The organism is Nonomuraea zeae (genome assembly GCF_005889725.1).
In the GTDB taxonomy this organism is placed as follows: domain Bacteria; phylum Actinomycetota; class Actinomycetes; order Streptosporangiales; family Streptosporangiaceae; genus Nonomuraea; species Nonomuraea zeae.
This window is the reverse complement of record NZ_VCKX01000044.1, coordinates 1-56187: the sequence shown is the minus strand read 5'-3', so window position 1 is coordinate 56187 and position 56187 is coordinate 1. Positions and strand designations below refer to the sequence as shown.

At 70.6% G+C, this 56187-nt stretch carries 55 protein-coding genes and 1 pseudogene; 33 read left to right on the top strand and 23 right to left on the bottom strand.

All coding sequences use genetic code 11. The features are described from left to right. Positions 1-110: 110 nt before the first annotated feature. The 3 genes from ETD85_RS16855 (at position 111) to ETD85_RS16845 (ending at position 1571) form a co-directional block, all read left to right on the top strand. On the top strand, positions 111-800 hold the full coding sequence (locus ETD85_RS16855; protein ID WP_138690656.1) for a DJ-1/PfpI family protein: 690 nt from the start codon (positions 111-113) through the stop codon (positions 798-800). A gap of 31 nt (positions 801-831) precedes the next feature. Beyond that, positions 832-1146, top strand: a complete 315-nt coding sequence (locus ETD85_RS16850; protein ID WP_138690655.1) for a hypothetical protein — start codon at positions 832-834, stop codon at positions 1144-1146. Positions 1147-1289: 143 nt separating this feature from the next. After that, positions 1290-1571: a hypothetical protein gene (locus ETD85_RS16845; protein WP_138690654.1), complete on the top strand. Its 282-nt coding sequence runs from the start codon at positions 1290-1292 to the stop codon at positions 1569-1571. Between the two features lie 49 nt (positions 1572-1620). Here the strand turns inward: ETD85_RS16845 and ETD85_RS16840 are convergent, their stop codons facing one another. The 3 genes from ETD85_RS16840 to ETD85_RS16830 all read right to left on the bottom strand — a co-directional run bounded on the left by ETD85_RS16840 (position 1621) and on the right by ETD85_RS16830 (position 3720). Then, positions 1621-1989: a VOC family protein gene (locus tag ETD85_RS16840; protein WP_138690653.1), complete on the bottom strand. Its 369-nt coding sequence runs from the start codon at positions 1987-1989 to the stop codon at positions 1621-1623. A 12-nt stretch (positions 1990-2001) separates the two neighbouring features. Further along, positions 2002-2379: a VOC family protein gene (locus tag ETD85_RS16835; protein ID WP_138690652.1), complete on the bottom strand. Its 378-nt coding sequence runs from the start codon at positions 2377-2379 to the stop codon at positions 2002-2004. Positions 2380-2595: 216 nt separating this feature from the next. Beyond that, positions 2596-3720, bottom strand: coding sequence for a S1 family peptidase (locus tag ETD85_RS16830; RefSeq protein ID WP_138690651.1), 1125 nt, complete (start codon positions 3718-3720; stop codon positions 2596-2598). 202 nt (positions 3721-3922) lie between these two features. Between ETD85_RS16830 and ETD85_RS16825 the strand changes: the two genes are divergently transcribed. Then, entirely contained in the window at positions 3923-4417 is a 495-nt protein-coding gene (locus ETD85_RS16825) for a hypothetical protein (RefSeq protein ID WP_138690650.1), read from the top strand. A 52-nt stretch (positions 4418-4469) separates the two neighbouring features. Here ETD85_RS16825 and ETD85_RS16820 read toward each other — a convergent pair whose 3' ends face one another. The 3 genes from ETD85_RS16820 to ETD85_RS16810 form a co-directional block, all read right to left on the bottom strand. Beyond that, the gene (locus ETD85_RS16820; RefSeq protein WP_138690649.1) at positions 4470-5645 is read right to left on the bottom strand and encodes an MFS transporter; all 1176 of its coding nucleotides are present in this window, start codon (positions 5643-5645) and stop codon (positions 4470-4472) included. Positions 5646-5758: 113 nt separating this feature from the next. Further along, on the bottom strand, positions 5759-6250 hold the full coding sequence (locus tag ETD85_RS16815) for a MarR family winged helix-turn-helix transcriptional regulator (RefSeq protein WP_240779193.1): 492 nt from the start codon (positions 6248-6250) through the stop codon (positions 5759-5761). Positions 6251-6266: 16 nt separating this feature from the next. Further along, entirely contained in the window at positions 6267-6599 is a 333-nt protein-coding gene (locus ETD85_RS16810; RefSeq protein ID WP_206058354.1) for a winged helix-turn-helix transcriptional regulator, read from the bottom strand. A gap of 81 nt (positions 6600-6680) precedes the next feature. Here ETD85_RS16810 and ETD85_RS16805 point away from each other — a divergent pair, with 81 nt between their 5' ends. After that, positions 6681-7259 (top strand): NADPH-dependent FMN reductase, encoded by a 579-nt coding sequence (locus ETD85_RS16805; protein WP_138690648.1) that lies wholly within the window; start codon positions 6681-6683, stop codon positions 7257-7259. 15 nt (positions 7260-7274) lie between these two features. Then, positions 7275-8555 carry a TIGR04013 family B12-binding domain/radical SAM domain-containing protein gene (locus tag ETD85_RS16800; protein WP_240779192.1) on the top strand — a complete coding sequence of 427 codons (1281 nt, stop codon included), beginning with the start codon at positions 7275-7277 and terminating at the stop codon, positions 8553-8555. Positions 8556-8656: 101 nt separating this feature from the next. On the opposite strand, the gene ETD85_RS16795 is transcribed toward ETD85_RS16800, so the two are convergent. Continuing rightward, the gene (locus ETD85_RS16795; protein WP_138690646.1) at positions 8657-9016 is read right to left on the bottom strand and encodes a hypothetical protein; all 360 of its coding nucleotides are present in this window, start codon (positions 9014-9016) and stop codon (positions 8657-8659) included. A gap of 71 nt (positions 9017-9087) precedes the next feature. Continuing rightward, on the bottom strand, positions 9088-9597 hold the full coding sequence (locus ETD85_RS16790; protein WP_138690645.1) for a VOC family protein: 510 nt from the start codon (positions 9595-9597) through the stop codon (positions 9088-9090). A gap of 61 nt (positions 9598-9658) precedes the next feature. On the opposite strand from ETD85_RS16790, the gene ETD85_RS16785 reads away from it, so the two are divergent. The 7 genes from ETD85_RS16785 to ETD85_RS16755 all read left to right on the top strand — a co-directional run bounded on the left by ETD85_RS16785 (position 9659) and on the right by ETD85_RS16755 (position 16714). Beyond that, entirely contained in the window at positions 9659-10108 is a 450-nt protein-coding gene (locus ETD85_RS16785; protein ID WP_206058353.1) for a MarR family winged helix-turn-helix transcriptional regulator, read from the top strand. A gap of 60 nt (positions 10109-10168) precedes the next feature. Continuing rightward, the gene (locus ETD85_RS16780) at positions 10169-10357 is read left to right on the top strand and encodes a hypothetical protein (RefSeq protein ID WP_138690643.1); all 189 of its coding nucleotides are present in this window, start codon (positions 10169-10171) and stop codon (positions 10355-10357) included. Between the two features lie 29 nt (positions 10358-10386). Further along, positions 10387-11532 carry a xylose isomerase gene (gene xylA, locus ETD85_RS16775; protein WP_138690642.1) on the top strand — a complete coding sequence of 382 codons (1146 nt, stop codon included), beginning with the start codon at positions 10387-10389 and terminating at the stop codon, positions 11530-11532. Beyond that, positions 11529-12941, top strand: coding sequence for a xylulokinase (locus tag ETD85_RS16770; protein WP_138690641.1), 1413 nt, complete (start codon positions 11529-11531; stop codon positions 12939-12941). The genes xylA and ETD85_RS16770 overlap by 4 nt, the downstream gene beginning before the upstream one ends. 307 nt (positions 12942-13248) lie before the next feature. Beyond that, positions 13249-13923, top strand: coding sequence for a DUF998 domain-containing protein (locus ETD85_RS16765; RefSeq protein WP_138690640.1), 675 nt, complete (start codon positions 13249-13251; stop codon positions 13921-13923). A gap of 56 nt (positions 13924-13979) precedes the next feature. Further along, positions 13980-16343 carry a sensor histidine kinase gene (locus ETD85_RS16760; RefSeq protein ID WP_170246715.1) on the top strand — a complete coding sequence of 788 codons (2364 nt, stop codon included), beginning with the start codon at positions 13980-13982 and terminating at the stop codon, positions 16341-16343. Next, positions 16340-16714, top strand: coding sequence for a DUF742 domain-containing protein (locus ETD85_RS16755; protein ID WP_138690638.1), 375 nt, complete (start codon positions 16340-16342; stop codon positions 16712-16714). Before ETD85_RS16760 ends, ETD85_RS16755 begins: the two co-directional genes overlap by 4 nt. A gap of 103 nt (positions 16715-16817) precedes the next feature. On the opposite strand, the gene ETD85_RS16750 is transcribed toward ETD85_RS16755, so the two are convergent. From ETD85_RS16750 to ETD85_RS16725, 6 genes are all read right to left on the bottom strand, one after another. Next, positions 16818-17390 carry a GTP-binding protein gene (locus ETD85_RS16750; protein ID WP_138690637.1) on the bottom strand — a complete coding sequence of 191 codons (573 nt, stop codon included), beginning with the start codon at positions 17388-17390 and terminating at the stop codon, positions 16818-16820. Then, positions 17371-17733, bottom strand: coding sequence for a DUF742 domain-containing protein (locus ETD85_RS16745; RefSeq protein WP_138690636.1), 363 nt, complete (start codon positions 17731-17733; stop codon positions 17371-17373). Before ETD85_RS16745 ends, ETD85_RS16750 begins: the two co-directional genes overlap by 20 nt. Next, complete coding sequence (locus tag ETD85_RS16740; protein WP_138690635.1) at positions 17730-18137, bottom strand: roadblock/LC7 domain-containing protein; 408 nt, start codon at positions 18135-18137, stop codon at positions 17730-17732. The genes ETD85_RS16745 and ETD85_RS16740 overlap by 4 nt, the downstream gene beginning before the upstream one ends. A gap of 13 nt (positions 18138-18150) precedes the next feature. After that, complete coding sequence (locus tag ETD85_RS16735; RefSeq protein ID WP_170246714.1) at positions 18151-20241, bottom strand: sensor histidine kinase; 2091 nt, start codon at positions 20239-20241, stop codon at positions 18151-18153. Positions 20242-20405: 164 nt separating this feature from the next. After that, complete coding sequence (locus ETD85_RS16730; protein ID WP_138690633.1) at positions 20406-21263, bottom strand: PrsW family intramembrane metalloprotease; 858 nt, start codon at positions 21261-21263, stop codon at positions 20406-20408. Beyond that, positions 21260-22822, bottom strand: a complete 1563-nt coding sequence (locus ETD85_RS16725; RefSeq protein WP_240779191.1) for an NAD(P)/FAD-dependent oxidoreductase — start codon at positions 22820-22822, stop codon at positions 21260-21262. The genes ETD85_RS16730 and ETD85_RS16725 overlap by 4 nt, the downstream gene beginning before the upstream one ends. Positions 22823-22955: 133 nt before the next feature. On the opposite strand from ETD85_RS16725, the gene ETD85_RS16720 reads away from it, so the two are divergent. The 4 genes from ETD85_RS16720 to ETD85_RS16705 all read left to right on the top strand — a co-directional run bounded on the left by ETD85_RS16720 (position 22956) and on the right by ETD85_RS16705 (position 26842). Further along, positions 22956-23156, top strand: a complete 201-nt coding sequence (locus ETD85_RS16720; RefSeq protein ID WP_138690632.1) for a hypothetical protein — start codon at positions 22956-22958, stop codon at positions 23154-23156. An 11-nt stretch (positions 23157-23167) separates the two neighbouring features. Beyond that, complete coding sequence (locus tag ETD85_RS16715; protein ID WP_138690631.1) at positions 23168-24661, top strand: SPFH domain-containing protein; 1494 nt, start codon at positions 23168-23170, stop codon at positions 24659-24661. 78 nt (positions 24662-24739) lie between these two features. Further along, on the top strand, positions 24740-26080 hold the full coding sequence (locus ETD85_RS16710; RefSeq protein ID WP_138690630.1) for a flotillin family protein: 1341 nt from the start codon (positions 24740-24742) through the stop codon (positions 26078-26080). A gap of 108 nt (positions 26081-26188) precedes the next feature. After that, a complete protein-coding gene (locus ETD85_RS16705) occupies positions 26189-26842 on the top strand; it encodes a hypothetical protein (protein ID WP_138690629.1) in 654 nt (217 codons plus the stop codon). A 62-nt stretch (positions 26843-26904) separates the two neighbouring features. On the opposite strand, the gene ETD85_RS16700 is transcribed toward ETD85_RS16705, so the two are convergent. Together ETD85_RS16700 and wecB are read right to left on the bottom strand one after the other, a co-directional pair. Continuing rightward, positions 26905-28941, bottom strand: a complete 2037-nt coding sequence (locus ETD85_RS16700; protein ID WP_138690628.1) for a glycosyltransferase family protein — start codon at positions 28939-28941, stop codon at positions 26905-26907. A gap of 58 nt (positions 28942-28999) precedes the next feature. Continuing rightward, complete coding sequence (wecB, locus tag ETD85_RS16695) at positions 29000-30130, bottom strand: non-hydrolyzing UDP-N-acetylglucosamine 2-epimerase (protein WP_138690627.1); 1131 nt, start codon at positions 30128-30130, stop codon at positions 29000-29002. Between the two features lie 206 nt (positions 30131-30336). Between wecB and ETD85_RS16690 the strand changes: the two genes are divergently transcribed. The 8 genes from ETD85_RS16690 to hisC all read left to right on the top strand — a co-directional run bounded on the left by ETD85_RS16690 (position 30337) and on the right by hisC (position 40163). Further along, complete coding sequence (locus tag ETD85_RS16690) at positions 30337-31857, top strand: glycosyltransferase family 4 protein (RefSeq protein WP_240779190.1); 1521 nt, start codon at positions 30337-30339, stop codon at positions 31855-31857. A 118-nt stretch (positions 31858-31975) separates the two neighbouring features. Next, positions 31976-33238 carry a nucleotide sugar dehydrogenase gene (locus tag ETD85_RS16685; protein ID WP_138690625.1) on the top strand — a complete coding sequence of 421 codons (1263 nt, stop codon included), beginning with the start codon at positions 31976-31978 and terminating at the stop codon, positions 33236-33238. Positions 33239-33257: 19 nt separating this feature from the next. After that, positions 33258-34346 (top strand): glycosyltransferase, encoded by a 1089-nt coding sequence (locus tag ETD85_RS16680; protein WP_138690624.1) that lies wholly within the window; start codon positions 33258-33260, stop codon positions 34344-34346. Between the two features lie 34 nt (positions 34347-34380). Further along, positions 34381-36174: a DUF4434 domain-containing protein gene (locus tag ETD85_RS16675; protein ID WP_138690623.1), complete on the top strand. Its 1794-nt coding sequence runs from the start codon at positions 34381-34383 to the stop codon at positions 36172-36174. 78 nt (positions 36175-36252) lie between these two features. Further along, on the top strand, positions 36253-36918 hold the full coding sequence (locus tag ETD85_RS16670) for an NUDIX hydrolase (protein WP_138690622.1): 666 nt from the start codon (positions 36253-36255) through the stop codon (positions 36916-36918). A 38-nt stretch (positions 36919-36956) separates the two neighbouring features. Next, entirely contained in the window at positions 36957-37427 is a 471-nt protein-coding gene (locus ETD85_RS16665; RefSeq protein ID WP_138690621.1) for a hypothetical protein, read from the top strand. 125 nt (positions 37428-37552) lie between these two features. After that, the gene (locus ETD85_RS16660; RefSeq protein ID WP_206058352.1) at positions 37553-39046 is read left to right on the top strand and encodes a serine/threonine-protein kinase; all 1494 of its coding nucleotides are present in this window, start codon (positions 37553-37555) and stop codon (positions 39044-39046) included. Positions 39047-39104: 58 nt separating this feature from the next. Then, positions 39105-40163: a histidinol-phosphate transaminase gene (hisC, locus tag ETD85_RS16655; protein ID WP_206058351.1), complete on the top strand. Its 1059-nt coding sequence runs from the start codon at positions 39105-39107 to the stop codon at positions 40161-40163. Between the two features lies 1 nt (position 40164). On the opposite strand, the gene ETD85_RS16650 is transcribed toward hisC, so the two are convergent. Genes ETD85_RS16650 through ETD85_RS16640 form a run of 3 tightly spaced genes read right to left on the bottom strand, consistent with a single transcriptional unit; the run spans position 40165 to position 43413 of the window. Beyond that, entirely contained in the window at positions 40165-41673 is a 1509-nt protein-coding gene (locus tag ETD85_RS16650) for a hypothetical protein (RefSeq protein WP_138690620.1), read from the bottom strand. A 28-nt stretch (positions 41674-41701) separates the two neighbouring features. Continuing rightward, positions 41702-42535 carry a carbohydrate ABC transporter permease gene (locus ETD85_RS16645; RefSeq protein ID WP_138690619.1) on the bottom strand — a complete coding sequence of 278 codons (834 nt, stop codon included), beginning with the start codon at positions 42533-42535 and terminating at the stop codon, positions 41702-41704. Next, entirely contained in the window at positions 42532-43413 is an 882-nt protein-coding gene (locus tag ETD85_RS16640; protein WP_240779189.1) for a carbohydrate ABC transporter permease, read from the bottom strand. The genes ETD85_RS16645 and ETD85_RS16640 overlap by 4 nt, the downstream gene beginning before the upstream one ends. 205 nt (positions 43414-43618) lie before the next feature. Here ETD85_RS16640 and ETD85_RS16635 point away from each other — a divergent pair, with 205 nt between their 5' ends. The 6 genes from ETD85_RS16635 to ETD85_RS16610 are packed head-to-tail and all read left to right on the top strand — an operon-like array spanning position 43619 to position 50325. Continuing rightward, on the top strand, positions 43619-44911 hold the full coding sequence (locus tag ETD85_RS16635; RefSeq protein WP_138690618.1) for an ABC transporter substrate-binding protein: 1293 nt from the start codon (positions 43619-43621) through the stop codon (positions 44909-44911). Further along, positions 44895-45896: a Gfo/Idh/MocA family protein gene (locus ETD85_RS16630; protein ID WP_138690617.1), complete on the top strand. Its 1002-nt coding sequence runs from the start codon at positions 44895-44897 to the stop codon at positions 45894-45896. The genes ETD85_RS16635 and ETD85_RS16630 overlap by 17 nt, the downstream gene beginning before the upstream one ends. Next, on the top strand, positions 45887-47479 hold the full coding sequence (locus ETD85_RS16625) for a heparinase II/III family protein (protein ID WP_138690616.1): 1593 nt from the start codon (positions 45887-45889) through the stop codon (positions 47477-47479). The genes ETD85_RS16630 and ETD85_RS16625 overlap by 10 nt, the downstream gene beginning before the upstream one ends. Further along, positions 47463-48200, top strand: coding sequence for an amidohydrolase family protein (locus tag ETD85_RS16620; protein ID WP_240779188.1), 738 nt, complete (start codon positions 47463-47465; stop codon positions 48198-48200). Before ETD85_RS16625 ends, ETD85_RS16620 begins: the two co-directional genes overlap by 17 nt. Beyond that, a complete protein-coding gene (locus ETD85_RS16615) occupies positions 48197-49003 on the top strand; it encodes an amidohydrolase family protein (protein ID WP_138690614.1) in 807 nt (268 codons plus the stop codon). Before ETD85_RS16620 ends, ETD85_RS16615 begins: the two co-directional genes overlap by 4 nt. Further along, complete coding sequence (locus ETD85_RS16610) at positions 49000-50325, top strand: transcriptional regulator (protein WP_170246712.1); 1326 nt, start codon at positions 49000-49002, stop codon at positions 50323-50325. The genes ETD85_RS16615 and ETD85_RS16610 overlap by 4 nt, the downstream gene beginning before the upstream one ends. 38 nt (positions 50326-50363) lie before the next feature. Here ETD85_RS16610 and ETD85_RS16605 read toward each other — a convergent pair whose 3' ends face one another. Genes ETD85_RS16605 through ETD85_RS16595 form a run of 3 tightly spaced genes read right to left on the bottom strand, consistent with a single transcriptional unit; the run spans position 50364 to position 53141 of the window. Next, entirely contained in the window at positions 50364-51104 is a 741-nt protein-coding gene (locus ETD85_RS16605; RefSeq protein WP_138690612.1) for a sugar isomerase domain-containing protein, read from the bottom strand. Positions 51105-51137: 33 nt separating this feature from the next. Next, entirely contained in the window at positions 51138-52274 is a 1137-nt protein-coding gene (locus tag ETD85_RS16600; RefSeq protein ID WP_138690611.1) for a helix-turn-helix domain-containing protein, read from the bottom strand. Positions 52275-52283: 9 nt separating this feature from the next. Further along, positions 52284-53141 (bottom strand): fumarylacetoacetate hydrolase family protein, encoded by an 858-nt coding sequence (locus ETD85_RS16595; RefSeq protein WP_240779187.1) that lies wholly within the window; start codon positions 53139-53141, stop codon positions 52284-52286. 31 nt (positions 53142-53172) lie between these two features. On the opposite strand from ETD85_RS16595, the pseudogene ETD85_RS16590 reads away from it, so the two are divergent. Beyond that, positions 53173-54534 (top strand): annotated as a pseudogene (locus ETD85_RS16590) (aspartate aminotransferase family protein); the annotation flags it as partial. Here the strand turns inward: ETD85_RS16590 and ETD85_RS16585 are convergent. Further along, positions 54469-55437 (bottom strand): EamA family transporter, encoded by a 969-nt coding sequence (locus ETD85_RS16585; RefSeq protein WP_240779186.1) that lies wholly within the window; start codon positions 55435-55437, stop codon positions 54469-54471. The pseudogene ETD85_RS16590 and the gene ETD85_RS16585 sit on opposite strands and share 66 nt — an antisense overlap. Positions 55438-55670: 233 nt before the next feature. On the opposite strand from ETD85_RS16585, the gene ETD85_RS16580 reads away from it, so the two are divergent. Beyond that, on the top strand, positions 55671-56132 hold the full coding sequence (locus ETD85_RS16580) for a rhodanese-like domain-containing protein (protein WP_138690609.1): 462 nt from the start codon (positions 55671-55673) through the stop codon (positions 56130-56132). The last annotated feature ends 55 nt before the right edge of the window (positions 56133-56187 follow it).

The window sequence follows — 56187 nt, the reverse complement described above, 5'->3', positions numbered from 1 at the left end:
AGGGTTGGCATTATCCCGTTGTAAGGTGTCGTTTTTGCCACTGGGAGGGCGGGACGGCAGCCCGTTACGTTCGAGCGGACCGGGCTTCCGACACGCGAAGGACTCCTTTCATGCACGCCCAGATCGTTTTGTTCGACGGCTTCGATCCGCTCGATGCCGTCGCGCCCTTCGAGGTGCTGTCCGCCGGCGGCACCGCGTCGCCGGGGGCGGTGACCGTGGAGCTGGTCTCCGCCGAAGGGCCGCGCGAGGTGGTCAGCGGCACCGGCGGGCTGGCACTGCGGGCCACGGCCGCGCTCGACCCCGGGCGTGCCGGGCTGGTCCTGGTCCCCGGTGCGGCGGGACGCATCGGGGAACCCGGCGAGACCCCTGACCACGACGCGGGGGACGAGCCGGGTCAGCCGGACGATTCCATCCCCGTGCTGCTGGGCCGTACGCTGGCGACCGAGTTGCCGGTGTTGCTCAAGGCCGCGATGGACAATCCCGAGGTGACGGTCAGCGCCGTGTGCGGCGGCTCGCTCGTCCTGGCCATGGCCGGCCTGCTGGAGGGACGCCATGCCACCACCCACCACCTGGGCCTGGACCTGCTCGACGCCACCGGCGTACACGCGGTGCCTGCCCGCGTCGTCGACGACGGTGACCTCGTCACGGGCGCCGGAGTCACCTCCGGGCTCGATCTGAGCCTGTACCTGCTGGAGCGCGAGGTGGGCCCGCGGATCGCGCACGCCGTCGAAGAGCTGTTCGCCTACGAGCGCCGCGGCACCGTCTGGCGGAACGTGGGCCCCGAGCCCGCCCGATTCTGACCCCTCCTCATCAGTCAGGAAGTACAGCAGCATGTCCGTCGAAGGCACCTGGGACCTGTCCATGTCCACCCCGATCGGCAGGATCAAGGCCGTGGCCGAGTTCCGGCGCGAGAACGGCGCCCTCATCGGGACCGCCCGTGGGGCCGGGGAAGAAGTACCGCTCGACAACGTCGCACTCGACGGCGACCGGCTCACGTGGAAGCAGGCCATCACCAAGCCCATGCGGCTGAACCTGGACTTCGCCGTGACGATCGACGGCGACACCCTGGCGGGAATCTCCAGGGCGGGCCGCCTGCCGGCGTCGAAGGTCACCGGCGAGCGCCGCCACGAGCCGGAATCACCCTGAGCACAGAGCCGCCGGCCGCCGATCTCTCCGTCGCGCGGCCGGCCGTCGTACGGCCGGCCAAGACCGTACTTCATCTCGGCGTACGAGGTGGCTCACTGGCCGGCCGCGAGTTGTACGGTGCGATGGAGGAGGGCGGAGGCCTTATGGCAGACGAGCAGATCACGACAATCGGCAGATGCTATCTCTGCAAGCGCACTTTCAGCTTCACCCCGGCGAGTGTCATGACGGTCATGATGGACCCCGAGACCAATATTCCGCTGGGCATGACGGTGTCGGGTAACTTCCGCGAGCCGACCTCGGAAGCCGCCGCCAGGGCGGTAGCGGAGCACGTTTGCCCCGACTGCGTGGACAGGGCGAAGGAGCTCAGCAAATCCCTGGACTCGCCTGCCCTCCCGTTCGACACGTGGCGGCGAGACAGTCCCTGATCGCGATTTTCCGAGGGCTTCGACGTCCGTGCGTCTCCGCGGTTCCGGGTTACTGCTGCAGGACCGACAGGACGTTTCCCGCAGGGTCCGTGAACCAGGCGATCAGCGGGCCGCCGCCGCGGAAGATGCCCCGCTCGTCCGCCGCCATGCCCTCGTACCGCTCGAACCGCACCCCGCGCCCCGCCAGCGCGTCCACCGTCTTCTCGATGTCCTCGACAGGGAAGTTGAGCACGGTGAACGTGGCCGGGGTGTGGTTGTCCTTCGGGTAGACCAGGATCGTGGTGCCGCCCGCTATGTGGAGCGTGAGCAGGCCGTGCTCCTCGGTGACCCGGAGCCCCAGGGTCTCGCCGTAGAACCGCTTCGCGGCCTCGATGTCGTCGACCGAGAAACCGCTGAACGCCTTCGTCTCGCTGAACATGGTTCCCCGATCTCACATGGCCTGGCGGTGGGCGTCGCTGAGCTGGATGATCTGTACGTAGTTGCCGTCCGGGTCGATCGCCGTGGCGAACAGGCTGCCGTCACGGTCCTCGATCTCCGCCAGCCATGAGACGCCCGCGCTCTCCATGCGGGCCGCCACGTCACGGGCGTCGGGGACGTCGAAGTTCAGTATCGTCCTGCCGGGCTCCGGATTCCTGCCTGTCACGTCCGCCCGCGTGTCGATGAACAGGTAGAAGTCGCCGAACTTGAGCACCCGGTAGCCGTTGACGTCGGCGCTCTCCTCGGGGTCGAGGGTGGCGGCGTACCAGTCGCGCAGGCGTTCGGGGTCGGTGCTGGCCAGTAGCAGGCTGCCCAGGACGGGTCGCTTCATCGCGAGCTCCTCAGTCGTCGAGTCGAGGTCGAGTGTCGAAGTCGCCGAGCCGTTGATGGCATCAGGGTCTCGGCGTGCTTTCAAGACGACAGACTCGGCGGCGGCGCGAAACTCATCGCCGCCGCCGCGAAAGGTGCCAGAAACCTGGATGAACCCCGAAAAGGCGCGCAGCGTGCCCGGCCGGTGGGCACGCTGCGCTGGCTGGGAAGAGCCTGGTCAGCCGGTGGTGAGCGTGAGGCCGTAGACGCTCAGGGCCTCATTGACCGGCTGGTGGTACGTCGTACCGCCGATCGAGCAGTTGCCCGAGCCGCCGGAGGTCGTGCCCTGGGCCTGGCTGCCCGAGATGAACGAGCCGCCGGAGTCGCCGGGCTCGGCGCACGCGCTGGTGCGGGTCAGGCCGGAGACGGTGCCCTGCGGGTACGTGACACTGGCGTTGTGCTGCCTGATGAGGCCGCAGCGCCAACCGGTGGTCGAACCGGAGCGGCAGATCGAAGCGCCGACCGCGGCCTGGGTGGAGCCGCGGACGGTCACGTTCGCGCCGCCGGAGCCGCGCACGTAGGGGGTGACGGTGTTGCCTGGAGCGGCGACCCAGGCGTAGTCGTTGCCGGGGAAGGACGAGCCCTGGAAGGTGCCCGTCGGGTTGGTGGTCCTGGAGCCGGCCCGGCCGCAGTGCCCGGCGGTGACGAAGCCGGGCGTGCTGCCTCTGGTGACGGAGAAGCCCACGCTGCACCGGCTGGAGCCGATGTAGAAGGCGGCGCCGCCGATGATGTTGATGAACGTCGTCGGCCGCTCGGCCGTGGCGGAGACGCTCACCGCGCTCCTGTCCACGCCCGCGGCGGCGGCGAGGGCTTCGGCGGCGGCCAGCGTGGGCGCCTGGACGGCGACGCTGTTGGTCGTGACGTCCACGAACCAGAGGGCGGCCGCGGCCCTGGCCCGCCTCGGGGCCTGGTCGAGCCGTTGCATGATCGAGTTGAGCTGGGTGAGCGAGCGCGTGACGACGACGGGCTGCGCGCCCTGCGCCTCGATGGCGGCCGTGGCCGCCGGGTCGGTGGTGGCGACCATGAGCTTGGAGGCGTCGTCGTTCAGCCAGGCGCCGCCGAACGACGTGCCGAGCTGGGCGGTCAGCGAGGTCTCCACGGCTGCGGCGCGTTCCTCGTTGGCCAGCCTGGTGACGACCTGCGACTCGGACAGGCCGAGGTCGCGTTCGAGGGCGTCGATCATGGCGGGTGGGGCGGGGGAGGCTGATTGAGGTGCCGGGTCAGCTGCTGCTGGGCTGAGGGGGGTGGCCAGGCAGGCGGCGAGGATGACGGCGCCTGTCAGCGCACAGCGTTTACTCAACATGTGCACTCCTCGGGTGGGGGTGCTGTCAAGTTAACGGCTGGTACGAATCCTGTTAGATACCAAAGAGCCCGTATTTCGGTGTTATGGCCGCTTTTTGGCTGCGGGCCGAATATGAAATTTCATGCCTTAAAGGTGAACGCCAGGGTAGGCCGGTAAGGTCCCGTTGCTGGAGGTGTTCTCTGTGCGTAATGGTGTTCGTCATATGATCGGCGCCGGAGTCGGGGTGCTGGCGGTTCCGTTGATCGGGACCGGGCTGGCCGTCGGCGACATCGAGCGCTTCTACCCGGCGCCGCAGGTCAGCGTCGACTGGATCGCGATGGCCGCGTACGCAGGAGCCCTGATGCTGATCGGCGTTCTGGCCGGGTCGAGAGTGTCGCCCGTGGCCTCGCTGCTGCCGGGGCTGGTCTTCGCCGGGCTCGGTGGAGCGGTGGGGGTGAGCATGGTCATGTACAACGACCCCAGGTTGTGGCGGGAGCTGGTGCCGCCCGACTACCTGCTGTACTACGAGCCGTTCCTGTACAGGTGGACTCTCGTGATCGGGCTCGTGCTGCTCGTCGCCTCGGTCTTCCCGTCGCGATGGCGGGCTCGGCCGGCGCGGTCCGCGCCGCCGCCCCCGGCCGAGGAGGAGGTTGCCGAGGAGGCGGCGGCGGATCCCGCCCCGCCGCCGCTCCCCAAGCGCATCCCGTCCCGCTACTGATCCCCGCTGCCCTCCCGTCCCGATACGGATTCCCCGAGCGCATCCCGTCCCGCTACTGATCCAGCTCTCGTGCTCGTTCCGTCCTGGTGCGGGGCGAGGGGCGGGCGATCACGAGGGCGATGAGCGCGTACGGCAGCACCAGGAGCGCGAACGTCGCCCCGTGCGAGGCGTACCCGGAGGCCGCCGCGTAGGCGGTGTAGACGGCGAGCGTGACCAGGTTCGTGCCCAGGCCGGCGACGGAGGTCACGGTGGCCCGGGCCGGGCCGCTGATCCGCTCCTGGAGCCGGGCGCCGGCCACCACGCCGGCCAGCTGGAACGCCCCGAAGGCCAGGGCGATCAGCAGGAACCCGGCCGGATGGCCGCTGAGCGCACCCGCCGCCATGGCGAGCGCCGCCAGCGCGACGGTGAGGGCGTACAGGCGGGCGGGCATCCGCTCGGCGACGCCCGACAGCAGGCCGCCCGCCGTGGCGCCGATCCAGACCAGCAGGACCAGCAGCGGGATGGTGGTCTTGGCCACGCCCGCCTCCGCACCCAGGAACGGGACGTACTCCTCCAGCGCTCCCCAGATCGCCGTCACGGCCGTGACCAGCAGCAACGCGTGCAGGACCCGGCGATCGGTGCGGGCCAGCGCGACTCCGGCGCGCAGGGTCGCCAGGTAGCCGCCGCCGGCGCCGGCGCCCGCCGGCCTGTGCTCGGGCAGCGTCAGCGCGAAGGCCGCGCACAGGACGCAGGCCAGTACGCTCGCCGCGCCCACGGCCAGGTAGCCGCCGGCCGCGAAGACCGGCACGGCCAGCCCGATCGCCGCCGCGTCGGCCACGAGGCTGATGGAGGTGGCCCGCCCCATGACGGTGGCGTAGCGGCCCGCCTGGCCGTGCCGCTCCAGCTCCTCGTACGCGAGGGCCTCGTACGCGCCGGAGACCAGTGCCCCCTCGGCGCCCCAGAGCACGAACCCCAAGGCGAACGCCCAGTAGGACGGGAACAGGATCCACAGCGCGAAGCCCAGACCGGCCAGAAGGGGCCCCAGGCACAGGATCAGCCGCCTGGAGACCGTGTCGGCCCAGGCACCCGACGGGACCTCCAGCACCATGCCCGTCACCGACCAGATGACGAACAGGGACGAGGTCTCCGCGACGGATAACCCGGCGTCGGTAAACAGCAGCGTATAAACCGGATAGAGCAGTATGAATTCGCCGAGAAATGCGTAAACGTACAGCTTTTTGACAAGCATGTGAGGCCTTCCGGGGGATGAGCAGGACTCCGAGTGCTTGCCGCCTCGGAGGCCCGCGCGTCCCGCGCCGGCCCCTGGTTATGCATCAATGTCGCCAGGTCATGCCGCGCATTCTAGTCGCCGCGCGCGAGGCTCTCACCGGGTTTTCCGTGCGCCTCGATGCGCTCGCGGAACGGCCGGCGTTCGAGGGCCGCCAGCGTGGCCCGCAGCACGTCGGCCAGGGGCACGGGCAGCTCGGCGTCCAGCTCGCGCACGGCTTGCTCCACCGCCGCCCACTCGGCCTCGATCACCGGCAGCGCCGCGCGGGCCGCGCCGGTGAGGTGGACGATGCGGTGGCGGGCGTCGGCGCCCTTCTCCATGGTGACCCAGCCGTGCCGGCGCATCTGGATCACGGTCTGGCTGGCCGCCGAGTGGGTCACGCCGATCGCCCTGGCGAGGTCGCGGATGGCCAGCGGGCCGTGCGCGACGAGCGTGCGCACGATGGGGGCGTAGCGCGGGCGGTAGTCGGGCAGGCCCAGCTCCGCGTACGTGCCGGCGTAGGCGTCCGCGATGGCGCCGTCCATCAGCTCGTGGACGTGGCGTAGCAGCGTCCCCAGTCCGGTCACGGGAACCAATGTAGGGCTACGCGGAGCGCGCCTCGGGCAGCGGGATCCACTTGTGCGCCCAGGTCACCAGCTCGTCCAGCACGGGACGCAGCTCCTGGCCCATCTCGGTCAGGTGGTATTCGACCCGCACCGGCGAGGTGGGCAGCACGCGGCGCTCGATGAGCCCGGCGGACTCCAGCTCGCGCAGGCGGCGGGCCAGCATCGTGTCGTTGATGCCGGGGATGGCCGCCTTGAGGTCGGCGTAGCGATGGGCGCCCTTGAAGATCATGTGGATCACGGCTCCTGACCACCGGGCGCCGATGAGCTCCAAAGCGGTGTGAAAGCGGACACAGACGGAAGAGACGCTCACGGGCCTGATCCTAGCATTTGCTCTGTAATGTGTAGTTACTCAATAATGTGGAGTATCTATCTTCCCAGCTGAGGAGCAGTCATGGACAAGCCCGTTCTGCAGATCGTCGTCGCCAGCACCCGTCCGGGCCGGTCGGGCCGGGCCGTGGCCGACTGGTTCCACGGCAAGGCCGTGGCCGCCGGCACCTTCGCGGTGGAGCTGGTCGATCTGGCCGAAGTCGAGCTGCCGTTCCTCGACGAGCCGCACCACCCCAGGCTCAGGCAGTACGTGAACGCGCACACCAAGGAGTGGAGCGCCACCGTGGAGCGGGGCGACGCCTTCGTGTTCGTGACGCCCGAGTACAACCACAGCTTCAACGCCGTGCTGAAGAACGCGCTGGACTACCTGCACCACGAGTGGCAGCACAAGGCGGCCGGGTTCGTCAGCTACGGCGGGGTGTCCGGCGGCACGCGCGCCGTGAACAGCCTGCGCCAGGTCGTCAGCACGCTGAAGATGGTGCCGGTGCTGGAGGGGGTCATCATCCCGTTCCTGCCACAGCTCCTGGACGAGTCCGGCGAGGTGCGGGCGAACGACGTGATGGACGCCGCCGCCGACGCCATGCTCGCCGAGCTGGCCAAGCTCACCGGGGCGCTGCGTCCCATGCGGCTGTCGGGGGCCTGAGCTACGCTGCCGGACGTGGCGCTGGCAGTGAGTGTGGTGGTCCGTTATCGCAAGGCGGTGACGTACGGCGTGCACGCCCTGCTCGCCGCCCTGGAGACCGCGGAGGTGGAGCACGAGCTGCGACTCGGCACCACGCCGGAGGAGACCGCCGGTCACATCGCCGGCAGCGCGGCTGACCGGGTGCTCGTCCTGTGGTCGTTCTACTCGCCCGACGCCGAGGCCATGGCGGCCGAGCTGGCCGTGGTCAGGTCGCTGAGCGGCGATCGCGGGCTGCACGTCGCGGGCGGGGTGCACGCCACGGCCGAGCCGCAGCAGGTCATCGACGCCGGCTGGGACCTGGCGGCGATCGGCGAGGGCGAGACCACGATCATCTCCCTGGTCAGGGCACTGCAGGAGGGCGAGCCGCTCACCTCGGTCCCGGGGCTGGCGGTCAAGGACGGCGACGGCGTGGCCCTGCGCACCAGGCCGGCGCCGCAGCTGCCGCTGGACGCGTTCCCCTCCTTCGTCGGCAGGAACGGGCCGATCGAGATCACCCGCGGCTGCCGCTACACCTGCCGCTTCTGCCAGACGCCGTTCATGTTCGGCGGCCAGTTCCGCCACCGCTCGGTCGCCAGCGTGCGCGAGCACGTGCGCGGCATGGTCGCAAGAGGGCTGCGCGACGTGCGGTTCATCACGCCGACCTCGCTCTCGTACGGCTCCCCAGGCCCGGAGCCGGACCTCGGCGCGGTGGAGGAGCTGCTGGCCGGGGTCAAGGAGGAGCTGCCGCCGCACGGCCGGGTGTTCTTCGGGAGCTTCCCCTCCGAGGTGCGCCCCGAGCATGTCACGCCGGAGGCGATGCGGCTGCTCAGGCGCTACGTCGCCAACGACAACCTGATCATCGGCGCCCAGTCGGGCTCCGACCGGGTGCTGGCCGCGTCGGGGCGCGGGCACGACACCTCACCGGTACGCGACGCCGTCAGGATCGCGGTCGAGCACGGCTTCCGGCCCAACGTCGACTTCATCTTCGGCATGCCGGGCGAGGACGAGACGGACCAGGCGGCCTCGCTCAGGCTGGCGGGCGATCTGGCGGACCTCGGCGCCCGGATCCACACCCACACGTTCATGCCGCTGCCCGGCACGCCGTGGCGGGACGCCGAGCCGGCGTTCATCCCGCTCGAGACGATGAGCGAGCTCGACAGGCTGGCGCAGCGCGGCGACGCCTACGGGCACTGGCGCAAGCAGGCCGAGCACGCCGCGCGACTGGCCGAGACGGCCAAGGCCTACCCCCGCCGGACCCGCCGCCGCCGCACCAGCTGACCCCGGACGTCCGGACGCCGGACAGCCGTCGTGGAGAGGTGGGGCCCGTCAGGAGGCACCGACCGGCCGAGCGAACCGGCCGAGCGGACCGGCCGCGGTCGTCAGGGCGCGCGGGACCCGGGCCCGCCGCCCTCGCCCTGGTCCTGGTCCTGGTCCTGGCCTCGACCCTCGCCTGGGTCCTCGTCCTCGTCGAGCCAGACGGACCCGTCCTCCCAGACCGGTCCCGCGCCGCGGTCCTCCCCGTCCAGCACCTGCATGACGCGCTCGAACGCGTCGCTGACGGGACGCAGCGCCTGGGTGAACGCATTGGCGAGCGGACCGAAGATCTCGGTCACCTCGGTCATGAAATCGGAACTCTTGTCCTCGGGAGGCGCCCAGCGCATGGCGTCGGCGCTCAGCGTCTCCCACTCGTCGACGATGCCGTCGATGGCGTCGAGCACGTGATCAGGATCGCTTGGCATGACCGCTCTCCGTGGAAGTCGGCCCGCGGGGTGGTCCACGGGTGAAAGAGCCGGATACCTCCCACGGTACTTCAGACCGGGATGGACACGCCCACGCCGCCGCGAGTCTGTGCGCCGAACCGTTCCTTGTCGGCGGCGAGGTCGAGCGGGCGGATGCTCGACCGTGCGGCCAGGATCTCGTCGGTGAGCAGCGAGGCCGGCACCAGCCACGACACCTCGAACTCCAGCCCGTCCGGGTCCTTCGCGTACAGCGCCTTGGTCGTGCCGTGGTCGGAGGCCCCGACCAGCGCGCCGAGATCGCTCAGCGTGGCCGAGACGCGCTCCAGCTCGTCGAGGGTGTCGACCTCCCACGCCAGGTGGTAGAGGCCGACCGAGGTGCGCCCGGCCGGTGAGGACGTCGCGTTCGCGCCGATCTCGAACAGGCCCAGGTCGTGATCGTTAGAGGAGCCGGGAGCCTGGAGGAAGGCGGCCCCCCGCATGCCCATGACGACCTCGAAGCCGAGGGCCTCGCGATAGAACGCGACGCTGCGTTCGACGTCGCGGACGTAGAGGACCGCGTGGTTGAGCCGCTGGACCGGCATGGTGTGCCCCTTTCAGCAGAGTCCGGGCCCAAGTATATGAGCGTTCAACTAAATTGGGAGAGTGACCAGATGGCTAGATGAGGACGAACAACGCACCTGGCGGAACTTCCTGGCCGCGACCCAGCTCATCGACGAGGCGCTCGACCGCCAGCTGCAGCGGGACGCGGGCATGCCGCACGCGTACTACATGATCCTGGTGGCGCTCTCGGAGGCCCCGGAGCGGTCGATGCGGATGAGCGAGCTCGCCGCCCGGGCCCGGAGCTCGCAGAGCCGTCTGTCCCACGCGGTCGCCCGCCTGGAGGAGCGCGGGTGGGTCCGCCGCGAGCGCTGCCCCGCCGACCGCCGCGGCAACTTCGCCGTGCTCACGGACGACGGATTCGCCACGCTCGCCACCGCCGCGCCCGGCCACGTCGAGGAGGTACGGCGGAGCCTGTTCGACGCGCTCACCCCCGAGCAGGTGCGCCGGCTCGACGAGATTTGCTCCGCGGTCCGGAACACGCTGGAGGGGTAGCGCGCGAACTGTCGCCCCCAGGCCGTACCGTTCTCCGGGTACCCGAACGAGGAGAGGCCGATGCACGACACCGAAGAGGCGCTGTTCAGGGCGGTCCACGGGATCGCGGGCCGTTTCGCGGGCCAGCCCGTGCCCGTGGTGATGGACGCGTTGCTGCGCCACCTCCCCAAGGCTCCCGGCCTCGAGGTGACGGAGATCCGCAAGATCGCCGAGGAGATCAGCGTCGGGCGTGATCCCTCGGGCTTGTGAACAACTGATCACAGGGGCAGCATCGAACCATGTACGAGCCAACCCCTGATGATCGATTCACCTTCGGTCTGTGGACGGTCGGCTGGCAGGCGCGCGATCCGTTCGGGGACGCCGCTCGGGCGCCCCTCGACCCCGTCGAGAGCGTGCATCGGCTGGCCGAGCTGGGGGCCTACGGCGTCACCTTCCACGACGACGACCTGCTCGCCGTCGAACGCGATCGGGACCGGGCGATCGCGGCCTTCCGGAAAGCGCTCGCCGAGACCGGGCTGAAAGTGCCCATGGCCACCACCAACCTGTTCACGCACCCCGTCTTCCGCGACGGCGCGTTCACCAGCAACGACCGCGACGTCCGGCGGTACGCGCTGCGCAAGGTGACGCGCAACCTCGACCTCGCCGCCTCACTCGGCGCCACCACCTACGTGTGCTGGGGCGGCAGGGAGGGGGCGGAGTCCGACGCGGCCAAGGACGTGCGCTCGGCGCTCGGCCGCTACAAGGAGGCCATCGACCTGCTCTGCGGCTACGTGCGCGAGCGCGGCTACGACCTCCGCTTCGCGATCGAGCCCAAGCCCAACGAGCCGCGCGGCGACATCCTGCTGCCGACGATCGGGCACGCGCTGGCGTTCATCGGCGAGCTGGAGCATCCGGAGATGGTCGGGCTCAACCCCGAGGTGGGGCACGAGCAGATGGCCGGACTCAACTTCGTGCACGGCGTCGCGCAGGCGCTGTGGCACGGCAAGCTGTTCCACATCGACCTGAACGGGCAGCACGGGCCCAGGTTCGACCAGGACCTGGTCTTCGGGCACGGCGACGTTATGAGCGCCTTCTTCCTCGTCGACCTGCTGGAGCACGGCGGCTACGACGGTCCGCGGCACTTCGACTACAAGCCGTCGCGCACGGAGGATCCGGCGGATGTGTGGGAGTCAGCAGCCGCAAATATGCGGACATACCTGATACTTCGCCATAAGGCCCGAAATTTCAGGGCCGATCCAGACGTACGGGAGGCGCTGCGGGCCTCCCGCGTCGACGAGCTCGGCCTGCCCACGCTCAACCGGGGCGAGACCCTGGCCGATCTGGCCGGCGACGACTTCGATCCTGAGGTGGCGGCCCGGCGGGGCTACCATTTCACCCATCTCAACCAGCTTGCGCTGGAGCATCTGTTAGGAGTTCGTGGGTGACGCTGGTCGCTGGGGTTGATTCCTCGACGCAGAGCTGCAAGGTCGTCATTAGGGACGCGGAGACCGGAGCGCTGGTGCGCCAGGGCCGCGCCGCGCACCCGGGCGGCACCGAGGTGCACCCCTCGCACTGGTGGGCCGCGTTACTGCAGGCCATCGAGGAGGCCGGCGGGCTGGACGACGTGGCGGCCGTCAGCGTCGCGGGGCAGCAGCACGGCATGGTCTGCCTGGACGAGTCCGGAAACGTCGTGCGCGACGCCCTCCTCTGGAACGACACCCGCTCCGCCCAGGCCGCCGTCGACCTGGTGGCCGAGCTGGGCGGGCCGCAGGCGTGGGCGGACGCGGTGGGCTCGGTGCCCGTCGCCTCGTTCACGGTGACCAAGCTGCGCTGGCTGGCCGAGCACGAGCCCGACAACGCGCGGCGCACGGCCGCGGTGTGCCTGCCGCACGACTGGCTCACCTGGCGGCTGGCCGGCGCGCTCGGCGCCGGGGGCTTCGACGCGGCGGCCTGGCAGGACGCGCCGCCGCCCGCCCTCGACCGGCTCACGACCGACCGGGGCGACGCCTCGGGCACGGGTTACTGGTCACCCGCGGCCGGGGCCTACCGTACGGACCTGCTGAAGGCCGCCTTCGGCGCGGTGCCCCTGCTGCCCCGCGTCCTGGGCCCGGCGGAGCAGGTCACCGCCGGCCGGATGCTGATCGCGCCGGGGACGGGCGACAACATGGCCGCGGCGCTCGGCGTGGGCGCGCGGTCCGGTGACGTGGTGGTGTCGCTCGGGACGTCGGGCACGGTGTTCGCGGTCACGGAGTCGCCCAGCGCCGACCCGTCGGGAGCGGTCGCCGGGTTCGCCGACGCCACGGGACGCTTCCTGCCGCTGGTGTGCACGCTCAACGCCGCGCGGGTCCTGGACGCCGCCGCCCGCATCGCCGGCGTCGGCCTCGACGCGCTGAGCGACCTCGCGCTCCAGGCGCCTCCCGGGGCGGACGGGCTCACGCTGGTGCCGTACCTGGAGGGCGAGCGCACCCCCAACCGCCCGACCGCGACGGGCTCGATCCACGGGCTGACCCTGGCCACCTCGACCCCCGCACACCTGGCCCGCGCGTCCGTCGAAGGCATGCTCTGCGGCCTCGCCGACGCCCTGGACGCGCTGAGCATGCGTCCCGAGCGCGTGCTGCTGATCGGCGGCGCGGCCCGCTCCGAGGCGGTCCGGCGCATCGCCCCGACCGTCTTCGGGGTCCCGATCACGGTGCCCCCGCCGGCCGAGTACGTCGCCGACGGCGCCGCCCACCAGGCCGCCACGCTGGTCACCGACCCCGACTGGCGTTCCGAGGACACGGAGACGTACGAGGGGGAGGCGATCCCGGCGATCCGCGAGCGCTACGCCCGGGCGACGGCCCACATCCTCGACTGACCCCCCACCGGCCCGCCTGCCGAACCCCCTGAGGAGATCCACTTTCCTCAGGGGGTTCGCGCATGCCGGCGGCAGAACGGGGGAGTTGCACGCCGTCGAGCCCGGAAGAGCGGGCCGGGGCGGAAGGGACGAGGGTGCCAGGGTCAGGGATGAGGCCGGTGAGCGGGCCTTCGCGAGGCGGGTCACCGGCGCCGGTGCCCACCGTGCGCGGCCGTGGAGGACGGAGGCTCGTCTCGGGGTCGGATCAGGGATGGGTAGGGGGTGGCGCCGGATGCCGGGTAAGGGCGCTGGGCGGGACAGTAGTGCCATGACCGCAGCAAAGAGGCTCTACCCCCTGATCGCCTGTGGCTCGATCATGTTCGCGGTGGTGGCCGTCGTGGTCGGGCAGATCGTCCCGGACCCGTACCTCGACCCCATGAACATCACCGTCAGCGAATACGCCGTGTCCGACCGCGGGGGCGTCACGGAGGTCGCGATGGCGGTGCTCGGCATCGGGTCGCTGGCGCTGCTGGCGGGGCTGCGGTCTGCGGGGGCGCCCGTGCGGGGGATGCCCGAGCGGTTGCTGATGGTGTGGTCGGGGGCGCTGATCGTGGCGGCGATCATCCCGACCACACCCATCGGTCACGACCTCGACCTGGCGGCCCAGATCCACCGGTACGTGTCCGTGGCCGCGTTCGTGAGCCTCCCGGCCGCCGGGCTGCTGATGGTCCCCAGGCTGAACGCGGACCCCGACTGGAAGCCCGTGGCGCGGGCGGTGGAGTGGGTGACGCTGGCCGGCGGGTTCGGGCTGCTGGCGATCACGTACGTGGCCCTGCCGGGCGACCGGGTGCTGATCGGACTGGTCGAACGGCTGCTGCTGGGCGCCGAGGTGGCACTGCTGGCAGTGCTGGCCGGTTGGCTGGTCCGGCTGGCGTGGCGGCGCCGCGCGGTCGAAGCCGCAAATTTCCCGACATATCACAGATTTATCGCTAGTCGATCTTAAAACCATCTGTTTCGATGCTATTCTCTCCCGCGATCTTCTATCCGGGAGCGGGTGTCATGGCATCGGGCAGATCCATCAGATTCAAGATCTCGACGCTGCTCGTCATCCCCTTGATCTCCCTGATCGCGCTCTGGGGCTTCGCCGCGAGCACCACGTCGGGGGAGGCGCTCAACCTGCTGAAGGTCGAGAGCATCTGGACCGGTGTCATCAACAACGCCGACGGCCTGGTCTCCAACCTGCAGACCGAACGACTTGCCTCCGCCGAGCTGCTCGCGGGCACGGTCAAGGACCCGGACGCCCTGTCCAAGGCGCGGGCGAAGGTCGACAACAACCGGAAGGTGCTGCGGCAGCGCGGCCTGTCCGAAGACACGCAGTCGGCGCTGACCCAGGACATGAAGTCCCAGCTCCAGACCGTGTTCGAGGTGTCCGACCGGCTGCCGGACATCAGGCGGAAGGTGGATGAGCGCAAGCTCACCCCCGGCGGCCTCGTCACCGAGTTCGCGAAGATCTCCGACGAGGTCCACCTGCTGTACTCCAGGCTGACGGTCAGCACCGACCTGGAGCTCGCGCTCCAGGCGCAGGGCCTGATCGCCGCCGACGAGACGCGCGAGCTGCTGAGCAGGGAGCACGCCCTGATCATCGCCTCGAACGGCCGGGCGAGCATGCACGACGTCCACATGCTGGCGGCCATCGACGGCACCAGGACGCACCTGTTCCCCAAGGCGCTGGCCAACCTCGACACCGAGCTGCGCACGCCGTTCGAGAAGATGTACTTCTCCCCGCGGTACGTCACGATGGAGAACCTGCTGGAGGGCTACGTCAACGGCCAGCCGGTGGACATCGACCTCTGGCGGGGCATCGGCGAGCAGGTGCAGAAGGAATACGCCCAGGCCGTCTGGCGCACCGGCGACAAGCTGCTGGCCAGGATGGAGCCCGCGGGCGTGGCCATCATCGTCCGGGCCGCCGTCGCCGGCGCGCTCGGGCTGATCGCGGTCGTGTTCTCCATCTTCATCTCGATCCGGTTCGGCCGCCGGATCACCAGGGAGATGGCGACGCTGCGCCGTACGGCGCTGGACCTGGCCGAGATCCGGCTGCCCGACGTCGTCTCGAAGCTGCGCAAGGGCGAGAGCGTCGACATCGAGACGGAGGCGCCGCCCATCAGGGTGGGCGACAACGCGACCAGCGAGGTCAGCGACCTGGCCTCGGCGTTCGACAGCGTGCAGAGCACCGCCGTGGACGCGGCCGTCGAGCAGGCCAGGCTGCGCGAGGGCGTGTCCGAGGCGCTGCGTAACCTGGCCAGGCGCAGCCAGTCGCTGCTGCAGCGCCAGCTCAGGCTGCTCGACGAGATGCAGCGCCAGACGGAGGAGCCCGAGGCGCTCGAGCGCCTGTTCAAGCTCGACCACCTGACCACCCGCATGCGCCGGCACGCCGAGGGCCTGGTGCTGCTCTCGGGTGGCGCGGCCGGCCGCAGGTGGCGCGGCGTCATCCCGATCGAGGACGTGCTGAGCGGCGCGGCGGCCCAGGTCGAGGAGTACACCCGGGTCCGCGTCTACCCCATGCAGGAGTGCGGCGTCTCCGGCGGGGCGGTGGCCGACCTCATGCACCTGTTCGCCGAGCTGATCGAGAACGCCACCTCCTTCTCCTCGCCCAGCAACGAGGTCTCCGTGCGCGGCGAGATGGTCGGCAGAGGCTTCGCCGTCGAGATCGAGGACCGCGGCCTGGGCATGGACGAGCAGACCCGCCGGGTCATCAACGAGCGGCTGTCCAGCCCGCCGGAGTTCGACCCCTCCCAGACGGAACGGCTCGGGTTCGCGGTGGTCGGCATGCTCGCGGCCAGGCACGGCGTCAAGGTCACGCTCAAGCTTTCCCCGTACGGCGGCACCACCGCCATCGTGCTCGTGCCCGGGTCCCTGGTCGAACCCATGGTCACCCCGGTGCAGCAGCTGGAGTTCGAGTCCGTCTCCGTGTCGGTCGTCCGCGAGGACCCCACGGGGCCCGGCGAGCTGCCGCGCCGCATCCGTACGAGCAAGCGCGCCGCCACCTCCGCTCCGGCCTCCGCCCCCGCTTCCGCACTGCCCCAGCAGGAGTCCGCGCCGGCCCGCCACGAGCGGCCCGTGGAGCTCTCCCAGCGCGAGCGGCCGGTGGAGCTCCAGCAACGCGAACGGGAGCTGCCGCAGCGCGAGCGGCCGACGGAGCTCCCGCAGCGCGAACGAGGTCTCCCGCAGCGCGAGCGGACCACCGGCCTGCCCCAGCGTGAACGGCAGGCCGGCCTGCCGCAGCGGCTGAAGCAGGCGCCGCCCCCCGTACCACCGGCCGAGGAGCGCTCGCCCGAAGAGGCCAGGGCGCTGCTCTCCTCGCTCCAGTCCGGCTGGCAACGCGGGCGGCAGGACAGCGACCAGGATGGGGGATCTGAATCGTGAGCCGCGAGCACGAGTGGGTCGATGAGGAGGCGGGGCCAGTCGTGCGGCCCTATGCGGTCGCCCGCGGGCGTACCCAGCCGACCTCAGCCGCGGTCGACCTGCTGGCGACCGTCGTCTCCACCGGCCTGCCCGCCCCGGCCAAGGCCGAGCTGAGCGTGCCGCACCGGCGCCTGCTGAGCAGCGTGGCGGGACAGGCCAGGCCGGTCGTCGAGGTCGCCTCGGAGCTGGGCCTGCCGGTCGGCGTGATCAGGGTGCTCCTGGGGGACCTGCTGGAGCACGGCCTGGTCACGGTGCGCCCGCCACGGGACAAGACCGCCTCGCCGTCGGAGAGCCTCCTCCGGGAAGTGATCAACGGCCTTCGGGCCCTCTAGAGGCGCCGACGGCGATCCGGGCCCCCAAGGGCCTGGAAAGGCCCTCCAGAGGCCCTCTGCGTGCCGCTGGACGCCCTCCAGGGGGCGTCTCCCGACGGGGGCGCTAGTTGGCGGAGGTCAGCGTGCGCAGCGAGTGCTCGACCAGCGCGATCATGACCTCCTTGGCCGAGGTCCGCCGGCGCACGTCGCACAGCAGCACCGGGACGTCGTCGTCCAGGTCAAGTGCGATGCGCACGTCGTCCACGCTGTGCCGGTCCGCGCCTTCGAAGCAGTTGACGGCCACCACGAACGGCGTGCCGCGCTGCTCGAAGTAGTCCACGGACGGGAAGCAGTCGGTCAGCCGCCTGGTGTCGGCGATCACGACCGCGCCCAGCGCGCCGTAGGACAGCTCGTCCCACATGAACCAGAACCGCTCCTGCCCGGGCGTCCCGAACAGGTACACGACCAGCCCGTCGCGGATCGTGATGCGGCCGAAGTCCATCGCCACGGTCGTGGTGGTCTTGGCCTCCACGCCGTCGATGTCGTCGACGCCGACCCCGCGATCGGAGAGCACCTCCTCCGTGCGCAGCGGCTTGATCTCGCTGACCGACCCGACCAGTGTGGTCTTGCCGACACCGAACCCCCCGGCGATGAGAATCTTCAGCGCGACGGGGTCCTCAGAGAGCACGGAGTCCATTGATCACTTCCTTGAGAATGCGCTCATTCGACCGCGACCCTCCGGCGGAGGGCGACGTCACCGAGATGAGGCCGTGGTCACGCATGTCGCCGAGTAAGACCCGGATGACGCCGACGGGCAGGTCGAGCTCGACGGCCAGGTCGGCCACCGAGATCGGGCTTCGAGCCGCCCGCAGGATGAGCTGCTGTTCTGGACCGAGCTCGCCCGGCGGGTCGCCGATCGCGCGCACGGTTGCCACGAGATCGAACGCGTCCCCGGAGGAATGCGTGCGACCGCGGATGAGAGCATAAGGCCGGACGACCGGTCCCGCCTCCTCATCGAACCACTGCGGGCCTTCGCTCATGACGCTCCAGCGCGCGGGTTCGTGGTGATGTGCTGGCCCACCCGCTTGACCAGCATCGCCATCTCGTAGGCGATGTGGCCGACGTCCACGTTCGCGTCGGCGATCACGGCCAGGCAGGTGCCCTGCCCGGCCGCGGTGACGAACAGGAACGCCGACTCCATCTCCACGATGGTCTGGCGCACGTCGCCGCCGCCGAAATGGCGTCCGGTGCCGCGGGCCAGGCTCTGGAACCCGGCCGCCACCGCCGACAGGTGCTCGGCGTCCTCCCGGGTCAAGCCCTTGGAATAGCCGACCGCAAGGCCGTCGGTGGACAGGATGACCGCCTGGCGCACCGCGGCGACCCGGGTGGCCAGGTCGTCCAGCAGCCAGTTCAGCTCACCGGTGTTGGTGGTCGGCACAGTCATGCATCCCCCTTACTCATGGCCCCTCCTCAGAGGCTTCTTCACGGGCGCGTTGGGTTCCCCGCTGGAAAGCGGAGAACAGGTCGCGTACCTCTTCGGGAGAGCGTTCGGCCTGCTGCTCCGGCTCGGGCGGCGCTTCTTTGAGCTGCGGCGCCAGATGGGACTGGCGTACTCGCCTGGGCAGCCCCGCGTGGGTGCCCGAGCTGACCACCGCGAGCGCCTTCTTCCGCGTACGGCTCGGCAGCGCCGCCTTGTCGTCGTCGCCGGCCTCCAGCGCGCTCTGCTCGGCCACGATCGTGCGCGGCACGAGCACGATGGCCGCCGTGCCGCCGAAGGGCGAGCGCCGCAGCAGCACCTTGACACCGTGCCGCTCGGCCAGCCTGGCCACCACGAACAGGCCCAGCCTGTCGCTGTCGGCCAGGTCGAACTCGGGTGGCGCGGCCAGCAGGGCGTTGTAGGCGGCGTACTCGCCGGCCGTCAGGCCGAGCCCTCTGTCCTCCACCTCGATGGCGTAGCCGTTGCTCACCAGGTCGCCGCGCACCTGGACCATGGTGTCCGGCGGCGAGTAGATGGTGGCGTTCTCGACCAGCTCGGCGACCAGGTGGGTGAGGTCGGCCGCGGCGGTCCCGTCGAACGCGCTGACCGGCATCGTCTCGACCGCGACCCTGGTGAAGTCCTCGACCTCGGCGACCGCGGCCCGCACGATGTCGATCACCGGCACCGGCTTGCGCCAGGCCCGGCCCGGCGCGGAGCCGGACAGGATCATCAGGCTCTCCGCGTGCCGCCGCATGCGCGTGGTCAGGTGGTCCAGGCGGAAGAGCTCCTCCAGCCGGTCTGGGTCGTGCGTACGCCGCTGCATGGTGTCCAGCAGCGCGAGCTGGCGGTGCAGCAGGCCCTGCTTGCGGCGGGCGAGATTGAGGAAGACCTGGCCGACGCCATGGCGCAGCGCGGCCTGGCCGACCGCGGCCGTCACGGCGGTGCGCTGCACGGAGCCGAAGGCCCTGGCCACGTCGATGATCTCGGCGGAACCGCTCACCTTGATCGCCTTGGCCTCCTTCCGCACGTCGACGTCCTCGCCTCTGCGTAGCCGCTCGACGATGTCGGGCAGTCGTCTCTGCGACAGCTCGACCGCGGCGGAGCGCAGCCCGGCCAGCTCCGCGGCCAGGCGACGACCGAAGCGTACAGAGATGATGATCGACGCGAGCACGGCGATCAAGCCGAGGCCGCCCGCGATGGCGATCTTGACCACGGTGGCGGTGGCCGCCTCGGACGTCCGCGCGGCCAGGACCTCGGAGGAGGCGAAGCCGAGCTTGTCGAGCTGGGAGGTGAGCTTGTCGACCGACTCGTTCCAGCCGTCGGCGACGACCGGGGGCGCGCCGGTCTTGATGATCCGCCCTTCCATGGTGGCGAAGGTCAGGAACGGCTCGGTCGCGAAGACCTGCTCGTACGGCCGGCGCAACGCCACGTCGAGACCGGCGAGCCCGCGCGAGTGCAGGAACTTCCTGGAGGCCGCGTACTCGGTGAAGGCCGCCGCCTCCGGGCCGGTGAGCTGCTGGTCGGCCATGGCCCCGATGATGAGGGCGTGCTCCCTGGCGATGTACTCCCTGGCCATGCCCATGGCCTGGAGCGAGGCCGCCTGCTGGAAGATCGTCAGGTCGGAGACCGACACCAGGTGGTCGTAGAGCATGAAGATCGAGTCGAGGATGCGGTTGTACTCGTTCAGCCCGGACAGGCGGGAGCTGAGGCCGCCGTCGATGTCGGCCCTGATCGAGCCGAGCCGGTCAAGCCCGGCGGTCAGGGTGCTGAGAGGGCCGCTCAGTGCGCCTTCGGCGGCGCTGCCGGCCTCCCCGACGGCCCGCTTGAACTGGCTGACCGACTGGTCCGTGCGGGCGCGCTGTCCGCCGAGCACTTCGTCGAGTTCACGCGTAGTGAGCGCTTCCGCGGAACGCACCCGTTCGGCCTGCAGCTGTAATCCCAGGTCGGTGGAGGTGACACCGAGAGTCCGATAGAGGGTGTTCGCGCGGAGTAACGACTGGGCGTCGCCCATGGTGAGGTTGAGGACGAAACCCCAGAGCGCGCTCAGAGACAGAAGGGGTAGCAGCAGCAATAAGAAGATCTTGAACCGAATTGACCGGTTTCGCGAGCCCATGTCCCAACCTCGAGTCGGGGGCATTTCCACACCTTGTGTAAATACACCTCCGGAAGATCGCACAGGAGACTAGCACCGTTTATGCTTCCGGCGCAGTGGGAGGAAGACGTTCATTACCGTGATTATTGGGACAAGATCTCGTCGTCGCGGTGGGCGGAACTGGTGATGGTCCACAGCCAGGCGAGCGCGACCAGCGAGATCACGATGAGTCCCGCCCAGTTCAGCAGCGTGTACACATGCACCTGCCACGCGCTCACGTGCGGCACCCGGCCGATCCGCAGCAGCTCGAACTGCCACGGCCGCCCGGTCAGCACCAGCGTGATCGCGATCGCGATGGCCGACATCGAGTCCCACAGCGCGTGCAGCAGCGAGACGCCGAGATAGGTCAGCAGGACGGGGCCCGTCAGCCGCCCGCCGGCGGCGAACAGCGCGCCACCGGCGATGGCCGTCCACAGGCCGTGCCCGACGGGCGTCAGGATGCCGCGCAGCACCTCCGTCTCGACGAGCTGGGACAGCGACAGGCCGTCGGCGGCGAAGAGCGCGTTGAAGGCGTAGCCGGCGCTCTCGAAGGCGGCGAAGCCGAAGCCGACGGTCGCACCCAGCACGACCCCGTCCATGGCCGAGCGCACGGCCATCCGCCTGGTGACGAACATGAGGGCGGCCAGCTTCACGCCCTCCTCGATGAGGCCGACGAGCACGTACATCGCGACCGACGGCCTGATGAGCCAGCTCTCCAGCAGCGAGGCGCCGAGCACGCCGAGCACGCCGCCCACCACGAACGCCATGAACAGCAGCTCGACCGTGACCCGGGGCGAGTGGTCGCGCCCGTGCGCCCAGACGACGAATGTCACCGGCACCAGGAAGCTGCCGAACAGCACCACGGTCGGCACCAGGTTCGAGTTGCCCGTCGAGGCCGTGACGAGGACGGTGGCCAGCCACAGGGCGAACCCGATCAGGAAGATCCGCAGCCACGGCCTCATCGCGCCGGCTCTCCGGCCAGGTCCGCCACGGCCAGCGAGGCGGCGGTCACGGCGGCGTCGCCGCGGGCGGCGGGCACCGAGTCGGAGCCGGCGATCGCGATCCTGCCGAAGCGCCTGCGGGCGACGTCCGCCGGGAACGGGCCGTCCGGGTAGAACGGGTGCCACGGCCGGCAGTACTCGATCGCGTTCGCGTGCCCCCACCGGTCGATCGTGATCGCCTCGACGTCCCTCGCCGGGTCGAAGCCGACCGGCCCGAGCAGCCGGGCGAGCTGGTCGCGCACGGTGCGCTCCAGATGGCCGTACGGCGTCCTGGCCAGCTTGCGCCGGCCCGCCACCGACCCCGGCTCCGGCCCCAGCTCCGACCGGCACGGGGTGGCCAGCATGCGGACATCGCCCGAGGGCTCGACGCAGGTCAGGCACCAGTACGCCCCCGTCCACCGGACCCTGCGCACCCCGGCCCGCCGCCAGGCGTCACCGTCGCGCAGCCGTACGGTGGCGTGCAGCACCGGCACCCTGACGGCCTGGCTCAGCGCCTGCCGCTGCGCCGCGGGCAGGTCCGGCACCAGGTGCGGGATGACCGCGCTCCAGCAGGCCAGGATCACCGCTCCGGCCTCCACGGTCATGACGCGGTCGCCGTCGAAGTAGCCCACCGTGGCCGACTCGGCCCCGTCGCGTACGGACACCACCGGGCTGCCCAGCCGCATCGGGACCACGGGGCCGTCGCCGGACGGGCGACCGGCGGCGGCGGACCAGGCCCGCTTCACCGTGGGCGAGTTGTACCTGGACGGCTCCGACCGGTCGAGCCCCAGGCCGCCGAACCCGGGATAGCCGCCGGCCCACGCGTCGATCGCGCCGAACGCCCTGGTGTCGTAGGCCCACGCGCCGCTGGACATCGTCCGGCAGAACCGCTCGGCGTCGGGGTGCACCCCGCACACCTCCAGCAGGAACCGCGAGTAGGTCAGCTCCGCCAGCCGCTCCTGCTTGGCCCGCGGGCCGAGCCCGGGGAACCAGTCGGGCGGATCCTCGTGCAGCATGCGCAGGTCGCGCCGGGCCCGCCAGGCGATCGGCAGCCGCGCGATCCAGTCGGAGGTCATCCTGACCAGGGTGTCGGCCCCGAAGGTCTCCGCGTCGCACATCACGCCGTCCGGCCGGCCCGTGCAGAACGCCTCCCTGCGGGCCCGCCCGCCGAGCTCGTCGTGGTTGTCGAAGACGAGCACGCGGGCGCCGGGATGGCGCCGCAGCCACTGGCGGGCCGCGCTCGTGCCGCTCGGGCCGCCGCCGACCACCACGAGGTCGTAGCTCTCCCCGGTGGGCTCGGGAGTGCCCGCCAGTTTCCAGAAGCGTCCGTCCCGCAGCGCGTGCGGCACGCTGAGCGCTTGAGCGGTGTCGCCCCGCCAGACACTCGGCTCAGGTCTGAACGCGGCGCCCTGCGGCGCCTCAGCCTTTTCTGCGGTGCCCAGCACGACCGTGCTTCCCAAAGCGCCCACGGCGATGCCGTCGAAGAAGTCGCGGCGGGAAATAGGCCGGTTCATCCCTAGGTCGCATGAAGACAGGCTCATGGCGCGATCATCAGGAGCGCGGCGGAAAGCGGCTGAGGGGCGCGCAGGACTTCGGGCAACATTTTGCGCGGCCTATTACCGCGAATGCCCGTTTGGAGTAGCGTCCGGAACATCTGGCGACGGGGGGAGTCCGGTGGTCGGCAAGCAGGGCAGGGTCACGGGGAAGATCGGCCCAGGGCTCGTCGGCGAGGTCATGATCCCGATCAGGGGCGGCGTCGAGGCGTTCTACGCACATCCCAGCGTGCCCGACGAGGAGATCGCCACGGGCTCCATCGTGGTGGTCGTGGACTACTTCCCCCCGAGAACCGTGTACGTGGCAAGAGCACTCGTCTAGGGAGGCCCCGGATGTCCCCTGAGCTCTACCTCGCCGCCGGTGGCGTCATCGCCGCGGCCGTCGTTCTCATCCTGCTGTTCAAGGCCGTGTGGCGGGTCGCGGAGCCCAACGAGGCCCTGATCATCTCCGGCCTGGGCGCCGGCCGCCGCCGCGGCGAGGGCCCCGACAGTCTCGGCTTCAAGATCATCACGGGCAAGGGCACGGCGGTGCTGCCCGGGTTCCAGGCGGCCAGGCGCCTGCGGCTGGACACCCGGGCGGCCAATCTGCAGGTCGCCTGCGTCACCCAGCAGGGCATACCCGTGCAGATCCGCGGGGTGGTGATCTACAAGGTCGGCGACGACCTGTCCTCGATCGCGAACGCCGCCCGCCGCTTCCTCGACCAGCAGGACTTCATGACCAGCGCGATCCACGAGCTGTTCACCGGGCACCTGCGCTCGATCATCGGCAACCTCACGATCGAGGATCTGATACTCAACCGCGAGCGCCTGACCAGCGAGACCAGGGCCTCGGCCGCCGACGAGATGAGCAAGCTGGGCCTGATCGTGGACTCGCTGCAGATCCAGGAGATCGAGGACGAGACCGGCTACATCACCAACCTCGGCAAGCCGCACGCCGCCAGGGTCGCCGCCACCGCCCGCATCGCGCAGGCACAGCGCGACCAGGAGGCCACCGAGGCCGAGCAGATCGCCGCCGCCAACAAGGCCGCGGCCTGGCGCGACGCGCAGATCAAGCAGGCCGCCTACCAGGCCGAGATCGACCGGGCCCAGGCCACGACCCGCCAGGCGGGGCCGCTGTCGGAGGCGACCGCCCGCCAGGAGGTGGTCGTCCAGGAGACCAGGGCCGCCGAGCTGGAGGCCCAGCTCGCCGAGCAGCGGCTCCAGTCGCAGGTGCGCAAGCCCGCCGACGCCAAGGCGTACGAGACCGTGACGCTCTCCCAGGCCGAGCGGGACGCCCGCATCGCGCAGGCGGAGGCCGAGGCCAGGGAGACCGAGCTGCGCGCCGCCGCGCAGGCCAGCCAGGTCAAGCTGGCCGCCGCGGCCGAGGCCGAGTCCGTACGGCTGCGCGGCGAGGCGGCGGGCGCGGCCACGAAGATCGCGGGTGCGGCCGAGGCCGAGGCGGCCAGGGCGCGGGGTCTGGCCGGCGCGGAGGCGGCCAAGGCGCTGGGCCTGGCGGAGGCCGAGGCGTCGCAGGCCAAGGGCCTGGCGGAGGCCAAGGCCATCAGCGCGCGGGCGCAGGCGCTGAAGGAGAACCAGGAGGCGGTCATCGCCCAGCAACTCGCCGAGCGCTGGCCCGAGGTCGTCGAGGCGGGCGCGAAGGCGTTCGGGAACGTGGACCACATGGTGGTGCTGAACGGCGCGCAGGGCGTCGAGGAGCTGCTGGCGAAGGCGCTCACGCTCGGCGGCACCGGGCTCGGCCTGGCCAGGGCGCTGCTCAACGGCGTCACCCCCAACCCGGAAGTCACCTCTAATGGCGCTGAACCGGAGGTGTCTGGCAAGACGCCCTGAAGCGGCGTACCGTCGAATTCAGGGCGAGCCGGGAAGTCTGGTCGGCGATTCATACGACGACGTCCCCGGGAGTTGGCCATGGACTTACTGCTGGCAGGAATCATCGCCGCCATCGCCCTGGTCTGCGTGGTCGTGTTCAAGCTGATCTGGCGGGTCGCCGAGCCGAACGAGGCGATCCTCATCTCCGGCCTCGGCGCGCGCGGCAGGGAGACGCTCGGCTTCAAGATCGTCACGGGGAAGGGCGCGCTGGTCCTCCCCGGGTTCCAGACCGCGCGCCGCATGTCGCTCGACAGCCGGGTCTCCCAGCTGGAGGTCAAGTGCGTGACCAAGCAGGGCATCCCGGTGCACGTGCGCGGCGTGGTGATCTACAAGGTGGGCGACGACTTCGTCTCCATCGCCAACGCCGCGCGGCGCTTCCTCGACCAGCAGAAGACCGTGGACGACAAGACGCACCAGCTCTTCTCCGGCCACCTGCGCTCGATCATCGGCAACCTCACGGTCGAGGACCTGATCGTCAACCGCGACGCGCTCACCAACGAGATCCGCACGTCGTCGGCCGACGAGATGAGCAAGCTCGGCCTGAACGTGGACTCGCTGCAGATCCAGGAGATCGACGACGCCACCGGCTACATCGCCAACCTGGGCCGCCCGCACGCCGCCGCCGTGGCCTCGCTGGCCAGGATCGCGGAGGCGCAGCGCGACCAGGAGGCCACCGCCGCCGAGCAGGAGGCCAGCATCAAGAAGGCCGCGGCCGTCCGCGAGGCCCGCATCCAGCAGGCCGGGTACCAGGCCGAGATCGACCGGGCCGGGGCCCTGGCCAAGCAGGCCGGCCCGCTGTCGGAGGCCACCGCCCGCCAGGAGGTCGTGGTCCAGCAGACCTCCGCCGCCGAGCGGGAGGCGCAGCTCGCGGAGAAGCGGCTCGAAGGCGAGGTGCGCAGGCCCGCGGACGCCCGGGCGTACGAGCAGGTCACGCTGGCGGAGGCGGCGCGGCGCGCGGCGGTCGCCCAGGCGCAGGCCGAGGCCGAGGGCATCAGGCTGCGCGGTGAGGCCGAGGCGGAGGCGACCAGGCTGCGCGGCATGGCGGAGGCGGACGCGGCGCGGGCCAGGGGCCTGGCCCAGGCCGAGGCCATCAAGGCCCGCGCGGAGGCGCTGGCGAGCAACCAGGAGGCGGTCGTCGCCCAGCAGCTCGCCGAGCACTGGCCCGAGATCGTGGAGGCGGGCGCGAAGGCGTTCGGAAACGTCGACCACATGGTGGTGCTGAACGGCGCGCAGGGTGTGGAGGAAATGCTCGCCAAAGCGCTCACACTGGGCGGCGCGGGACTCGGTCTCGCCAGGGCCCTGCTGAACGGCGGAGCTGCCGGAACGCCGAATGGCGCCGAATCGGAAATCATTCGTAAAGCCACTGAATCCCGCGAATAGCGACGTTACTCGGCTCCCCACTCTTCACTTCCTCTAGCGTTTTGGATAATGCCGCCTGAGTGAATTGAGGAGTCCATGCTTAAGGCCATTTCTGGCATATCCCTGAGCATGATGGTCCTTGCCGGATGCTCGTCCGGCGAGGAGGCCGGCGGGCCCGCCGCGTCCCCGCCGTCCCCGTCCGCGCAGTCGTCCCAGTCCGCCGAGTCCGCGCGGCTGCGGGCCGCCCTGCTGCCGGTGCCGAAGGGCATGAGCATCGCCTACGGCCCCGAGCTGGGCGCGTTCGGCTCGCTCAAGTCCATCCAGCAGGGCCTGGCCGCCATCCGCCAGGCCAAGCTCCAGCGACCTGAGTGCGCGGGGGCCGCTCAGCTCGACGCAGCCCAGCCCGACGTCGCCGCGGCGCCCGCGGCCGTGATCGCCTTCTCCGCCGCCCGCGGCTCGATCACGCAGGCCGTGGTGGCGATGCCGGCGGAGACCTTCCCGCAGACGCTGCCGAAGCAGTGCGCCTCCTACACCGCGGAGGTGTCCGGCACGCGGGTCACCTACAAGACCAAGGCCCTGGACATGCCCGCCAAGGGCGACCAGTCGCGCGCCTACCTCACCACGGCGGCGGGCGGCGAGAAGAACGCCCAGATCGGCTCCGTCATGATCAGGCGCGGCACCCTGATCATGAGCATGCTCGTGGTCGGGCAGCGGGTGAAGCAGCAGGGGCTCTTCGAGCTCGCCCGCCTCGCCGACCAGAACCTGGCGCGGGTCACCAGATAGCGTTCGCCTTCCTGGGAGTCTCGTCCGGGGAGCTCAGGAGGCGAACAGGCTCACCGGGGCCGTCAGATGAGCACGTGCGCGTCCGGGCGGCCGACGAAGGAGAACTGGGCGTTGCGGGTCAGCTTGATGTGGTCCGCCTGCCAGGTGTGCATGGAGGCGTCGGCGCTGCGCCAGTAGACGAAGTTGAAGCGGTCCGCCGAGTAGATCTTGACGGAGTCCTCCTTCAGCCGCCGGACGAGGTGGGTGTCCTCGCCGCGGGTGATGTCCGCGAAGCCGTACGCGCGGAACATGTCCGCCTTGCCGAGGAACGTGCCGCCCTGGACCAGGAAGGAGTAGCGGTGCTCCAGGCCGGGCAGGCGCAGCATGGTCGTGTTGCTGCCCTCGAAGTAGGCGTAGTGCGCGCCCTTGCCGACCAGCTCGGCGTCCGAGTAGTCGAACGCGCGGACCAGGTCCGACAGGTAGTGCTCGCCGTAGAGGTTGTCGTCGTCCATCTTGGCGATCAGGTCGCCCTCCGAGGCCGCGATGCCCAGGTTCATGCAGGCGCCGAGCGAGAGCTCCGCGGCGGCGGGCAGGACGACGACGTCGGAGATGCCCGCCATGCGAGCCTTGTCGGCCACCACCACCGGGTCGATGTCCAGGCCGTGCAGCACCATGACGAGCTGGAGCGGGCGGTGGCGCTGCCTGGCCACCGAGGAGATCGCGTGCTCGATCTGGGAGGCGCGGTTGGTGGGCAGCACGACCGAGATCGAGCGCGACCTCGGCTGCACCTGGTGTCCCAGGTCCTGGAGGATCTGGTCCACGCGGTGCGAGAACAGGTGCTTGTCGAAGACCTCGCGCATCGCCAGATGCCCCATCCTGGCGCGCAGCTCGGGGCTGTTGATCAGGTGCAGGACCTGGTTGTACGACTCGATCGGCTCCCGCGCGATGGGCAGCAGGTCGCCGAACGTCTCCTCGATCGCCCGTGACCACCCCGACACGACGGGGGTCGAGCAGGCCGACAGCTCGAAGACGCGGCGGGCGCACATGGTCGGCGAGTCGAGCACCGAGTTGACGTTCAGGAAGACCTTGTACATCCGGTACGCGGCCAGCATCTGGTCGTAGGGCAGCTCGCCCACGATGTGCGGCCGGTACTTCTCCGGCCAGGCGTACTTGTCGTCCACCTCGCCGTTGCGCGCGAAGATGTGCAGGCCCAGCTCCCTGACCGGGTCGAGCACGGTCTCCATCTGCTCGCGACGCTCGGGGTGCTTGTCGCGGAAGTACATCCCGGCGAAGACCACGTCGTGCAGGCGGCCCTTGGGCTGCTGGATCGGGTTGTGGACGCGGGGCTGGGCGGCGAACTGGAGCACGTCCACCCGGTCGTGGCCCAAAATTTCGCGATATTTCGGCAGCATGTCACCGTCGCAGGTGAACACGTAGTCGAACAGCTTGGCCGTGTCGATGAAGAAGTCGAAGTTCGGCGGGTCCTCCTTGTTCCAGAAGACCGTCGGGATGCCCTCCTGCCGGCACCAGGCCACGAGGTCGCGCAGCGGGTCCTTGGGGGCGTTCGTGCCGGTCATCTGGTAACGCCAGCGGCCCTGGTTCCCGTGCCACGCCGACTCGCAGAACAGCAGGTCGGGACGCTTCTCCGCGAAGATCTCCGGCCAGTCCTTGAGCCCGAACTCGATCTGGTCCCACTCGTAGCGGAAGGCCATCCTGGAGAAGTCGTCCAGGATCACCGCGACCTTGAGGTCGGGCCTGGCCACCGGGCCGAGCGGCCACTTCACCGTGGGGACCTCGACGGGCGGCGGCCGGTGGCCGGCCGCCTCGGCCGCCTCGGTGACCGGGATGGGCGGCTTCGGCGCCTTCTCCTTCGACCTGACCGCCTCGACGATCTTCCCCGGGCTCTTCGAGCCCAGGGCCTCGCCCAGCTTGAACGTCCGCTTGGCCTGGGTGGCCTCCAGCTTCCAGTTCGCGTACGCGGCCTTGGCCTCGGCGATCTCCAGCCGCCGGCGGAGCTCCCTGACCTCCGCCTCGTACCGCTCGACGAGCTTGCGCTCCTCGGGCAGCCAGTTCACGGGGCCGAGTCGCTGGTACGTGGGCTCTTCAGGGGTATCGGCCATGAGGGTTCTCGCCAATCACTTCGCGCGGAGGTATGTCATGTTACGGCGGAAGCGCCCGTTATTCGGAGCGTTTGCCCTGAGAGGCAGGCGCGAGGTTGTCCCCCTTGAGCCAGGCGGAGATCACCGTGGCGATCCGCGGCCCGGCCTGGCCGTCCCACAGCACCGGCAGCTCGCCGGCGGGCGTCGCGGCGCCGTCGGCCAGCGCCTTCTCCGCGGCGGCCGGCAGCAGGGCGGGCGTGACCAGGCGGTTCGTGCCGTGCGTGATCGTGATCGGCCGCTCGGTGTTGGGCCGGACGGTCAGGCAGGGGACGCCGAGCATGGTGGTCTCCTCCTGCACGCCGCCGGAGTCCGTGACGACGAGGGCGGCGCCGCGTACGAGTGAGAGGAAGTCCACATACCCCAGCGGGTCGACGACCCTGATCAGCTCGCCGTCGACCAGCCCGGCCTCGGCCAGCCGGACGCGTCCGCGCGGGTGGATCGGCACCACGATCGGGATCCGGGACGCGACCGCGAGCACGGCGTCGACCAGCTCCTTCGCCGCCTCGGGGGTGTCCACGTTCGCCGGCCGGTGCAGGGTCGCCACGGCGTAACGCTCGGGCAGGCCGAGCCGCGCCACCACGGGAGCCGGGTCCAGCTGGGACAGCGCCGAGAACAGGCTGTCGATCATGGGGTTGCCCACCAGGTGCACCTTGGACGCGGGCACGCCCTCCGACGCCAGGTAGGACAGGGCCTCCGGCGAGGTGGCGAAGAGCAGGTCGGCCAGGGCGTCGGTGACGACCCTGTTGACCTCCTCCGGCATGCCGCGGTCGAAGGAGCGCAGCCCCGCCTCCACGTGCGCGGTGCGGACGCCGAGCTTGGCGCAGACCAGGATCGCGGCCAGCGTGGAGTTCACGTCGCCGTAGACGACGACGAGGTCGGGATCCTGCTCGCCGATCACCTCTTCGAGGCCGACGAGCAGCGCGGCGGTCTGCTTGGCGTGGGTGCCCGAGCCGACGGCCAGGTTCGCCACCGGCTCAGGCAGGCCGAGATCCGCGAAGAAGACGTCCGACATCAGCGCGTCATAGTGCTGACCAGTGTGGATGATGCCCTGCCGCACGCCGAGTTCACCGAGTGCTCGCACCACCGGGGCCGCTTTCACGAAATTGGGACGAGCGCCCAGAACGTGCAGGACCAGGGGGTTCTCCCTCATTGACCTCGCCTTTCATAGCGGAAGGGAAAAAACGCTGCCTATGGTACGGTCCCACCGTGGCATCCGACGCCAGTCGTCAAGACTCCTCAAAGGTTTCCGCGAAGTCCGCCCGTGCCGGCGTCGGTGGACTTCTCAAGGGTTTCGTCCAGCACCCCCTCATCGTTTCTCGCGTCGTCGCGACGAAGGTCAAGTCCGACCCCGTCCGCGTGGCACAGGCCGCCGCCGACGCGCTCCCGCCCCGGCTGCGGCCCATCGTGGGCAGCGTCGCCTGGCCGGTCGCCCGGCGGGCCCGGCGGGCCGTGCGCAAGTTCGGCATGCGCGTGATCAGAGGGCCGTGGAACGAGGCCAAGGATCACTGGGAGGCCGGCCGGGTCACCGAGGCCGCCGCGGTGCTCGAAGCCCACACCAAATACCCCTTCGTCAAGCGGAGGGCCGCCTACTACCGGGGCGAGCTGGCCGCGATCAGCCCCAACCCGATCCCGCCCGGGCCCAAGGTCGCCATCACCGACCGGGTCGAGGGCCGGGTGCTGCACCTGGTCACGAACGCGCTGCCGTACACGCAGGCCGGTTACACCGTGCGCACCCACCGCATCGTCAGCTCGCAGAAGGCCGCCGGGCTCGACCCGCACGTGGCCACGAGCTGGGGCTGGCCGATGCTGCAGGGGCACGCGGACGCGCCGCCATTCGAGGAGATCGACGGCATCCCCTACTACCGGCTGCTGCCCGACGGGCACGGCGAGATGCCGTTCGAGATGCGCGGGCGCATGATCAAGGGCGCCGACGCGGTCACCAAGCTCGTCACCCAGCTCAAGCCGCAGGTGCTGCACGCCGCCACCGACCACCGCAACGGCTCGGTCGCCCACGCCGTGCGCGACAGGACGGGCACGCCGTTCGTCTACGAGGTGCGCGGCTTCCTGGAGGAGACCTGGGCCTCGCGCGACCCGGCCCGGGTCGGCAGCCAGCGCCACCTGCTCCAGCGTGAGCGCGAGGCGTTCCTGATGAACGAGGCGGACGCGGTCGTCACGCTGGCCGAGACGATGGCCACCGAGATCGTCGAGCGGGGCGTGCCCAGGGAGCGGATCCACCTGGCGCCCAACGCGGTGGACGACGCGCTGCTGACGGCCCACTACGACGGCGCCGCCTTCAGGGACGCCTACGGCATCGCGCCCGGAGAGATCGTGGTCGGCTCGGTGTCCAGCATCGTGGCCTACGAGGGCTTCGCCACCCTGCTGCGGGCGGCCGCGCTGCTGCGCGACCAGTCCGCCCCCGTGCGGGTGCTCATCGTGGGCGACGGCGCCGAGCGCGAGAACCTGCTGGAGATCGTCGAGGAGCTGGGCCTCACCGACGCGATCCTGCCCGGCCGGGTGGGCCCCGACGAGGCGCTCCAGGCCCAGGACGCCATCGACATCTTCGTCTGCCCGCGCGAGGACCTGCGGGTCTGCCGGCTCGTCACGCCGCTCAAGCCCGTCGAGGCGATGGCGCTGGGCAAGCCGGTGGTGCTCAGCGACCTGCCCGCGCTGTCCGAGCTGGTCGGCTCCGACGGCGCCGGGCTGCTGGTCCCCGCGGGTGATCCGGCCGAGCTGGCCGAGGCGCTCGCCGGGCTGAAAGAGGACCCTGCCAGGCGCTCCGAGATGGGGGAGGCGGGCCGCGCGGAAGTGGCGGCCAAGCGGACTTGGAGCCGCGTTGCCGAGACTTATCAAGCCCTATACCGATCTTTGGCAGAATGATGACCTTCAAGTTGGCTGTCTCTTCTGACGGGTTCGCGCGCATTAGGCGTGAGCTAGGTGGACTTGAGATAGCCTTTGCCACCATGAAGTGTTGTTTCCGGCTCCCTAAGGCACAGCTGTGACAGAAATCGACTTGGCTGTCATCGGCCTGGGCTACGTCGGCATGCCGCTCGCCAAAGAGGCGGTGGCCGCCGGCCTGCGGGTCGTCGGCGTGGACGTCGACCCCCGGAAGGTCGACGCGCTCAATGCCGGGCAGTCCTACATCGATGACCTGACCGACGCCGACCTCGAGCACATGCTGAACAACGGCTTCAGCGCCACGCTCGACGAGTCCGTGCTGGCCAGGAGCAACACGATCGTCATCTGCGTGCCGACCCCGCTGGACGAGGACCACCGCCCGGACCTGTCCGCGGTGGAGGGCGCGACCAAGACCGTCGCCCGCAACCTCAGCAAGGGCACGCTCGTCGTCCTTGAGTCGACCACGTGGCCGGGCACCACCGACGAGGTGGCCAGGCCGCTGCTGGAGAGCAGCGGGATGGTCGCCGGCGAGGACTTCCACCTCGCCTTCTCGCCGGAGCGCATCGACCCGGGCAACCCCAAGTTCGGCCTGCGGAACACCCCCAAGGTCGTGGGCGGCTTCACGCCGACCTGCCGCGACCGCGCGACGGCGTTCTACAAGCAGTTCATCGAGCAGGTGGTGCCGGTCAGCGGCACTCGCGAGGCCGAGATGGCCAAGCTGCTGGAGAACACCTACCGCCACGTCAACATCGCCCTCGTCAACGAGATGGCGATCTTCTGTGACGAGCTCGGGATCGACCTGTGGGAGTCGATCGAGGCCGCGGCCACCAAGCCGTTCGGCTTCCAGAAGTTCCTGCCGGGGCCGGGCGTGGGCGGGCACTGCATCCCCGTCGACCCGTCGTACCTGTCGTACACGGTGCGCAAGCTCGGCTACCCGTTCCGGTTCGTGGAGCTGGCGCAGGAGATCAACGAGCGGATGCCGTCCTACGTGGTGGCCCGGGTCCAGCGGTTGCTGAACAGGCATAAGAAGCCCGTGAACGGCGCGAGAGTGGTTATGCTCGGCGTCACCTACAAACCGGATATCGCCGACGAGCGCGAGACCCCGGCTCTGCCTGTGGCGCGTGCGCTGCTGGAGCTGGGAGCCGAGCTCTCGTTCGTCGATCCGTATGTCAAGGAGTGGTCCGTCGACGGCACCCCGGTGCCGCGAGAAGATGATCTGGCCGAAGCGGTGGTCAACGCCGACGTGACGCTGCTCATGCAGCAGCACGCCGCGTTCGATCTCGTCATGGTCGAGGCGAAGGCCAAGCTCGTGCTCGACACCCGCGGCGTTCTCGCCGAGGGTGAACGCGTCGAGCGGCTGTAGCGACGGAGGGCTGCGCGCAGTGCACGTGCTCGTCATGACGGTGGTGCATAACCCCGAGGATGCGAGGATCCTGCATCGGCAGATCCGTGCCCTTGTGGATGCCGGTCATGAGGTCACGTACGCCGCCTCGTTCACCGCGCACGGCGTCGTACCCAGACCTTGGGTCACCGGGGTGGACCTGCCTCGCGCCGCGCAACGCAAGCGCATGGCCGGGGTGTGGGCCGCCAGGCGGTTGTTCAAGCGCATGCGGAACAAGGTCGACGTCGTCCTCATCCACGACCCCGAGCTGCTGTTCGCGGTGTGGGGCGTACGCAACGCGCCGCCCGTGGTGTGGGACGTCCACGAGGACACCCCCGCCACGCTCTCGCTCAAGCCGTGGCTGCCGTCGCTGCTGCGGCCGCCGGTACGCACGCTCGCGCGCATGCTCGAAGGCGCCGCCGAGCGGCACATGCACCTGCTGCTCGCGGAGACCGCGTACGCCGGCCGGTTCAAGCACGCGCACCTGATCGTGCCGAACGAGACCTGGGTGCCCGACTCCGTGACGCCGCCGGGCGACGACCGCGTGGTCTACCTGGGCTGGCTGTCCAGGGCCAGGGGCGTGTTCGAGGCGATCGAGGTGGCCAAGCTGCTGCAGCCGTACCGCGTGGCCGTTGAGCTGATCGGGTACGCCGACCCGCAGAGCCGCCCGGTGCTCAACCAGGCCGTCACCGACGGCCTGCTGGAGTGGCGCGACTTCATGCCCAACGACGAGGCGCTCAAGCGGCTCGACGGGGCCCTGGCGGGGCTGTCGCTGCTGCACGACGAGCCGAACTACCGGCACTCGATGCCGACGAAGATCGTCGAATACATGGCGCACGGCATCCCGGTCATCACCACCCCGTCGCCGCGCGCGGTCGAGCTCGTGGAGCGCTACGACAGCGGCGTGGTGGTGCCATGGGAGGACCCGAAGGCGGTCGCGCAGGCGGTGCTGACGCTGCGGGACGACGTGCGGGAGCGGCGCGCGCAGGGCGCCCGCGGCTATGCGGCGGCCCGTGCCAACCATCACTGGCCCAACTCGGCCAAGAGGTTCGTGTCCCAGTTGGAGTCGTGGGCCGGAGTCACGCGATAACGGTTCTCAGTCGAGGGTGAGTAGGTTACCGAACGTGCGCTGGCTCTTCCTGGTCGTGGGCGCCGCCATCCTGGCAGTGGCCGCCGCCGTGGTCATCGTCCTGCCGCAGTCGTCCGACGAGCCGGTCGTCAAGGTGGCGCAGTCGGCCAAGCCGAAACCGGCCACGACCGAGCCGACGCCCCAGGTGAGCGAGATCACCGACCGCTGTGGAACGTTCGAGACCAAGACGCGCGCCTCCTACGCGGTCACCGGCTACTGGATCACGCCCAAGTCGAACCCCTGCACCTGGCGCAGCCAGCTGGAGGAGATCCACAGCGTCGGCGGCAACACGATCATCAGGATCGGGTACGGCCTGCAGTTCCGCACCGTCTCCGACGACGGCCAGATCCTGGCCAAGGACGGCACGGTCGACCCGTTGTACAAGCCGTGCGAGGAAGACGGGCTGACCTGCAGCGAGGCGGCCCTGCGCGACCTCAGGGAGGCCAACCCGGGCAACCGGATCGGCCGCACTTACGTCTACCGGACCGACGAGTCGTTCGGCAAGGACCTGTTCCGCTGCGCGGGGATGGAACGCAGCATCGAGGTGGGCAACCGGATCTACTACCGGCTCATCACCCAGGCCGACGGCTCCGACGACGCCACCTGCGACTTCAGCCGCAAGGCGGCGTCGTACGACATGATCCTGGTGGCCGGCTCGGCCACGGACAGCCTGAGCAAGCTGCTCGACCTGGCCGACCAGTTCGGCATGCAGGTCTTCCCCGCGCTGCCGCTCGCGCCGCGCGACTCGAAGACGCCGATCAGGGCCGAGAAGCGGCACCTCGGCACCCTGACCACGCTGACGCGCCGCATCCTCCAGGACTACGGCGTGCGCTTCGCCGAGCGCGCCTCGCTGGGCGGCGTCTACCAGCCGTTCGAGGTCCAGATGGCCGACACTCTGGCCTCCAACCCGACGCTTGAGGTGTACGCCGACCAGCACACGATCGTCGAGCAGGAGCTGGGCAAGCCCATCCTGATCAGCCCCTACCTGGACGCGCGCAAGCGGGTGGCCTTCGGGCAGACCCCCAAGCAGGTCGCCGCGGCGTTCAAGGCGCTGGCGAAGACCGGGGTCGGCATCATCGCGCCGCAGGACAGCCGGGGCACCGGCAAGGTGGGCCTGTTCTGGCCGGACGAGCGTGACAGCGAGGTGGACGAGCGCCTGCGGCCGGTGGTGGGCGAGTCGACGTACGAGACCGCGTACCACGGGTCCACGCGCGACTACTACCGGGAGATGGCGGCGGCCCGCGAGGAGATGGTCCAGGCCGGTTACCAGGTGCAGCTCTGGGCGAACGTCGAGGCGTTCGAGCCGTCGGGCAAGGAGCCGTGCGCCCCGCAGGGCACGCGCGGCAAGACCGACAAGAAGCGCCTGGACCAGGCCGTGACGATGGCCGGCCGCTACGTGCAGAAGATCGTCTCCTACATGTGGAGCGACTTCATGACCTGCGGCCAGCCCTCGCTGGAGAAGGAGATCACCTCGGACTGGCAGCGCCCGATCGCGGTGGACGCGATCAGGCGGGCGCGCGACGTCCAGGACGGCCTTGAAGTGCGCGGCTACAACCTCAAGGACGGCACGGTCACCGTCGAGTGGTCGGGCGGGACCAAGGACCTCGTGGTGTCCGCGGTGGGCTGGCTGGACGAGGACCCGCTGGAGGAGCTGCCCGACGGGATGTCGACGGCCTGGGTGCCGTTCGACTGGAGCCAGGTGCAGGCGGGGGAGTGGGTCAAGATCGGCGTGAAGCTGCCGTCCGGCCAGGCGGCGAGCGAGCCCTTGCACGTGCGGATCGTCACATAACCCGGCCGGGCCGGCCCGCGGCCCCGGCGCCCGCGCACCGTTCGCTCGCCACGCGGGACTGCGTGTAACGTGCCGTCCATGGTCCCGAGCGTCCCGGTCAGCGTCGACCTGGTGGTGCTCACCGTGCGTAACCACGCGCTGAGCGCCCTGGTGTGGCGCCGCGACAACCCACCGTTCCTGCGGCGCTGGTCGCTGCCCGGCGGCTTCATCCAGCTCGACGAGGATCTTCCGGCCGCCGCCCATCGCATCCTGGGCGAGCGGGCCGGCCTTCCGGGGGCGCCGGTGCACCTGGAGCAGCTCCAGACGTACGGCTATCCCGACCGCGACCCCCGCCAGCGCGTCCTGAGCGTCGCCTACCTGGGCCTGGCCCCCGACCTGCCGGCCTCGGAGAAGGCGCACATGAGCTGGCAGGCGGTCGACTCACTCGCGGCCATGGCCTTCGACCACCGCCGCATCATGCTGGACGGCATCGAGCGGGCCAGGGCCAAGCTGGAGTACACCTCGCTGGGCGCGGCCTTCTGCCCGCCCGAGTTCACGGTCGCCGACCTGCGGCGGGTCTACGAGATCGTCTGGGGCCGCGTCCTCGACCCGCGCAACTTCCACCGGAAGGTCACCAAGGCCGAGGGCTTCCTGCTGGAGACCGGCGCCACCACGACCAGGGACGGCGGCCGCCCCGCCAAGCTCTACCGCCGCGGCCCGGCCGAGCTCCTCCACCCGCCCATGCTCCGCAGCCTCAAGGAGTGACCGTGGCGGGACGACCCTCCCGATGGCACTCTCGATCCGTGACTTCAGGGGGCCGGGCGTCGGTCGGAGCGTTGTCCATCCTGCTGTTCGCCGTGCTGATCGTGGCGTTCGCCGCGTTCACCGTCGCCTCGCTCGACGTGGAGCCCGCCGCGGAATCCACCGAGACGGCCGCGACGCCCACCGGTGGCGGGGCGGTCGCGCCCAAGACCGCGCCCTGGACCCGGGGCGTCGATCCCCTCCTGCCGCACACGCTGGTGGTCGGCGTGGACATCGAGCCGGGGACCTACACCTCACGGGGCCGGGCGGCGGGCGGCAATCCCAATCTCCAGTGCACCTGGGCCAGGCTGCGCGGGCTGTCGGGCGCGGGCGGCGACGTGATCGACTCGGGCGCGGGCTGGGGCCAGGTGACCGTCACGATCCTGGCCACGGACAAGGGCTTCGTGACCGGCGGCTGCGCCGAATGGGTGGGCCCGGCCCCGCCTCCGGAGGGCCCCAGTCTCAAAGAGTGACCTATGATCACGAACCGGTGACGCTCGCCCGCATTCCCCCGTACGATCGGATTTGCCCAGCCCGCCGGTGAAATCGACAGGAGGCGACGGATGGCCGGAGCGCCAGAGACGCCCTGGGCGGCGCGGTGACGCTGCTCGCGAACCGCTATCGGCTGGTGTCCCAGCTCGGGCAGGGCGGCATGGGCACGGTGTGGCGGGCGATGGACGAGCTCCTCCGCCAGGAAGTGGCGATCAAGGAGGTACGCCTCCCGCCCGACCTCGACGAGGCGTCCCGCGCCGAGATGACCGACCGCACGCTGCGGGAGGCGCGGGCCGCGGCGGCGCTGCGCTCCCACCCCTCCATCGTCACCGTGCACGACGTGGTGCTCGACGACGGCCGCCCGTGGATCGTCATGGAGCTGGTCCGCGGCCGCTCCCTCGACCGGGTGCTGCGCGACGAGGGGCCGCTGCCCGCGCGCAGGGTGGCCGAGATCGGCCTGCGGATGCTCGACGCCCTCTCGGCCGCGCACGCTTCGGGCGTCATGCATCGCGACGTCAAACCCGCCAACGTCATGCTCGCCGAGGACGGGCGGGTGCTGCTGACCGACTTCGGCATCGCGACCATCGCCGGGGACACCGCGCTCACGCAGACCGGGTTCCTGACCGGCTCGCCCGGCTACATCGCACCGGAACGCCTGCGCGGGGAGTCGGACGGCCCGCCCGCCGACCTGTGGTCGCTCGGCGCGACGCTCTTCGCGGCGGTGGAAGGCGGCCCGCCCTTCGCCCGCCAGAACGAGGCCGCCGTGCTGGCGGCCGTGCTGATGCAGGAGCCCGCCCCCTTCCGGCTGGCGGGCCCGCTGGCGCCCGTGCTGACCGCGATGCTGGAGAAGGATCCGGCCGCCCGCTGCTCCTCGCAGGAGGCGGCCGGATGGCTGGCGGAGATCTCGCGTGGCTCCCACGTCACAGTCCCGTCCGCGCGGTACAAGCGCCCGCCGGCGCCGCGCCGCCGGCGCCGGCGGGTCGTCCTGGGCGGCGCGCTCGCCGTGGTGCTGACGGCGGCGGCGGGGGTGGCGGTCACCGTGCAGATGTTCCCGAAGCTGGCGTTCGTGATCGTCGGGGCGTTCGCTCCCAAGCCCACCTACCACGTTCCGTCGCCGGCCTCCCGCACGCCCGAGCCCGAGCCCGAGCCGCTGATCGGCGACGGCTTCGAGGCGTGCGACCTGCTGACCGGCACGCAGGTGCGCGCGCTGCTCGGCGGCACGCCGCGGCGCCAGTGGCTCACCGACACCGCGTGCATGTGGTACGGGCAGGACGGCACCAGCCTGAGCCTGCTGACGATGCGCTCGCCGAACGTCTCGGGGGCCTCCTTCGGCTACAAGTTTCAGGTCGACTCCATGAAGGACGAGCCGAAGCGCTCCGCGGGCACCAAGCTGCGCAAGGGACCGGACCGGGGTGACGAGGCCTACAGCTACACGAAGCCGAGGCCCGGCTGGCCGCGCACCAACTACAACACGAAGGTCCTGTTCCGGATGTCGAATGTCGTCGTGACCATCGACATCACGATCAAGCGCTCCGGTTTCACCACCGCCGACCGGGCGGCCGAGCTGGTCGAGACGGCGCTCGGCAAGCACCGCGAGTAGCCGGGAGCCGGTGGGACCGGATGATGCCGCATCCCCGCGCGCCTCTTAAGGTTGAGCCATGCCTCGTTTCCGCCAGATCCTGGACACAATGCCCGCCTACAAGCCGGGGAAGGCCGTCGTGGCTCCGGACGGCAGGTCGTACAAACTGTCTTCCAACGAGTCGCCGTACGGCCCGCTTCCGTCCGTGGTCGAGGCGATCGCCGAGGGGGCGCGGGAGGTCAACCGCTACCCCGATCCCGGCGCGGTCCGGCTGACCGAGGCCATCGCCGCGCGCTACGCCGTCCCGCCCGAGCACATCGCGCTCGGCGCCGGCTCCGTCACGGTGGCGCAGCAGCTCTTCGAGACGGTGGGCGAGCCCGGCGTCGAGGTGGTCTACGCGTGGCGCTCGTTCGAGGCCTACCCGCTGCTCGCCGACCTGTCCGGGGTCACGTCGGTCCAGGTGCCGCTGGCGGGTGAGGACCACGACCTGGACGCCATGGCGGCGGCGATCACCGACAGGACGCGCATGGTGCTCGTGTGCAACCCGAACAACCCCACGGGCACCGCCATCCGCCGCGGCGCGCTGGAGGCGTTCCTCGACCGGGTGCCCGAGCGCGTGCTGGTGGTGCTGGACGAGGCCTACCGCGAGTACATCCGCGACGAGGACGTCCCCGACGGCATCACCCTCTACCGCGACCGGCCGAACGTCTGCGTGCTGCGCACGTTCTCCAAGGCCTACGGGCTGGCGGGGCTGCGGGTCGGATACCTGATCGCGCACGAGCCCGTCGCGACGGCCGTGCGCAAGACGATCATCCCGTTCGCGGTCAACCACCTGGCGCAGGTCGCCGCCGTCGCGTCGCTGGCGGCCGAGGACGAGCTGCTGGAGCGGGTCGAGCGGGTGGTGAAGGAGCGCACCAGGGTCCGCGAGGCGCTCATCGCCCAGGGCTGGACGGTGCCGCCCACCGAGGCCAACTTCGTCTGGCTCCGGCTCGGTGAGCGCACCCTCGACTTCGCCGCGGCCTGCGCCGTGGAGGGCGTGGCGGTGCGGCCGTTCGCGGGGGAAGGCGCCCGCGTGTCGATCGGCGATCCGGAGGCCAACGACGCCTTCCTCGCCGCGGCGGGCGCCTTCCGCGAGTGAGCTACTTGCGGGCCTGCCAGTTGAGGTAGGCGACCGACAGCAGCGTGGAGCCGTACTGCGACTGGACGGCGTGGTCGTCGTAGACGGCCCGCGCGTGCGTGAACAGCTCCGTGTCCCACTGGGCCACCGGCATGAAGCGCGGCGCCTGGAGGTACTGCCCGGCGGCGGCCAGGCCGCCGGTGCCGTCCACCCGCAGGAAGGTCGTCGCGACGCCGTTGTCGGTGGTGGCCATGTTCTTGGTGTAGCTGCGGGCGAAGCGGCCCATGTCGCGCCCGGTGAAGCCGAGGCCCCACCGGTGCGCCACGGCGGCGAACTCGACGTCGATCCCGCCATGGCTGAGGTCCTCGCCCTGCTGGGCGCCCTTGGGCGGCGAGCCGTAGGACGGGGTCCACTCGGAGACGCCGTCGGCCTTGGTGTAGCCGCTGTAGAGCTTGCCGAAGCCGGGCCAGTACGGCCAGTAGAAGGCGTCCTTGTCGTTGACCTTGAGGTCGCGGGCGAACGTGGTGGCCAGCCGGCGGGTGCGGTCGCGGAAGAGCGGCTCGCCGGTGGCCGCGGCCAGCTCGGCGTAGGTCTGGCCGAGCGCGACGCTCTGGTTGATGGGCTGCTCGACGCCGTCGTAGGGGACGGGCATGCCCTTGGGCCAGATGTAGTAGCCGTCGGCCACCCATTCGGGGTCGTGCGCGGCCGCGGCGGCCCGGCACGCCTCGACGTACTGGGCGGCCTTGGCGCGGTAGCGGGCGTTGGCGCGCAGGCGCGGGTTCTGGTGGATGATCCGGGCGAAGGACGCGAGCGGGTAGGTGATCATGCCGGTGTGCACCGAGAAGATCACCGGCGCGGCGGCCAGCTTGAACGTCCCCAGCGCCGGCGTCGCCGCACCCGAGGGCGCGGGCCGCAGGTCTTTGGCCGTCACCATGGTCGGCGACGGGTAGGCGTCGAAGATCCGCTTCACGGCGTAGTCGGGGCTGTCCGGATCCATGGTCAGGTCGGTGAAGGTGGACACCTTGGCCTTGACGGGGTTGTTCACCTCCAGGGTGAAGCGGCCCTCCGAGGTGCCCGCCCGTATGACCGCCACCGCGTCGTTGACGTTGGTCAGCGCGCTGCGCACCTCCAGGAGCGGCTGCCCCGACGCGTCGAGCAGGCGCACGCCGCCCGCGCTGTAGCTGAGGCTGCGCCAGGCGGGCAGCGACTGGCCGCGGTAGTCGGTGACGCCGCGCTCGGAGTCGCGGCTGGCCAGCACCAGGTCCGCGTTGTGGATGAGCCGGTCGAGGTAACGGGTGTCGCGGTAGGCCTCGTACATCCGGACGTAGGCGGCCAGCACGTAGGACGCGCCCCAGCCGAGACCGCCGGCCTCGTTGGTGTCCGTGGGCTGCCCGACCGCGCCGCTCTCGTGGAAGAGCTTGTCGAACAGGTCGAACGTCTCTCGCGCGGTGTAGTCGTACGGCTCGCTGGAAGCGGCGGCGAGGGCGCCGGTCGCGAGCACTCCGATGCCGAACTGTCTGCGGGTCAACATCTGTTGGTTCACCTTTCCCGGCGGCGCGTCAGCTCTTGACCGCGCCGCGCATGCCTTCCAGGACGTGGCGTTGCATGATCATGAAGAAGACGACCACCGGCAGAATCGAGATGATCGTCCCGGCCGCCAGGCTGCGGACGTCGGTGCCGGTGATCCCGGCGAGATAGGCGATCCCCAGCGAGATGGGATAGAGCGAGGAGTCCTTCAGCACGACCATCGGCCAGATGAAGCTGTTCCAGACCGAGATGAAGCCGAAGACGCCGAGGATGGCGAGCGTGGGCCGGGCCGCGGGCAGCATGACGTGCCAGAAGATGCGCAGCTCATGGCATCCGTCGGTCCTGGCGGCGTCGACCACCTCGCGGGGCACCCCGGCGAAGGTCTGCCTGAGCAGGAAGATCCCGAACGCCGAGAGCAGGCCGGGCAGGATCACGCCCAGGTAGCTGTCGGCCATCCCGATCTGGGACACGACCAGGAACCTCGGCAGCAGCATGACCTCGCCGGGCATGAACATGGTGGCGAGGATCGCGAAGAAGATCAGGCTCCGGCCGCGGAAGGCCATCTGCGCCAGCGGGTACGCGCACAGGGCCGACACCAGGATGTAGAGCGGCACCATCACTGCCACGAGGAACACCGAGTTGAGCAGGTAGCGCGGGAACGGGATGGCCGTCCACGCCTCCTTGGCCCAGGTGAGCACGGGGGGACGGGGGATGATGTCCGGCGGGAAGGAGAAGACGGCCTGGCCCGACGGCTTCAACGCCGCCGACAGCAGGATGAGGAAGGGGCCGACGAAGACCAGGGCGATCGCGGTCAGCAGGACGTACATGCCGACGCGGCGGGTCCACCAGGCGAGCCTATGAGTCAACGCCCATCCTTCTTTCCGCTGGTGAGCCGGTAGTTGAGCAGGGCCATCACGATCAGCAGGATCCACAGGACGAGGCCGACGGCGCTGGCGTAGCCCATGTCGTACTTCTCGAACGCCTCGGACCAGATGTAGTAGCCGAGCATCAGGGTCGCGTCCTGGGGGCCGCCCTGGGTCATCACGAAGACGGTGGTGAACGCCTGCATCGCGTCGAGCATGGCCATCGTGATGGCGACCGCGATGTAGGGGACCATCAGCGGGACGGTGATGCGCCGCATCCGGTGCCAGGCGTTGGCGCCGTCGATCTTGGCGGCCTCGTAGAGGTCGGACGGGATCGTCTGGAGGCCCGCGAGGTAGATCATCATGTAGACGCCCATGTTCTTCCAGCCCTCGACCAGGATCAGCGCGGGCAGCGCCCAGACGGGGTCGAGGAGATACTGGATGGGCTCGTCCAGGATGCCGAAGCCGGTGAGCAGCCAGTTGACGACGCCCTGCTGGTGGAAGACGTAGTTCCAGGCCACCGCGACCGCGACCATCGAGGTCACGACCGGCAGGTAGTAGAGCATCCGGAACGTCTTGATGCCGGGCAGCTTCTGGTTGATCAGCACCGCCAGCGGCAGCGGGATCACGACGAGCAGGGGGAACAACCCCACGAGGAACACCAGCGAGTTACGCAGCGCGGTCCAGAACCGGCCGTCGTCGAGGATCTTGACGAAGTTGTCCAGGCCGGTGAAGACGGGCGGGCTGACACCGTCGTAGTCGGTGAACGAGAGCTGGAGCGCGGTCACGGCCGGCCAGGCGAAGAACACCCCGAACAGCACCAGAGCCGGTATGGGGAAAAGGTACGGCGTGTACCAGCGCTGCCCTGGAATCCGGCTCACGGCCACTGACTTCACATCCTTCAGGGTTAATAGTGATGTCCATAGCCTTGATAAAGACTGGCCAGAATGTGAGCCGAAGCCTATAGACGGCAAATCTCGACCGTCAAGACTCCATCAACCAGGGATCCTTGACGCATCCCCGGATCAAGTGGCAAGGTGCCGAAAGAATTATTAGGGACGGCCAAAATCCCGGTGGAGGTTCTCGGTGCTGAAGAGAAGGGCCTTAGGCGCGAGCGTGCTCGCGCTGGCTCTGCTGTCGTCCGGCTGTGTGGCCGGAACCTCGGGTGGCACGTCCGCGGTGGCGGACGACCAGCCGTTCGAGGGCGAGGTCGAGTTCTGGACGATCAACCTGAAGAAGAACTTCGGCGCCTACGTCGAAGGGCTGATCGCCCAGTACCAGAAGGAACACCCCAAGGTCACCATCAAGTGGGTCGACGTACCGGGCCAGGACATCGCGACCAAGCTGCTCGCGGCCGTCGCCAGCGGTGACGTCCCCGACGCGGTCAACATCGCCTCCACCGATCTCGGCCGCTTCGCTCCGTCGCTGGCCCCGCTCGACGACCTGATCAAGCCCGCCGACCTCGCCGACTTCCAGCCGAACCTGGTCGAGCCGCTGCGTGTGGCGGGCAAGCTGTACGCCGTGCCGTGGTACAACGGCGGCGCTCCCGTGGCCATCTACCGCAAGTCCGTCGTGACGAAGGCCGGCTTCGACGAGAAGGCCCCGCCGAAGTCCTACGCCGAGGCCCTCGCCCTGGCGGACAAGGTCTACGCCGAGACCAAGGTCTACGGCAGCAACGACGTCCCCGGCATCAACGCGGCCTCGCTGCTGCGCTACTACGGCATCGAGCTGCTGAGCTCCGACAAGAAGAAGGCGGCGTTCAACACGCCGGAGACCGCCGAGCTGCTGGCCACGTTCAAGCAGAGCTACGACAAGCACGGCATCGCGCCGGGCGCGGTCTCCAAGGACGTCAGGAACTACCCGCAGAGCCTGGAGAACGGCCAGCTCGCGATGGTGGCGAGCGCGGCGGCGGCGACGCTGGTCAACGTCCAGAAGAACGCCCCGGACGTCTACAAGGACCTGGTCGTCACCGAGCCCGTGCAGACCAAGACCGGCGGATACCTGCTGCTCGCCCAGCAGACCGTGGCCATCCCCAAGGCGTCGAAGCACCAGCGCGCGGCGGCCGAGTTCGTCAAGTTCTTCACCAACGGCGCCAACCAGCTCGCCTTCTGCAAGCTGGTGCCGATCTACCCCTCGACGATCTCCTCCACCAAGGACGCCTACTTCGCCGACGTCACCGGTGACGAGCCGGTGGACGTGGCCCGCAAGGTGATCGTCCAGGGCCTGCCGAAGCTGGAGTACGTCCCCCTGGGCACGCCCAAGGACACCGAGCTGGCGGAGTCGCTGGCCGAGGAGATCAGGGCCTTCCTCCAGGGATCCAAGAGCGCCAAGGAGGCGCTCGACGCCGCAGAGAAACAATGGAATGACGCACTTGCCTAAGCTCAGAGTAGGGATCGTCGGGGCCGGGATCATGGGTCGCGGCCACGCCGAGGTCCTGGCCGCCCACCCGGACGCCGAGATCACCGCTGTCGCGCGGCGCGCACTCGACGCCGCGCCGCAGGCGGCCGTCTACCCCGGCTACCGCGAGCTGCTGGACTCCGGCACCGTCGACGCCGTGTCGATCACCACCCCCGACCACCTGCACGCGGACGTGATGGTGGCGGCGGCGGAGGCCGGGGTGCACATCCTGGTCGAGAAGCCGTTCACGACCACGGTCGAGGACGCCGATCGCTCCGTGGCCGCGATCCGGCAGGCGGGCGTCACCGCGATGTGCCTGTTCAACCACCGCTGGGTGCCCGCGTACGCGCAGGCCAAGCAGCAGATGGAGCTGGTCGGCGAGCCGGTCGTGGGCTACGCCCGCAAGGACGACACCATCTACGTGCCCACCGAGATGATCGGCTGGGCCGACCAGACGACCTGCGCCTGGTTCCTGTCGAGCCACGACATCGACCTGGTGACGTGGCTCTATGACGACCACGTGGTGGAGGTGTACGCCACCGCCCGTCACGGCAAGCTGCGCGGGATGGGCATCGACACCCCGGACGCGATGCAGATCCAGGCCCGATTCAGCCGCGGCGCCGTGGCCACCTTCGAGTCGGCCTGGATCTACCCGAACACCTTCCCGACCATGGTCGACAGCTACATCACGGTGGCCGGCGAGTCGGGCGTCATCCAGCTCGACCGGCAGAAGGAGAACATCCAGCTGGCCACCGAGAAGTCCTACTCCTACCCGCGCAACATGCTCCAGCGGGTCGTGCACGGCATCCCGGCCGGCGCCTACCGCGACGCGATCCACCACTTCGTGGACTGCGCCCGCACCGGCGCCGAGCCGCTGGTCAGCGTGGAGAGCTCGCGGCACGTGACCGCCGTGCTCGCCGCCGCGCACGAGTCCGCGCGTACGGGACGACCGGTGCCATGTCTGTAGAGAAGGCGCCGCATGTGCACCCCACCCGCATGCGGCACATCACCGACGAGGACCTCCTCGCCGCGCTCGGCACGCGCGACGTCGCCGAGGCCAGGGCCTGGCGGTGGCGGCGGCCGGTCCCCGCGGCGCTCGGCGCGGAGGGCGCGGACGCCCTGCTCGGGATCGAGGCCGACTTCCTGGACAAGGGCCACGGCCGCTCGCTGCTGTACGGCTTCCACTACCTGCGCTGGATGACCCCGCTGGTCACGGCCTACGCCGAGACGGGCGACCCCCGTTACGCCGCCGAGTGGGACCGCCTGTTCAGCCAGTGGTACGCCGACCGCGACCGGGTCGAGGGCGACTGGCCCGGGCTCGACGTGGTCTGGTACTCGCTCGGCGTCCGCGCCCGCGCCATGTACGTCATCGAGGCGCTGGCCGTCTTCGCCGCCGAGCCCGCGCTGAGCGACGAGTGCTGGCTGCGGATGATGAAGACGGTCATCGGCGGCGCCAGGTGGTCGGCCGAGGAGCACGACGAGTTCCGCCACGGCAACTGGCAGTTCGTCAACGCGTGCGAGCTGCTGCACACCGCCAGGGTGCTCGCCGACCTCCCCGAGGCCGGGCAGTGGGCCGAGGTCGCCATGGCCCGCGTCCTGGAGCACCTGGAGCGCGACGTGCGTGCCGACGGCGGTCACCACGAGCGCTCGCCCAGCTACCACCTCATGTGCCTGGACAACCTCGAACGGGCCGTGGCCGTGGAGCCCTCGCTCGGGGAGCACCCCCGCCACCGGGCCATGCACCACTGGCTGTCGGTCCTCGCCACCTCGGGCGGCTGGGTGCCGCACCTCCAGGACAGCGGCCTGATCTGGCCCGAGGGCGTGCGGCCGGTCGAGGGCTCGCACAACCTGGAGGCCAGCGGCTACGCGACCTTCCGCCACGGGCACTTCCACACCGTCGTCAACTACGGCCCGTACGTCGGGCACGAGCTGGAGCCGCACAGCCACCACGCGGCGCTCGACTTCGTGCTGACGGGCTGGGGCGTGCCGCTGGCCTGGGAAGGTGGCGGCCCGCCGTCCTACGACGACCCGGGCTACTACGACTGGTACCAGGCGACCCGGTCGCACAACACGCTGCTCGTGCCGGGCGAGGACTACACCGAGGACCGCCGCGCCGCCTGCGACGTGTTCTCCGTCTCCGAGCAGGCCGACGTCTTCGCCGGGCACCACCACGGCTACAGCGCGCGCCACGACCGCAGGATCGTGTTCGTCAAGGGCGACGAGCCGTACTGGGTCGTGACCGACACGATCGACGCGGACGCGGTCTGGCAGATCCACGGCCTGTCGCCGTGGGTGGAGCGCGACGGCGGGTTCGCCGGCACCAAGGGCCCGGGCATCCTCGTGGTGCCCCTGGAGCCGCCCGACGCGGTGCTGCACGGGACGGGTCCCGCCAGGATCCCGGACCCGGCCACCAGGACCGCCGAGTACGGCGAGATCCACTCGCTCGGCCTGCGACGGGCCGACGGCAGATTCACCGTCGGCATCTTCCCGTACCAGGACGAGCCCCCCTCGATTCCCCATGATTGGACGGTTCATGCTGATCGACGCTGACGCGATGCTCGGCCGCTATCCCCGCAGGGACGTGGGCACGGGCTCGATCACGGAGGCGCTGGACAGGATGGACCGCTTCGGCATCGCGGAGGCGGTGGTCAGCCACACCCTGTCGTGGCTGCACGACCCCGCGACGGGCAACAGGGAGCTGCTCGGCCTGGTCTCCGGCCAGCCGAGGCTGCGTCCCTGCTGGGTGATGCTGCCCGGCACCTGCGGTGAGACCGGCACGCCCGCCGAGTTCGTGCGCGCCGCGCTGGAGAGCGGGGTGTGCGCCGTGCGCGCCTACCCCGCCGACCACGGCTACGACCTCGCGGGCGCCGACTGCGCCGCCATGCTCGCCGCCATCGCCGAAGCCGGGCTGCCGCTGCTCATGGACGCGGCCCAGACCGGCTGGCCGGCCGTGGAGTCGGTCGCCACCGCGCACCCGGAGCTGCGGATCGTGATTGGCGCGATCGGTTACCGCCAGCTCAGGCAGGTGGCCGGGGTGCTCGCGCGCACCGCCAACGTGTACCTGGGGCTGGCCAACCTGTCCTCGCACTGCGGGCTCGAATGGCTCGTCGAGCGCTACGGCGCGCGCCGCCTCGTCTTCGGCACGGGGGCGCCGGTCAGGGATCCCGCCGAGGCGGTCACCCGGCTGCTGTGGGCGGAGCTCGACGACGGAGCCGTGGCCGCCATCGGCGCCGGCACCCTGCAGGGCCTGCTGCCCGTGGGTGCGGCATGAACGCGATCACGTCCGCGCTGTGGCAGCGGCGCCCGCAGAGCAGCGTCAGGATCGTCGACGCGCACGCCCACTCCGGCCCCTACAGCCTGTTCTTCATCCCGGAGTCGTCCCCCGGCGCGATGGTCAGGGTGATGGACAGATGCGGCGTGGCGCACGCCGTCATCTCCAGCCACCTGGCGATCCAGCTCGACGCGGCCGCGGGGAACGCGGCCACCGCCGAGGCGGTCGACCGCGCGCCGGACCGCTTCACCGGATACCTGACGATCAACCCCTGGCAGGACCCCGACGGCGAGCTGGAGAAGTGGGCGGCGGATCCGCGGTTCGGCGGCATCAAGCTGCACCCCGACCTGCACGACTATCCGCTCACCGGCAGGCGCTACGCTCGCGTGTGGGAGTTCGCGCAGCGCACGGGCTGCCCGGTGCTCACCCACACCTACGACGGCTCGCCGTACAACGACCTGGACGAGGTGGACGCGGTCGCGTCCGAGCACCCCGACGTGGTGATCATCGGGGGCCACGCCGGCGCGACCCCGCTCGGGTTCGAGCGGGCCATCGAGGTGGCGCAGCGGCGGCCAGGGCTGATCCTGGAGGTGTGCGGGTCCTTCAACACCGGCCCGGACATCGCGAGGATGGTGCGGGAAGTGGGGAGCGGCCGGGTGGTGTACGGATCCGACTTTCCGTTCATCGATCTTCGTATCTCTCTGGGAAGGGTAATCTTCAGTGGCCTCGCAGAGAGGGACCAAACCGAGGTGCTCGGTGCGACGATGACCCGCCTGCTTCAGTGGAGATCCGGACTGGGGTGATCAAGATCATGGATCGGCTGCGTTCCGAGTCGCGGTCGAGGGTGGCGATCGGGGTCGTGGGACCGCACGATCTCGTCGAACAGATCATGATGATCGGCGCCGACCTGCCGGCCGCGGCAGACTGGCGGCTGGTCGGCGCGCCGCATGCCGAGGAGCACGAGACCTTCGAGAAGTTCTCGCGGATCGCCGACAGCATCGACGTGGTCCTGTTCACCGGGCCGCTCCAGCACGACCTGGCCAGGCAGGCGGGCGAGCTGCCGGTCCCGGCCACCTACGTGCCGATGAGCGGGGCCAGCCTGTACGCCAGCCTGCTGCGCGGGGTGCTCGCCCACGGGATCGACCCGGCCAGGGTGAGCATCGACTCGCTGCCCGCCTCCGACGTGGACGAGGCCTACGGCGAGATCGGCGTGAGCACCACGGGCGTGCACCTGTCCGAGTACGACCGGCCGGAGTCGGCGCGCGGCTTCAGCGCGTTCCACGAGCAGCTCCACCGCCAGGGCGCGACCACCGCGGCGCTGACCACGATAAGGAGTGTGGCCAACAAGCTGACCGCCGCCAAGGTGCCCGTGCTGCGCCTGCTCCCGACCTCCCACACGCTGCGCCTGGCACTCAACACCGCCGCCCTGCTCGGCACCGGCAGCAGGCTGGAGGAGGCGCAGATCGCCATCGTGATCGTCGAGCTCGCCGCCTCGGCCAAGCCCAGCTACTCCGGCCCGGGCAACTACTGGCAGCAGGAGCTGAAGCTGTCGCTGCACCGGTCGCTGCTCGCCGACGCGCGGCTGATGGGCGCCACCGTGGTCCCGCGCGACGAGAACAGCTACGTCATCACCGCCACCGTCGGCGCGCTCGGCCAGGCCACCGACGGGTTCAGGGTGGCGCCGTTCATGGACCGCATCAGCTCGGACGCCGGGGTGCCCGTCGAGGTCGGCATCGGGCTCGGCAGCACGGCCCGCGACGCCGACGCCAACGCGCTGGCGGCCGTGGAGAAGGCGCGCAACGCCGGGGCCGCCGCCGCGTACCTGGTCGGAGGAGACGGCACCGTGCTGTCGCTGCCGGTGCGCAGGCGCAGGCGGCAGGAGAGCGAGCCGATCGTCGCCAGCAAGGCGGCCAAACTGCTCGACCGGCTGGTCGAGCGGCTGCAGGACGGCGACACGATGGTGGTCGACGCCGAGGTCGTGGCCGACGTGCTGTCGGTCTCGCCGCGCAGCGCCCGCCGGGTGCTGCAGAGCCTGGCGGAGGAGGGCCTGGCCTGGCCGATGCCTCCGGTCAAGGGCGCCCAGGCGGGCCGGCCCCGCCAGCTCTACCGGCTCGTACGGGGCTAGCCGGTCAGGCGTAGGCGCGGCCCGTACGGGGTTGGCGGTCAGGCGTCGCCGAGGCGTACGCGCGGCCCGTACCTCTCCAGCAGCCGGGCGTTGTGCGCGTCCCCGCCGGGGGTGTTGGCCGACTGGAAGACGGGCGGCTGCTCCCCGGCGGCGAGGAACCGGCCGACGACCTCGGCGACCAGGAGCTGCGCGGCCAGCACGCCGGTGAGGGTCGAGACGCCGCCGGTCGTGCCGCCGCCCGGCAGCGCCATCGCCGCGTCACCGTACGGCGCGCCGTTGTCGATGACGACGTGGGCCAGGTCCGCCAGCCGCTCCTCGACCGCCACCTCGGCGGTGTGCGCGCGGGAGGTGATGGCGATCAGCCCGTGCCCGCGCCGCACCGCGAGACGGGCCATCTCGACGATGGCCGCGTTGCCGCCGGAGTTCGAGATGATCACGAAAACGTCCCCGGGCCGGATGTGGGCCAGCTCCCAGACGCGTTCGGCCAGGCCGGGCTCGCGCTCGATCTTCGGGTCGAGCAGGTCGCGCGGCGCGGTGCCACCGTAGTAGGCGAGGTCGCGCAGGCCGAGCTGGTTGACCGGCACCAGCCCGCCCGCCCGGCCGGTCAGCTCCAGCGCGACCGACCGCGAGTGACCGGTGCCGAACGCCTGGAGCACCCCGTCCGCCCGCAGCGAGTCGAAGACCAGCGCACCGGCCCGTTCGATCGCGTCGCGCTCCTCGGTGAGCAGCCGCTCCACGGCCGCTCTGGCGATGGGCGCGTACGCGCTCTGGTCGATCACGAATCCTCCAGCAGGTCTAGGTGGGGCGAACGATCATGATTCGGGACGGAGCCCGGCCCGGCGGTATTCGGTGGGGGAGCAGCCGACGTGCCGCCGGAACGCGCCGCGCAGGGCCTTGGCGGTCGGGTAGCCGGTGTGCGCGGCGATCACGTCCACCGGCAGCGCCGAGGTGGCGAGCAGCCGGCGGGCGTGCCGCAGCCGCAGCCCGGTCACGTGGCGCAGGAACGTCGTGCGGCGCTCCTCGGCGAACAGGTGCGAGATGTAGTACGGGCTGGCGTTCACCGCCGCCGCCACGGTCGCCAGGCGCAGCCCCGGATCGGTGTAGTGCTCCGCCAGGTACGCCTCCGCCAGCGCGAGCACGTCACGGCGCGGCGCGGGCGGCATCAGCCGGCCCAGCGTCTCCCGCAGCCACATGTGCAGGTAGGAGCGTTCGTGGATGTCGCCGACCATGATGATGTCCTCGATCGGCAGCCGGGCGCAGGCCTCGACCCAGTCCGTCGTCCCGTCGGCCAGCCGGGCCCGGTTGACCACGTCCACCACGAAGAGCAGCTGGCCGATGAGCCAGTTGCGCAGCGTGCGCGGATCGACGCCGGGCTCCTGGGCGCACCTGTCGACCCACCCGGCCAGCAGCCCCGCCGCGCCGTTGCGGTCCCCGGCGCGTACCCGCCTGGTCAGCTGCTGCTCGATGCGTACCGGAGGCGTGAGCGCCGTGCTCTCGTGCGGGCGCGGCGACGACGCCGGCCAGGCGCTCTCATGCGGAGCCGGCGCGGCGCCCTCGTCCACGGGCGGCGCGATCACCCGGTCGCCGCCGAGCACCAGCTTGTAGTCGTTGACCTGCCTGGCCGCCCGCTCGGCCGCGCCGGAGCCGAGGCTGGGCGCGCCCAGGCTGACCGTGGCCGTCCACGCCGTCTCGCGGACGATCCGCGCCCGCAGCTCCTCGGCCAGCTCCCGCGCGTCGGTCATCAGCGCGCCGGGGTCGGCGCCCGTCAGCACGACCAGCCACTCCTCGGGCGGCAAGGAGTGGCACGTCGCGTCGATGCGGGTGCTCGTGGCGGCACGCACCGCCTGGTCGGCGTGCCGTAGCTGGTGGCGCGCCCAGGTCTGGCCCCGGGCCTGCTCGGAGGCCATGAAGTCGTCGATGTCCACCAGGGCTGCTACGGCGTAGGTCATGCCACTACTTTAGGCGGACCGAAATTTGACCGTATTTACGAGTGTGCCGATTCCCGCCACCGTGGCCCGCATGGTGTCGCCGTCCTTGAGCGGGGCGATCCCGGCGATGGTGCCGGTGGCGATGAGGTCGCCGGGCATCAGCGTCATGCCGTCGGACAGGTCGGCGATGAGGCGGGGCAGGCCGAAGACCATCTGCTTGGTGTTGGCCCGCTGCCTGATCTCGCCGTCCACCTCCAGGGTCAGCTCCAGCTCCTGCGGGTCGGGCACCTCGTCCACCGTCGCGAGGTACGGGCCCGTGGGCGCGAAGGTGTCGAAGCCCTTGGACTGGTCCCACGGCACGTTGCGGGAGATGTTGGCCAGCTGCAGGTCCCTGGCCGTCATGTCGTTGATCACGGTGTATCCGGCGACGGCCTCGCGCCACCGCTCCTCCGGCAGGTCCCTGGTCACCTTGCCGATGACCACCGCCAGCTCCACCTCGTGCTCCAGATGGCGGGTGCGGGTGGGGGCGACGACCGGCTGGTTGTGGCCCACGAGCGCGGACGGCGGCTTGAAGAACAGCACCGGCTCCGGCGGCACCTCCAGCCCGCTCTCGTCCGCGTGCTCCTGGTAGTTCAGCGCCAGGCAGCAGATCTTCGTGCAGGTGGCCACCGGCGGCTCGAAGATCACCGCGTTCTCGTCCAGGGTGGGGCCGTCGAGCCCGGCCACGAGTTCGGTCAGGCGGTCGAGCCCGTACGAGTCCAGCGCCGCCACCGGATCCGATCCGGGGTCGGATCCAGGGTTGGATCCGGAGTTGGAGCCGCGGCCCGGGCCGAGTGCTGAGCCGAGGCCGGCCAGGCTCACCAGCTCGCCGGCCGCGCGCAGGGCCACCAGTTCGACAGGGCCGGCGGGTGTGCGCCGAATGCGTCCAAGAAACATGTCCATAAGCCCATCAAGGCCCTGTGACCTCCACAAGCACCGATATTTGCGCTTACGACCCGCTTCTTGCGCTCTTTCTTGTGGCCGGGCTGCCTGTCACCGTTTGATGGTCGGCATGACCCGGACTCTGGACGTCAGCCGCGACCTCTACACCACCGCCCAGCGTTACATCGCAGGTGGCGTCTCCAGCGACGCCCGCAGGACCGCCGGCGTGCCGCTCTACGTGGACAGGGCGTCGGGGGCCCGGCTCTGGGACGTCGACGGCAACACCTATCTCGACTACGTGCTCGGCCAGGGCCCCGCGCTGCTCGGCCACTGCCCGCCCGCCGTGGTGGAGGCCGTCTCCGCGCAGGTGGCCAGGGGCATCGTCTACTCCGCCCAGCACGCCGCCGAGGCCCGCGTCGCCGAGCGGTTGTGCGCGATGGTGCCCTCGGCCGAGCGCGTCCGCTTCAACACCGTCGGCTCGGAGGCCGCGCACGCCGCCTGGCGCCTGGCGCGCGGCTTCACGGGCCGTCCCAAGATCCTCAAGTTCGAGGGCCACTACCACGGCTGGCTCGACCCGGTCCTCTACAGCGTGCACCCGTCCCTGGACGACGCGGGCCCGCAGGACCACCCGCGCCCCGTCCCCGGCACCGCGGGCCAGCCGCCGGCCGCCGACCTGGTGATCTGCCCCTGGAACGACCTGGACGCGCTCGCCCGGATCATGGACGAGCACGCGGGCCAGATCGCGGCCGTCGTCACCGAGCCGGTGCTCTGCAACACCGGCGCCATCGAGCCCGACCCCGGCTATCTCCAGGCGGTGCGCGAGCTGTGCGACCGCCACGGCAGCCTGCTGATCTTCGACGAGATCATCACGGGCTTCCGGCTCGCTCCTGGCGGCGCGCAGGAGTACCTCGGCGTCAGCCCCGACCTGTCGGTCTTCGGCAAGGCGATGGCGGGCGGTATGCAGGTGTCCGCGCTGGCGGGCCGGGCGGCCGTGATGGACGCGATCTCCTCGGGCCGGGTCGCGCACGCGGGGACGTTCAACTCCCAGCCCGTGGGCATCGCCGCCGCCGAGGCCACCCTGCGCATCCTGGACGAGCAGCGCGAGGAGGTCTACGGCACCCTCTACGCCCGGGGCCGGCAGCTCATGACCGGTCTGCGCGAGGCGGCGGCCAAGGCGGGAGTGCCGATGCTGGTGGACGGGCCGGGGCCGGTCTTCCAGACGTACTTCACCGACGCGCCCGCCGTGCGTGACTACCGCGACTTCGCCAGGACCGACCGCGCCATGATGGGCCGCCTACACGCCGCGCTGCTCGACCGCGGGGTCAACATGGTGCCGCGCGGGCTGTGGTTCCTGTCCACCGCTCACACCGAGGCCGACGTCGCCGCCACCGTCGACGTCTTCGAGGACGCGTTGCGGTCCCTTCCGCTCGGTTGAGATCACCAGCGCCACGCCGGCCAGGATGACGAGGCCGCCGACGACGACCTGAGTCGTGATCGGCTCGTGCAGCACGAGCGCGCCGAGCGCGACGGCCACGGCCGGGTTGACGTAGGCGTAGGTGGACACCAGCGAGATGGGGGCGTTGCCGAGCAGCCACGAGAACGCGGTGAAGCCGATCAGTGACCCCACCAGGACCAGGTAGGCCAGCGCCAGCCAGGACCTGGTGGTCACGGCCGACAGGTCGAGCCGCTCGCCGGAGCCCAGGCCGAGCACCAGCAGCCCGGCGCCGCCCACGAACATCTCGATGGCGCTGGTGGCCAGCGCGTTGGCGGGCATCTCGATCCGGCTCGACAGGAACGAGCCCACGGCCCACGACACCGAGGCCAGCAGCACCACCACGATCCCGACGCTGCTGCCGCCCTCGGCGCCGGTCAGGGACAGGGCCGCGACGCCGCCGAGCCCGACCAGCACGCCCGCCAGCGTGAGGATCTTGGGGCGGTCGCGCACGACGAACCTGAACACGACCAGCCACAGCGGGACCGAGGCCACCAGGAGCGCCGCCAGGCCGGTGGAGATGTACTGCTCGGCCACCGCCAGCATCCCGTTGCCGGTGGTCAGCAGCAGGACGCCCACGAGGGCCGCGCCGAGGAACTGCTTGCGCGACACCTTGAAGGCGGCCGGACCCGACCGCACGAGCAGGAACCCGGACAGCAGCGCGGCGGCGGTGACGAAGCGCATCGCGGCGCTGAGCACGGGAGGTATCGACTCGATCGCGATCCCGATCCCGAGATAGGTCGAGCCCCACACCACATAGACGATGGCCAACGCGCTCCAGACCAGGAGTGGAGCACGGCTGTCAGTAGTGTTTGCCCTCATGGCTAATGGACGATACAGGCTGGGTCCGACGATTTCCGGCGGGTATCGGACATTGGAACTTGGCGGGATATTATCGACAGTCGGCTTTCGCGCCACTTCCGGGGTCTTCTGGGCGGTTGGCAGGATCGGTCAGGCCATCGAGTCCACCGAGCAACGCCCGCCAAGACAGGAGCACCAGGCCCATGTCCGCAGTCACCGCAGTCTCGCCCGCAGGCAACGCCGCCGCCCTGGCCCACTTCGCCGCCCGGCTGTCCTTCGAGACCGACGTCTCCGACGTGGCCGCCGACCTGGCCGCCGCCGTCCCCGGGCTCGTCGTCGTCGACTCGCGCAGCAAGGAGAGCTGGGACCAGGGCCACGTCGAGGGCGCGCTCCACCTGCCGACCGCCGAGATCGGGGCCAGGGCCGCCGGCCTGATCCCGGGGGAGGCCACCGTCGTCACCTACTGCTGGGGCCCCGGCTGCAACGGCGCGACCCGGGCCGCCCTGGAGTTCGCCAGGCTCGGTTACCGGGTGAAGGAGATGATCGGCGGCTTCGAGTACTGGGCCAGAGAGGGCTTTCCCGTGGAGACCGGCGCCGGCACGGTCACCCGGCATCCGGTGGACGCGCTCACGGCGCCGGTGTCGGGCATCGCCTGCGCCTGCTGATCCCAACCCCGGGAACCCCCTGCCGGCGCCTTCAGCACCCCCCACAGCCCCGCGC

Bases quoted from the DNA above. Each gene is read 5' to 3' on its own strand.
- ETD85_RS16855 (WP_138690656.1), top strand. From the start codon at position 111: ATGCACGCCCAGATCGTTTTGTTCGACGGCTTCGATCCGCTCGATGCC.
- ETD85_RS16850 (WP_138690655.1), top strand. From the start codon at position 832: ATGTCCGTCGAAGGCACCTGGGACCTGTCCATGTCCACCCCGATCGGC.
- ETD85_RS16845 (WP_138690654.1), top strand. From the start codon at position 1,290: ATGGCAGACGAGCAGATCACGACAATCGGCAGATGCTATCTCTGCAAG.
- ETD85_RS16840 (WP_138690653.1), bottom strand. From the start codon at position 1,989: ATGTTCAGCGAGACGAAGGCGTTCAGCGGTTTCTCGGTCGACGACATC.
- ETD85_RS16835 (WP_138690652.1), bottom strand. From the start codon at position 2,379: ATGAAGCGACCCGTCCTGGGCAGCCTGCTACTGGCCAGCACCGACCCC.
- ETD85_RS16830 (WP_138690651.1), bottom strand. From the start codon at position 3,720: ATGTTGAGTAAACGCTGTGCGCTGACAGGCGCCGTCATCCTCGCCGCC.
- ETD85_RS16825 (WP_138690650.1), top strand. From the start codon at position 3,923: ATGATCGGCGCCGGAGTCGGGGTGCTGGCGGTTCCGTTGATCGGGACC.
- ETD85_RS16820 (WP_138690649.1), bottom strand. From the start codon at position 5,645: ATGCTTGTCAAAAAGCTGTACGTTTACGCATTTCTCGGCGAATTCATA.
- ETD85_RS16805 (WP_138690648.1), top strand. From the start codon at position 6,681: ATGGACAAGCCCGTTCTGCAGATCGTCGTCGCCAGCACCCGTCCGGGC.
- ETD85_RS16795 (WP_138690646.1), bottom strand. From the start codon at position 9,016: ATGCCAAGCGATCCTGATCACGTGCTCGACGCCATCGACGGCATCGTC.
- ETD85_RS16790 (WP_138690645.1), bottom strand. From the start codon at position 9,597: ATGCCGGTCCAGCGGCTCAACCACGCGGTCCTCTACGTCCGCGACGTC.
- ETD85_RS16780 (WP_138690643.1), top strand. From the start codon at position 10,169: ATGCACGACACCGAAGAGGCGCTGTTCAGGGCGGTCCACGGGATCGCG.
- xylA (WP_138690642.1), top strand. From the start codon at position 10,387: ATGTACGAGCCAACCCCTGATGATCGATTCACCTTCGGTCTGTGGACG.
- ETD85_RS16765 (WP_138690640.1), top strand. From the start codon at position 13,249: ATGACCGCAGCAAAGAGGCTCTACCCCCTGATCGCCTGTGGCTCGATC.
- ETD85_RS16760 (WP_170246715.1), top strand. From the start codon at position 13,980: ATGGCATCGGGCAGATCCATCAGATTCAAGATCTCGACGCTGCTCGTC.
- ETD85_RS16750 (WP_138690637.1), bottom strand. From the start codon at position 17,390: ATGGACTCCGTGCTCTCTGAGGACCCCGTCGCGCTGAAGATTCTCATC.
- ETD85_RS16745 (WP_138690636.1), bottom strand. From the start codon at position 17,733: ATGAGCGAAGGCCCGCAGTGGTTCGATGAGGAGGCGGGACCGGTCGTC.
- ETD85_RS16740 (WP_138690635.1), bottom strand. From the start codon at position 18,137: ATGACTGTGCCGACCACCAACACCGGTGAGCTGAACTGGCTGCTGGAC.
- ETD85_RS16730 (WP_138690633.1), bottom strand. From the start codon at position 21,263: ATGAGGCCGTGGCTGCGGATCTTCCTGATCGGGTTCGCCCTGTGGCTG.
- ETD85_RS16725 (WP_240779191.1), bottom strand. From the start codon at position 22,822: ATGAGCCTGTCTTCATGCGACCTAGGGATGAACCGGCCTATTTCCCGC.
- ETD85_RS16715 (WP_138690631.1), top strand. From the start codon at position 23,168: ATGTCCCCTGAGCTCTACCTCGCCGCCGGTGGCGTCATCGCCGCGGCC.
- ETD85_RS16710 (WP_138690630.1), top strand. From the start codon at position 24,740: ATGGACTTACTGCTGGCAGGAATCATCGCCGCCATCGCCCTGGTCTGC.
- ETD85_RS16705 (WP_138690629.1), top strand. From the start codon at position 26,189: ATGATGGTCCTTGCCGGATGCTCGTCCGGCGAGGAGGCCGGCGGGCCC.
- ETD85_RS16700 (WP_138690628.1), bottom strand. From the start codon at position 28,941: ATGGCCGATACCCCTGAAGAGCCCACGTACCAGCGACTCGGCCCCGTG.
- wecB (WP_138690627.1), bottom strand. From the start codon at position 30,130: ATGAGGGAGAACCCCCTGGTCCTGCACGTTCTGGGCGCTCGTCCCAAT.
- ETD85_RS16670 (WP_138690622.1), top strand. From the start codon at position 36,253: ATGGTCCCGAGCGTCCCGGTCAGCGTCGACCTGGTGGTGCTCACCGTG.
- hisC (WP_206058351.1), top strand. From the start codon at position 39,105: ATGCCTCGTTTCCGCCAGATCCTGGACACAATGCCCGCCTACAAGCCG.
- ETD85_RS16650 (WP_138690620.1), bottom strand. From the start codon at position 41,673: ATGTTGACCCGCAGACAGTTCGGCATCGGAGTGCTCGCGACCGGCGCC.
- ETD85_RS16630 (WP_138690617.1), top strand. From the start codon at position 44,895: ATGACGCACTTGCCTAAGCTCAGAGTAGGGATCGTCGGGGCCGGGATC.
- ETD85_RS16625 (WP_138690616.1), top strand. From the start codon at position 45,887: ATGTCTGTAGAGAAGGCGCCGCATGTGCACCCCACCCGCATGCGGCAC.
- ETD85_RS16620 (WP_240779188.1), top strand. From the start codon at position 47,463: ATGCTGATCGACGCTGACGCGATGCTCGGCCGCTATCCCCGCAGGGAC.
- ETD85_RS16615 (WP_138690614.1), top strand. From the start codon at position 48,197: ATGAACGCGATCACGTCCGCGCTGTGGCAGCGGCGCCCGCAGAGCAGC.
- ETD85_RS16600 (WP_138690611.1), bottom strand. From the start codon at position 52,274: ATGACCTACGCCGTAGCAGCCCTGGTGGACATCGACGACTTCATGGCC.
- ETD85_RS16580 (WP_138690609.1), top strand. From the start codon at position 55,671: ATGTCCGCAGTCACCGCAGTCTCGCCCGCAGGCAACGCCGCCGCCCTG.